65 protein-coding genes (1 of these 65 cut by a window edge) are annotated in these 54469 nt (G+C 58.9%); 43 read left to right on the top strand and 22 right to left on the bottom strand.

Annotation, left to right across the window (positions count from 1 at the left end):
* The 13 genes from ABEB25_RS07070 to ABEB25_RS07010 all read right to left on the bottom strand — a co-directional run.
* On the bottom strand, window positions 1-815 hold the 5' portion of the coding sequence (locus ABEB25_RS07070) for a hypothetical protein (RefSeq protein ID WP_345735694.1). It extends 355 nt beyond the left edge of the window; only the first 815 of its 1170 coding nucleotides appear in the window; it begins with the start codon at window positions 813-815; its stop codon lies beyond the left edge, outside the window.
* A gap of 25 nt (window positions 816-840) precedes the next feature.
* Complete coding sequence (locus ABEB25_RS07065) at window positions 841-2991, bottom strand: hypothetical protein (RefSeq protein ID WP_345735693.1); 2151 nt, start codon at window positions 2989-2991, stop codon at window positions 841-843.
* Window positions 2992-3005: 14 nt separating this feature from the next.
* Window positions 3006-3299 (bottom strand): hypothetical protein, encoded by a 294-nt coding sequence (locus ABEB25_RS07060; RefSeq protein WP_345735692.1) that lies wholly within the window; start codon window positions 3297-3299, stop codon window positions 3006-3008.
* A 17-nt stretch (window positions 3300-3316) separates the two neighbouring features.
* Window positions 3317-3778: a hypothetical protein gene (locus tag ABEB25_RS07055; RefSeq protein WP_345735691.1), complete on the bottom strand. Its 462-nt coding sequence runs from the start codon at window positions 3776-3778 to the stop codon at window positions 3317-3319.
* A 6-nt stretch (window positions 3779-3784) separates the two neighbouring features.
* Window positions 3785-3979 (bottom strand): hypothetical protein, encoded by a 195-nt coding sequence (locus ABEB25_RS07050; protein ID WP_345735690.1) that lies wholly within the window; start codon window positions 3977-3979, stop codon window positions 3785-3787.
* A gap of 6 nt (window positions 3980-3985) precedes the next feature.
* The gene (locus tag ABEB25_RS07045; RefSeq protein WP_345735689.1) at window positions 3986-4816 is read right to left on the bottom strand and encodes a hypothetical protein; all 831 of its coding nucleotides are present in this window, start codon (window positions 4814-4816) and stop codon (window positions 3986-3988) included.
* Between the two features lie 2 nt (window positions 4817-4818).
* Window positions 4819-5142, bottom strand: a complete 324-nt coding sequence (locus tag ABEB25_RS07040) for a hypothetical protein (protein ID WP_345735688.1) — start codon at window positions 5140-5142, stop codon at window positions 4819-4821.
* Between the two features lie 22 nt (window positions 5143-5164).
* Window positions 5165-5455: a hypothetical protein gene (locus ABEB25_RS07035; protein ID WP_345735687.1), complete on the bottom strand. Its 291-nt coding sequence runs from the start codon at window positions 5453-5455 to the stop codon at window positions 5165-5167.
* A gap of 33 nt (window positions 5456-5488) precedes the next feature.
* Entirely contained in the window at window positions 5489-5779 is a 291-nt protein-coding gene (locus ABEB25_RS07030; protein ID WP_345735686.1) for a hypothetical protein, read from the bottom strand.
* Window positions 5776-6021 carry a hypothetical protein gene (locus ABEB25_RS07025; protein WP_345735685.1) on the bottom strand — a complete coding sequence of 82 codons (246 nt, stop codon included), beginning with the start codon at window positions 6019-6021 and terminating at the stop codon, window positions 5776-5778. The genes ABEB25_RS07030 and ABEB25_RS07025 overlap by 4 nt, the downstream gene beginning before the upstream one ends.
* A gap of 2 nt (window positions 6022-6023) precedes the next feature.
* On the bottom strand, window positions 6024-6383 hold the full coding sequence (locus ABEB25_RS07020; RefSeq protein ID WP_345735684.1) for a hypothetical protein: 360 nt from the start codon (window positions 6381-6383) through the stop codon (window positions 6024-6026).
* 12 nt (window positions 6384-6395) lie between these two features.
* The gene (locus ABEB25_RS07015) at window positions 6396-6830 is read right to left on the bottom strand and encodes a helix-turn-helix domain-containing protein (protein WP_345735683.1); all 435 of its coding nucleotides are present in this window, start codon (window positions 6828-6830) and stop codon (window positions 6396-6398) included.
* A gap of 74 nt (window positions 6831-6904) precedes the next feature.
* Window positions 6905-7120 carry a ribbon-helix-helix domain-containing protein gene (locus ABEB25_RS07010; RefSeq protein ID WP_345735682.1) on the bottom strand — a complete coding sequence of 72 codons (216 nt, stop codon included), beginning with the start codon at window positions 7118-7120 and terminating at the stop codon, window positions 6905-6907.
* A 384-nt stretch (window positions 7121-7504) separates the two neighbouring features.
* On the opposite strand from ABEB25_RS07010, the gene ABEB25_RS07005 reads away from it, so the two are divergent.
* The 31 genes from ABEB25_RS07005 to ABEB25_RS06855 all read left to right on the top strand — a co-directional run bounded on the left by ABEB25_RS07005 (window position 7505) and on the right by ABEB25_RS06855 (window position 31457).
* Window positions 7505-8065 (top strand): DUF4339 domain-containing protein, encoded by a 561-nt coding sequence (locus ABEB25_RS07005; protein WP_345735681.1) that lies wholly within the window; start codon window positions 7505-7507, stop codon window positions 8063-8065.
* A gap of 312 nt (window positions 8066-8377) precedes the next feature.
* A complete protein-coding gene (locus ABEB25_RS07000) occupies window positions 8378-8617 on the top strand; it encodes a hypothetical protein (RefSeq protein WP_345735680.1) in 240 nt (79 codons plus the stop codon).
* Window positions 8598-9176: a DUF1353 domain-containing protein gene (locus ABEB25_RS06995; RefSeq protein WP_345735679.1), complete on the top strand. Its 579-nt coding sequence runs from the start codon at window positions 8598-8600 to the stop codon at window positions 9174-9176. Before ABEB25_RS07000 ends, ABEB25_RS06995 begins: the two co-directional genes overlap by 20 nt.
* Entirely contained in the window at window positions 9173-9733 is a 561-nt protein-coding gene (locus ABEB25_RS06990; protein WP_345735678.1) for a hypothetical protein, read from the top strand. Before ABEB25_RS06995 ends, ABEB25_RS06990 begins: the two co-directional genes overlap by 4 nt.
* Window positions 9734-9757: 24 nt before the next feature.
* Complete coding sequence (locus ABEB25_RS06985; protein WP_345735677.1) at window positions 9758-10108, top strand: hypothetical protein; 351 nt, start codon at window positions 9758-9760, stop codon at window positions 10106-10108.
* A gap of 4 nt (window positions 10109-10112) precedes the next feature.
* A complete protein-coding gene (locus tag ABEB25_RS06980) occupies window positions 10113-10379 on the top strand; it encodes a hypothetical protein (RefSeq protein ID WP_345735676.1) in 267 nt (88 codons plus the stop codon).
* Window positions 10380-10385: 6 nt separating this feature from the next.
* The gene (locus tag ABEB25_RS06975) at window positions 10386-10994 is read left to right on the top strand and encodes a hypothetical protein (RefSeq protein ID WP_345735675.1); all 609 of its coding nucleotides are present in this window, start codon (window positions 10386-10388) and stop codon (window positions 10992-10994) included.
* Window positions 10991-12460: a hypothetical protein gene (locus ABEB25_RS06970; RefSeq protein ID WP_345735674.1), complete on the top strand. Its 1470-nt coding sequence runs from the start codon at window positions 10991-10993 to the stop codon at window positions 12458-12460. The genes ABEB25_RS06975 and ABEB25_RS06970 overlap by 4 nt, the downstream gene beginning before the upstream one ends.
* A gap of 22 nt (window positions 12461-12482) precedes the next feature.
* Window positions 12483-12794 (top strand): hypothetical protein, encoded by a 312-nt coding sequence (locus tag ABEB25_RS06965; protein ID WP_345735673.1) that lies wholly within the window; start codon window positions 12483-12485, stop codon window positions 12792-12794.
* 83 nt (window positions 12795-12877) lie between these two features.
* Window positions 12878-14422 carry a phage portal protein family protein gene (locus tag ABEB25_RS06960; RefSeq protein ID WP_345735672.1) on the top strand — a complete coding sequence of 515 codons (1545 nt, stop codon included), beginning with the start codon at window positions 12878-12880 and terminating at the stop codon, window positions 14420-14422.
* A 90-nt stretch (window positions 14423-14512) separates the two neighbouring features.
* Window positions 14513-15739, top strand: coding sequence for a hypothetical protein (locus ABEB25_RS06955; protein WP_345735671.1), 1227 nt, complete (start codon window positions 14513-14515; stop codon window positions 15737-15739).
* 43 nt (window positions 15740-15782) lie between these two features.
* Window positions 15783-16598: a hypothetical protein gene (locus ABEB25_RS06950; protein WP_345735670.1), complete on the top strand. Its 816-nt coding sequence runs from the start codon at window positions 15783-15785 to the stop codon at window positions 16596-16598.
* A gap of 47 nt (window positions 16599-16645) precedes the next feature.
* Entirely contained in the window at window positions 16646-17665 is a 1020-nt protein-coding gene (locus tag ABEB25_RS06945) for a hypothetical protein (RefSeq protein WP_345735669.1), read from the top strand.
* A gap of 87 nt (window positions 17666-17752) precedes the next feature.
* Complete coding sequence (locus ABEB25_RS06940) at window positions 17753-18328, top strand: hypothetical protein (RefSeq protein ID WP_345735668.1); 576 nt, start codon at window positions 17753-17755, stop codon at window positions 18326-18328.
* Between the two features lie 66 nt (window positions 18329-18394).
* A complete protein-coding gene (locus tag ABEB25_RS06935) occupies window positions 18395-18871 on the top strand; it encodes a phage protein Gp36 family protein (RefSeq protein ID WP_345735667.1) in 477 nt (158 codons plus the stop codon).
* A gap of 24 nt (window positions 18872-18895) precedes the next feature.
* Window positions 18896-19255, top strand: a complete 360-nt coding sequence (locus ABEB25_RS06930; RefSeq protein WP_345735666.1) for a hypothetical protein — start codon at window positions 18896-18898, stop codon at window positions 19253-19255.
* A 38-nt stretch (window positions 19256-19293) separates the two neighbouring features.
* On the top strand, window positions 19294-19464 hold the full coding sequence (locus ABEB25_RS06925) for a hypothetical protein (RefSeq protein WP_345735665.1): 171 nt from the start codon (window positions 19294-19296) through the stop codon (window positions 19462-19464).
* 7 nt (window positions 19465-19471) lie between these two features.
* Window positions 19472-20320, top strand: coding sequence for a hypothetical protein (locus tag ABEB25_RS06920; RefSeq protein WP_345735664.1), 849 nt, complete (start codon window positions 19472-19474; stop codon window positions 20318-20320).
* Window positions 20317-21057: a hypothetical protein gene (locus tag ABEB25_RS06915; RefSeq protein WP_345735663.1), complete on the top strand. Its 741-nt coding sequence runs from the start codon at window positions 20317-20319 to the stop codon at window positions 21055-21057. Before ABEB25_RS06920 ends, ABEB25_RS06915 begins: the two co-directional genes overlap by 4 nt.
* Before the next feature lie 68 nt (window positions 21058-21125).
* Window positions 21126-21851: a chitobiase/beta-hexosaminidase C-terminal domain-containing protein gene (locus ABEB25_RS06910; protein WP_345735662.1), complete on the top strand. Its 726-nt coding sequence runs from the start codon at window positions 21126-21128 to the stop codon at window positions 21849-21851.
* A 6-nt stretch (window positions 21852-21857) separates the two neighbouring features.
* Window positions 21858-22772, top strand: a complete 915-nt coding sequence (locus tag ABEB25_RS06905; RefSeq protein ID WP_345735661.1) for a hypothetical protein — start codon at window positions 21858-21860, stop codon at window positions 22770-22772.
* A 34-nt stretch (window positions 22773-22806) separates the two neighbouring features.
* On the top strand, window positions 22807-23031 hold the full coding sequence (locus ABEB25_RS06900; protein WP_345735660.1) for a hypothetical protein: 225 nt from the start codon (window positions 22807-22809) through the stop codon (window positions 23029-23031).
* 3 nt (window positions 23032-23034) lie between these two features.
* Window positions 23035-23451, top strand: a complete 417-nt coding sequence (locus ABEB25_RS06895; protein WP_345735659.1) for a hypothetical protein — start codon at window positions 23035-23037, stop codon at window positions 23449-23451.
* Window positions 23452-23456: 5 nt separating this feature from the next.
* Window positions 23457-24164: a hypothetical protein gene (locus ABEB25_RS06890; protein WP_345735658.1), complete on the top strand. Its 708-nt coding sequence runs from the start codon at window positions 23457-23459 to the stop codon at window positions 24162-24164.
* The gene (locus ABEB25_RS06885) at window positions 24161-24712 is read left to right on the top strand and encodes a hypothetical protein (protein WP_345735657.1); all 552 of its coding nucleotides are present in this window, start codon (window positions 24161-24163) and stop codon (window positions 24710-24712) included. Before ABEB25_RS06890 ends, ABEB25_RS06885 begins: the two co-directional genes overlap by 4 nt.
* Window positions 24713-24720: 8 nt before the next feature.
* Window positions 24721-25164: a hypothetical protein gene (locus ABEB25_RS06880; RefSeq protein WP_345735656.1), complete on the top strand. Its 444-nt coding sequence runs from the start codon at window positions 24721-24723 to the stop codon at window positions 25162-25164.
* A 5-nt stretch (window positions 25165-25169) separates the two neighbouring features.
* Window positions 25170-25784, top strand: a complete 615-nt coding sequence (locus tag ABEB25_RS06875) for a hypothetical protein (RefSeq protein ID WP_345735655.1) — start codon at window positions 25170-25172, stop codon at window positions 25782-25784.
* Between the two features lie 6 nt (window positions 25785-25790).
* The gene (locus tag ABEB25_RS06870; protein ID WP_345735654.1) at window positions 25791-27956 is read left to right on the top strand and encodes a beta strand repeat-containing protein; all 2166 of its coding nucleotides are present in this window, start codon (window positions 25791-25793) and stop codon (window positions 27954-27956) included.
* Window positions 27957-27959: 3 nt separating this feature from the next.
* Window positions 27960-28535, top strand: coding sequence for a hypothetical protein (locus ABEB25_RS06865; RefSeq protein ID WP_345735653.1), 576 nt, complete (start codon window positions 27960-27962; stop codon window positions 28533-28535).
* A gap of 1 nt (window position 28536) precedes the next feature.
* Window positions 28537-30177, top strand: coding sequence for a coiled-coil domain-containing protein (locus ABEB25_RS06860; protein WP_345735652.1), 1641 nt, complete (start codon window positions 28537-28539; stop codon window positions 30175-30177).
* The gene (locus ABEB25_RS06855; RefSeq protein WP_345735651.1) at window positions 30174-31457 is read left to right on the top strand and encodes a hypothetical protein; all 1284 of its coding nucleotides are present in this window, start codon (window positions 30174-30176) and stop codon (window positions 31455-31457) included. Before ABEB25_RS06860 ends, ABEB25_RS06855 begins: the two co-directional genes overlap by 4 nt.
* A 72-nt stretch (window positions 31458-31529) precedes the next feature.
* On the opposite strand, the gene ABEB25_RS06850 is transcribed toward ABEB25_RS06855, so the two are convergent.
* Window positions 31530-32057 (bottom strand): hypothetical protein, encoded by a 528-nt coding sequence (locus ABEB25_RS06850; RefSeq protein WP_345735650.1) that lies wholly within the window; start codon window positions 32055-32057, stop codon window positions 31530-31532.
* 49 nt (window positions 32058-32106) lie between these two features.
* Here ABEB25_RS06850 and ABEB25_RS06845 point away from each other — a divergent pair, with 49 nt between their 5' ends.
* From ABEB25_RS06845 to ABEB25_RS06820, 6 genes are all read left to right on the top strand, one after another.
* Window positions 32107-32457, top strand: a complete 351-nt coding sequence (locus tag ABEB25_RS06845; protein WP_345735649.1) for a YkgJ family cysteine cluster protein — start codon at window positions 32107-32109, stop codon at window positions 32455-32457.
* 67 nt (window positions 32458-32524) lie between these two features.
* Window positions 32525-33292: a UMP kinase gene (pyrH, locus tag ABEB25_RS06840; RefSeq protein ID WP_345735648.1), complete on the top strand. Its 768-nt coding sequence runs from the start codon at window positions 32525-32527 to the stop codon at window positions 33290-33292.
* 176 nt (window positions 33293-33468) lie between these two features.
* Window positions 33469-34041: a ribosome recycling factor gene (frr, locus tag ABEB25_RS06835; protein ID WP_345735647.1), complete on the top strand. Its 573-nt coding sequence runs from the start codon at window positions 33469-33471 to the stop codon at window positions 34039-34041.
* Window positions 34042-34167: 126 nt separating this feature from the next.
* Window positions 34168-34845, top strand: coding sequence for an acyltransferase (locus ABEB25_RS06830; protein WP_345735646.1), 678 nt, complete (start codon window positions 34168-34170; stop codon window positions 34843-34845).
* 159 nt (window positions 34846-35004) lie between these two features.
* Window positions 35005-37059 (top strand): carbon starvation CstA family protein, encoded by a 2055-nt coding sequence (locus tag ABEB25_RS06825; protein WP_345735645.1) that lies wholly within the window; start codon window positions 35005-35007, stop codon window positions 37057-37059.
* 65 nt (window positions 37060-37124) lie between these two features.
* Complete coding sequence (locus tag ABEB25_RS06820; protein WP_345735644.1) at window positions 37125-37763, top strand: TPM domain-containing protein; 639 nt, start codon at window positions 37125-37127, stop codon at window positions 37761-37763.
* Between the two features lie 72 nt (window positions 37764-37835).
* On the opposite strand, the gene ABEB25_RS06815 is transcribed toward ABEB25_RS06820, so the two are convergent.
* Window positions 37836-39440 (bottom strand): TonB-dependent receptor, encoded by a 1605-nt coding sequence (locus ABEB25_RS06815; RefSeq protein WP_345735643.1) that lies wholly within the window; start codon window positions 39438-39440, stop codon window positions 37836-37838.
* 145 nt (window positions 39441-39585) lie between these two features.
* Between ABEB25_RS06815 and ABEB25_RS06810 the strand changes: the two genes are divergently transcribed.
* The 3 genes from ABEB25_RS06810 to ABEB25_RS06800 all read left to right on the top strand — a co-directional run bounded on the left by ABEB25_RS06810 (window position 39586) and on the right by ABEB25_RS06800 (window position 44379).
* A complete protein-coding gene (locus ABEB25_RS06810; RefSeq protein ID WP_345735642.1) occupies window positions 39586-40014 on the top strand; it encodes a DUF5069 domain-containing protein in 429 nt (142 codons plus the stop codon).
* A gap of 77 nt (window positions 40015-40091) precedes the next feature.
* Complete coding sequence (locus ABEB25_RS06805; protein ID WP_345735641.1) at window positions 40092-41861, top strand: SLC13 family permease; 1770 nt, start codon at window positions 40092-40094, stop codon at window positions 41859-41861.
* A gap of 184 nt (window positions 41862-42045) precedes the next feature.
* Window positions 42046-44379: a hypothetical protein gene (locus tag ABEB25_RS06800; protein WP_345735640.1), complete on the top strand. Its 2334-nt coding sequence runs from the start codon at window positions 42046-42048 to the stop codon at window positions 44377-44379.
* Between the two features lie 11 nt (window positions 44380-44390).
* Here the strand turns inward: ABEB25_RS06800 and ABEB25_RS06795 are convergent, their stop codons facing one another.
* Window positions 44391-45776 carry an alkaline phosphatase family protein gene (locus ABEB25_RS06795; RefSeq protein WP_345735639.1) on the bottom strand — a complete coding sequence of 462 codons (1386 nt, stop codon included), beginning with the start codon at window positions 45774-45776 and terminating at the stop codon, window positions 44391-44393.
* Window positions 45777-45930: 154 nt separating this feature from the next.
* Complete coding sequence (locus tag ABEB25_RS06790; protein WP_345735638.1) at window positions 45931-47166, bottom strand: MFS transporter; 1236 nt, start codon at window positions 47164-47166, stop codon at window positions 45931-45933.
* A gap of 96 nt (window positions 47167-47262) precedes the next feature.
* Between ABEB25_RS06790 and ABEB25_RS06785 the strand changes: the two genes are divergently transcribed.
* Both ABEB25_RS06785 and glgB read left to right on the top strand, forming a co-directional pair.
* Window positions 47263-48309 carry a glycosyltransferase family 4 protein gene (locus ABEB25_RS06785; RefSeq protein ID WP_345735637.1) on the top strand — a complete coding sequence of 349 codons (1047 nt, stop codon included), beginning with the start codon at window positions 47263-47265 and terminating at the stop codon, window positions 48307-48309.
* Window positions 48310-48326: 17 nt separating this feature from the next.
* Window positions 48327-50519, top strand: coding sequence for a 1,4-alpha-glucan branching protein GlgB (gene glgB, locus ABEB25_RS06780; protein WP_345735636.1), 2193 nt, complete (start codon window positions 48327-48329; stop codon window positions 50517-50519).
* Between the two features lies 1 nt (window position 50520).
* Here the strand turns inward: glgB and ABEB25_RS06775 are convergent, their stop codons facing one another.
* Entirely contained in the window at window positions 50521-50880 is a 360-nt protein-coding gene (locus ABEB25_RS06775; protein ID WP_345735635.1) for an MmcQ/YjbR family DNA-binding protein, read from the bottom strand.
* Window positions 50867-51310 (bottom strand): GNAT family N-acetyltransferase, encoded by a 444-nt coding sequence (locus ABEB25_RS06770; protein ID WP_345735634.1) that lies wholly within the window; start codon window positions 51308-51310, stop codon window positions 50867-50869. The genes ABEB25_RS06775 and ABEB25_RS06770 overlap by 14 nt, the downstream gene beginning before the upstream one ends.
* Window positions 51311-51418: 108 nt before the next feature.
* Between ABEB25_RS06770 and ABEB25_RS06765 the strand changes: the two genes are divergently transcribed.
* Window positions 51419-52213, top strand: a complete 795-nt coding sequence (locus ABEB25_RS06765) for a CE1 family esterase (RefSeq protein WP_345735633.1) — start codon at window positions 51419-51421, stop codon at window positions 52211-52213.
* 566 nt (window positions 52214-52779) lie between these two features.
* Here the strand turns inward: ABEB25_RS06765 and ABEB25_RS06760 are convergent.
* The 3 genes from ABEB25_RS06760 to ABEB25_RS06750 form a co-directional block, all read right to left on the bottom strand.
* Complete coding sequence (locus tag ABEB25_RS06760) at window positions 52780-53799, bottom strand: zinc-binding alcohol dehydrogenase family protein (protein WP_345735632.1); 1020 nt, start codon at window positions 53797-53799, stop codon at window positions 52780-52782.
* A 103-nt stretch (window positions 53800-53902) separates the two neighbouring features.
* Entirely contained in the window at window positions 53903-54232 is a 330-nt protein-coding gene (locus ABEB25_RS06755; protein ID WP_345735631.1) for a nuclear transport factor 2 family protein, read from the bottom strand.
* A gap of 48 nt (window positions 54233-54280) precedes the next feature.
* On the bottom strand, window positions 54281-54469 hold a 189-nt coding region (locus ABEB25_RS06750; protein WP_345735630.1), incomplete at its 5' end, for a hypothetical protein.

The raw sequence follows: 54469 nt of genomic DNA, 5'->3' as shown, positions 1-54469 counted from the left end.
TCGTGGGCCTCATTGGTGATGAAGATGCAGACGGTCAGCGTCGTCTCATTCAAGATGGTCTTGATGAACTCCTGGGACTGATGACAAAGGCTCTGGACCTCTTCGAAGAGCAGCACACCAGCGAGGGTCTTCATGGACTTCAGGACGACGGTCTCCAGATCCAGGACGGTGCGCTTGGCCTCGCTGATGCCGATGAGTTCGGCCAGCTTCAGCAGCATGGCTTTGTAGCTGGCTTTCCAGCATGGGGTCGCGGTGACTTTCCAGGTCACGATGCCCTCTTCCATCAGCTTATCAGCCAGCCAGGTCTTGCCGCCGCGTGTGCGGGCACGGAAGACAACCAGGCGCTCTTCGTTGCGCTCGCCGATCTTTGCATGCGCGGCACTGATCGCGCCCCGGATGGCCTGATAATCGGGCAGCTCAATGAACTGGCTGGAGACGGCGGCGATCTGCGCCCGCTGCGCTGCGTCCTGGGTGCGCAGCTCGTGATTGCGTGCATGGGCCAGGAGATCGTCCAGGCCAAGGCGAAGCTCTGTGCGGGTCTTCGCGGTCGCGGGATAAGGGTAGAGCCCCACACGGAAGGAAGCCCATTTGCCACCGATGGCGGAAGTGCCGGCGAAGTCTTCATCCGACCAGTTGCGGCCCTGGGCTCCGGTGGCCCGAAGACGGGCCTGGATATCGGCGCACTGGATGATGAGATTCTGCCACTCTTCCGGGTAGGTGGTCCAATGTTTCCCGGCTTTCCAGAGGGTTTTGACTGCGGGCTGAACTTCGGTGCGTTCTTCCGCTTCAGGATGGTTGTGATGGAGTGCAGGCATAAGGGTGGGGTGGGCTTGTTTTTGGTTAGGCTTGCTTGTTGCGCCGCAGATATCGGGCGGCGGCGGTTTCCTTTTTGGCGGGGGGGAGAGTGCGGCCTTCCATTTCCTTGACGAGGGCCTCGCTGGTCTCGCTGTGGATGGTGGCGACGGGGACGGGCGCGGCGTGAGGGCCTTCGAAGGCCGTCATCAGCGCGGCGGTGTTGAGGTTGTCTTGCAGGGCGGCGATGGCATCCGGGCTGCTCAGCTCATAGCGGCGTACTTCCTGGATGCCCCGGGCGAGTTCGGCGGCTTTGAAGGCGGCGCGATCCTTCAGGGCATCGGCATCGTGGTAATGAGCGCGGTCTTCGCGGTTCAGCGTGCCCAGCGGGCGGCCTGCGAGATCCTGCACCCAGACAGCGGAGGGCGCGTCCTGATTGAAACGGAAGCGCAGCTTGGTCTTCGGCAGCACGTCTTCCAGGCGACCTTTGAACTCGATCTTGTCGCCCGCGATGTCCAGGCGGATGGCCCCGGTGCCTGGCCATTCGGCAGTGATGCTGTCCAAGAGCAGCTCCGCAAGGCCCGCATCACTGACCTTCACGAAGGACACGCCCTTGAGCAAACGCAGCCAGCATTCGGCGGAAGATTCGGCACGCACCCGGCCCCAGGAAAGCATCCTGTTTTGAAGGCTGTCGGGGTAGGTTAAGAACTCTTTAATCAGCTCTTGAGTGTCCTTTGACTGCTGCTCAAACAGAGCCTCGTGAAGCGGGTAAAACGTCGTGCCCTGGGGATCCGTGCGGAACTCGGCGACCTCCAGGAAGCCTTCCATCTTATGCCAGGTCCGCGCATCCATGCGCTGGATGGCCAGATGAATTTCCTGATGCGCTTCCCACAGGGAGGGAAAGGGCATTTTAACATCCCCTTGCTGGGTGAGCTGGGCCAGATCGCTCTGATCCATGGGACTGAGGGCGCGGGCGCGTTTGATGAGGGCGCTGGCCGCATTCAGACGGCCCTGATGCTCTTCGGGCTTGTGGATGTAGTTGCGGCCTGTCGCACCACGGACATGGGCCAGCTCGATGTCAAAGAGGCGGAACTTGCTTTCAATCGGGGCCTTGCCTGTGGGTGTACCACCGGACTGGCGAAAGCTGGCCATCTGGCACACGCCGGAATAAAGCGCGGTGCGGTCAATGATGAGGCGGCCATCTGTGACCCGATGAAGGATCATTTCGAAGTCGGTCGTGATCGCAGCGGCGGCGTTTTCGCAGTGGAAATAAGCGGGGTAGTCCCGGGGCAGGCCGTACTTATGCAGCCAGCCTGCAACAAGATGCTGCACATCCCGGCGGCTAATGCTGCGCTCGGTACCGTCTTCGTCCTTCAGACGCGGGCGGACGACGTAGGCCATCACACGACGGCTGCGGACTTCGATCAGCACGATCAGGCGCAGACGTACCAACTGACCTTCAACAATGCAGCGGAAGTCCACGTCATGGTCATCAATCATGTAGCACTCGCCGATGCGCAGCGATGACCATTCCATGCGGACGCCAGCTTGGCGGGCCAGCACGGCCTTGGCCGCGCCCATGCCGCGCAGGGCCAGGGCCTTGACCACGTCCGAAGGTTTGGGCTGGGCGGCGAAGTTGCTCTGGCTCCATCCTGGAGGCGGGTTGTGATGATTCCAGGGGCAGGCAGCGGGCAGATCTGCAGCCGGGTGCAGGCTGAAAAATAGGGACTGCCAAGTGATCCCACCATTGAGCTTTTCACCCTTCACCAGCTTGGCCATCAGGGCGCGCCAAGCGGCGGCTTCGCTGGCCTTGTCCTTCATGTCCAGGTAAAGGGCCCAGAACTGATCCACGATGGCCGGGGGGAGAGACTTTTTCTCCGGGGCCTTGCCGCACAGGGACTTGTTGATCAGGGCTTTTTCTCCCACTTCCAGCCACTTGTCATGGTACTTGCGGATGCGTTCGGCGGAAAGCTCGATGCCGTATTCGGCGCGCAGTTCGGCGGCCCAGATCACGCACAGCGGCCGCTTTTTCTGGCCTGCCTTGATGAGGGTATCCAGATTGACCATCACCCACCGCAGACCGTCGAAGAAACGGCGGGCGCTATCCGTCATCAACCGGCGCTCCTCAGCACTGAGGGTGCGGGAAGCTGGCACGGTAATGGCGGTGCAGGTCTGGGCAAAGTAATCGTCGCGGTCCATGGTGAGAAAATTGGTTAGGCGGCTTGGGCCGTTTTGAATGCCTGGTCTTTTTCCAGAGGTTTGAGATAGCGGGTACTGAGAACCACGATATTGACCCCGCCATGCAGGCAGACGGCATGACGGCCCTGGTTGACCAGGCGCTGAAGGATCAGGCGTTCCGGTGGAAAGAGAGTGATGGTTTCGCGGGTCAGGTCGGCATCCTGGATCGCGTAGTCGGGATTGGTGCAGTGCGGCTGTACCTTGGGCATCATGACCTTTTCAGTCAGCGCCAAGTGCAGGCCAACGGGCCAATCATGAGCAGGGAGCATGGAGGGGCGCATGAGAGTCAAAGGGTGGGGAGGTGCAGGGCCTTGAGGTGCAGCTTCTTCAGCTTCCTGTTTTCGGGCAGGATCAGGCGGGGGATGGGGGCTGGGGTCGCGGCGGGTTTGGCCTGCGGGATCTGGCGGGGTTTGGGAGCGGCTTGGATCTCCACGGCGGCGGGCGTCTCGGGGATCTCCACGCGCAGCAGCTCCGCGCCTTTGGCCGTGATGAAGTAGCGGATGAAAACGCGCTTCGTTCCGTTGCTGCGTTCTTCCCGGCGGATCAGCCCCGCGCCTTCCCACTTTTGCAGCGTCTTCAAATTCAGGCCCAGGCCTTCTTTGTGATGGGTGGCGTCCAAGTATTCGCGCAGGGTGATTCCACCGGTGCCAGCGGCGGCGATCCGCATCAGCTTCAGCCAGCTATCCAGCTTGAAGCCAAAGCATGGAGCGACCGCCTCCCATCGCTTGGTGATTTCAGTGGGGTTCATATCGGCTCAGTTGGAAAGGTTGGACCAGTCGCGCTCGGCGACCTTGTGACCGTTGCGGGCGGCCCAGTCTTCGGCGCGCCACATGAGGGAGACGCGGCCATCGCGGGAAGGTTCGATCGTGTGAATGACTTCCCGGGTTTCGATGTCGGTCAGGACAATCGCGGGGACGTCTTCAGGGGTGTAGGAGGCGAGCAGTTCCATGAGTGGTTAGCGTTTGCGGGTGTTGGTGCGGTCCTTCAGGGCCTGTTCGCGGTTATGCTGTGCGACGGCCTCGTGGGCTTTCTTGAGTTCGGCCTCCAAAGTCAGGAGACCGACGCTGCCCGGATCAGGCAGGGCGTGGAGATAGCAGTGCTGCCATTCCTTGGCTTTGAAGCTGGCTAAAAACTCATTGAAGGCTTTTTCAAAAGCTTCCCGTTTCACCATTTCGAGGGGCTTCACCTGGCGCTTGTTGGCGGCGTCCTTCTGATGGCCGTTCGGCGTGTTGGGTAGCTCTGGGGCTTCCCCCAGCGCCAGCGGGCTGTCTTCATTGAGCAGCTTGGAAAGCGAGCGCCCGCCGATGAAGTCGCTGACCTTTTGCAGGATGGCGTTATGCTTCAGGGTTTCGGCATCGTCGAAAAGATCGGGCTGGAAACAGACCACCTGGCTCAGCTCGGAAGCATTGGTCAGCGTGTTGCCTTTAAGCAGATCCAGATGCCGCATAACCTTCTTCGCGGCGGCGATGTACTTTTCCAACTGCTTGGCGCTACGTTGGCCAAAGTGCAGCATCAGGAGATTAGCCTGAGTGCCACGAGGCTGGGTCTTTTCCACCCAGACCAACACCATGCCGATCCTGACCATGCGCAGGGTCAGCGAGCGTTCATCACGCTCGAAATTACAGACCTCATTTTTCAACCACAGGCCAATTTGATTGATATCGCCAAATTCAGGGATAAGTGGATTGCTTAGCGTGGTTGCGCAAAGTTTACCCTCCCGAGAGGGTGATTCGTCCGGCTTGACGATCTCGACCGAAACGGTCTTGGTTGGTTTGGCTTTGGACATGATTAGGCGGCAATGGCGGTTTCTGTGAGGGGCAGCCAGCGATGGGCGATGTCTTCGGGGATGGCCTCATCGCTGAGGTCAAAGACGGCCGGGGGCGGGGTCGGGGCTTCGGGTGGTTGGGGCAGGCGGGCTTCCAGCTCATGCAGTTCCAGGATGAGTCGCTGGCCTTGCACGCGCAGCGCATTGGCCGTGGCCTGCACGGCGGCGCGGTCTTCGGCGGTGGGCTGGTTCAGGGCGGCCAGATCCAGGAGGTCGGCCTGTTGGGCAGCGTCATCAATGAGCTGGCGCTGATAATGCGCTGCGCGGTGCAGTTGGGTGGTGGTCACGATCGGGAGCGAGGGTGAAAGGTTAGTGGTTTTCGCTTTCCTCTTCGGCGCGCTGGTTCAGCTCCTGCAGGCTGGGCATGACGTAGAAGAGCACGGCAGCGCAGATCCAGACGAGCGTGCCCAGCGCGGCGAGGCCTAACCACAAGGGCGACATCTGATTGTAATGGATCAGGAAGCCTGCAACCGCGCAGACCGTGGACATCAGCGCGCAGAGGAAGGCAAAGCGCAGGGCCTGGCACTGGCGATGCATGAAGAAGAGCTTTTCACGAAGCTCAAAGGAATCACCGAAATGGATGCGGGTGGCAGTGGTCATGAGGATCAATGTTTAGGGGTGAAGGTCTGGGGATCAGCCGTGCGGGGTTTTATGCCGAATCACTTTTTGATGAGACTCCCGAAGCGTCGTGAGCCCAGCGAGTAGAGCGGCCCGGTCTTTTTCGCAGTCACAGCCAGGCCGTCCGCATGGCTCGGGGGTAAGGCTGAGTTCGGCCCAGGCTCGCTGACTCATGTTACCCACGGTATTGGCCAGCAGGATGGTCAGGAAATTGAGCCAAAATGAAGCCGGTATGGTTGCTAGCGCGATGACCAAGACTTTCTTCACGATGTTGGATTGGCGGTTGATCAATTCTTGATATCTCATGACTGTGGGGCTGTAGGGTTGTGGGTGAAGGTCTGGGCTGTTTGAGCGGCGCGGCTGAGCAGCTCATGAAGGCGGGGGCGAGGTGGGGCGATTTGCAGGCTGGGCGTCTGCTTGGCATGGGCGCGATGCGCTAGCAGTTGGAGGTTGGCCGCCATCACGGCGGCGATGTCTGGCCGGGCGGCTTCGGTCTGGCCCTGGGTGATGAGGCGATGCCGACGAAGGATGGGATGTTCGTGGTTCATGCTCACGCGGCCTCCTGGTGAAAGGTTTCGATGTTGGCCTTCGAAGTGGGGGCGCTTTTGGCCTCCAGCTCGTCGGCTTTCTCCATCAATTGGGCCGCCTGTTCGCGGAGCTTTTCCACCAATGAGGGGAGCTTACGGGCTTTGGCTGCGATGATCGAAATCACGTCATCTGCGCTAACTCCTGAAAGCTCCCATCCGGTCTCACTGCAGTAGCCTTCCCAAGCAACCCGGGCCGGGAGAGTGTCGGATTGGTATGTTCGTGCGGTCAGGATGATCTCGCCAGGGGCGACGGCGCGCAGTTCGGCCAGCTTCTTCAGCAGGTACTCTTTAATCTGTTCTTCGATGTCGTTTGGGGTGCTCATGGGGTGGGGTGGTTAGGCGATGGTGCGGGGGGTAAAGAGGTCGCCGCAGTGTCCGGCCAGGGGGTCGGTGGCGGGGGCGGCTTTGGGGCGCTTCTGGTTGGGCGAGATGGCCAGCGGTGCCGGGGCTGGTGACAGCGTGTGCAGTCCGGCAGTTTTCAGGGCCAGATCCAACCAGGCGGGCGGGCAGCTTGTTTGGATGCTGTGAAAAAGGGCTGTGCGATCGCCACTGCAGATCTTGACGATGTACACCAGGACGGCCTCCCGGGTGATGCGGATGCTATGCCGGGATCCCTGCCCCCGGCCGGAGTGGCGTTTACTTTCGATGTCACCCCGGTTCACGGCCCGGGTGATCGTGACTTCATGGACCATCAGGACGTCTGCCACCTCACGGACCGTCAGATCGCGGTCGCGGGGTGTGGCTAACAGTCTTTTCAGGTCGGGATCCATGAAATCGGCTTTAGTGCGAATGAATAAAAAAGGGGTGTAACGCGGTGGCTAAAAATGCGTATTCCAAATGTATGTTAGGCCGCCTCCATCTTCGGGAGCTTCATCCCCATCTTTTCGAGCTTCTCGCGAAGGGCTTCACGGACCAGCTTGCTGCGGTCCGTGTCCTTCATGGCGACAGCGGCGTTGATGGGTTTCTCCCAGTTTTTGGGGATTGGGATGGAGATCCGAGTGCTGCGATTGTTTGGGACAGCTCCCCGCTTCTTCGTGCCTTTTTTTGGATTTGGTTCCATGTCTGAACGTGTATTACTGAGTATTACACGTGTCAAACAATCGTTGATATATTTTTAGAGCGTGTCTTACTCAGTATGAATGCCCCCAAGACGAGACCCCAGCCAAACCATCATGACAGTGAGCTTGCCAACGAAGCTGCTGTCTTTGGTGGACCAAGCACGAATACGGAACCTCAAGGGGGTGGCGCGCGCGCAGTTCGTTCGAGAGGCTTTGGCGGAAAAGATGGCATCCATGGGGATTGAGGTTCCGCCAGATTACTTGTCGGTACCAGATCGCGTGAATGTGTCTCTAAATGAAAGGCCCCCAAAACCTGAGCCCGAGCCATTACAAAGCCCGCCTGAAAAAGTCATTTACCCCAGCAAACGAGCCGCCAAAAAGAAAACATGACCCCCACCTATTACATCGCCAGAAACGGGCAAACGGAAGGCCCTTTCACCCTAACCCAGTTGCGCGGGATGTGGAAGCAAGGCGCGCTCAATCTCGCGATGCAATTCATGCCTCAAGGGGAGAGTGAATGGAAGCCTCTCGCTGATCTTCAGCCTGTGCTTGAACCCAAGCCTTACACGCTAGAGAAAAGCCCTGGCCATCTCACGCCATTGGGCATCGCTGGCGTGTTTATTTTTGGCCTGTTGGCCATCGCCTCTTATCAGGTGCCTTTGCCTTCGATGGTGATCAATGTGATCATCTTCCTTTTCAATCTCTTGGTCGCCGTTGGCTGCTACCTGTGGGTGCGCAGTGAGAAGGCGCGGCCCATGCCGGGCGGGGCCTTGGGGTATGCAGCCATCACGGTGGCTTTGGTCTGCTTTGTCTTAGGCGCTGCTGATTGGTGGCGGGTGAGGAAAGAGAATGAAGACCGCCTGCGAATGAAGGCGATGGAACAGCAGATCCTGAGAGACAGTAAAAAGGAATGGGATGAGTGGGTAAAGCGCACCTCCCGCGACTAATGCACTATGCCTGGTATGAATGGCTGATGATAGCTATCGGCTGGCTTCTCTGGTTGTATTTCCGGGGATGGCTCAGAAGTCGTTTTGGAAAGTGAAATAGAGCCCGGTCTAAAAAAGGCCGGGCTTTTTTTGTGCCTGTAGGTTTGCACGACGGGCACTTCGGGTCAGGTGCGCGGGGTGAGGTCTGGGCGGATGATGGAGGCCTAGGGGTTGTTAACGCGAAGGGTGGCGCGGTGGTCGGGTTGGCTATTGCCCGGCTGCCGCGTCATTTTCGGTTAGGCCTCTCTCTCCATCCTCATCCTCAGCACCTGTATGAAAATCAAAGTCTTCTCTCTGGTCGCCATCGCCAGCTTGTCCTTCCTTTCCTCCTGTGCCAACCCGGCCCAGAATGCCCGCCTGCAGACGGTGAGCAACATCGCCCTCACTTACGCCGCAGCCAAGGGGGCTGTGACTCCAGAGGATGCCGCTTTTGCCCGCGAAGCTGGGGCCGCGCTCTTTGGTGGCGCTCCGGTCGCGACTCTGCCGGTCGTGGATGTCACCTCCAGCAAATAAGGCCATGGTGGAAGACCTGCCCAGCATCAAGTACGTCCGGCCTGCCCAGTTTGGGTTTGGTTGGCTGCCTGGGCGTCAAGGTCCGCTCTGGCGTCTGCAAGAGGATTACCAGTTCAGCGTCGCGATGCCTGATGGCAGCCTGCGCACGTTCTGGATTCCCGGCGGCTATGAGTTCGACAAGGCCTCCGTCCCGTCCTGGTTCTGGGGGCAGCCGTTTCTTTTGACTCCTGAGGGGCCGTGGACGCTGCCATCCCTGGAACATGATTTCCTCTGCGACCTGCTCAAGGGCGGGTCGGATTTCTTGCGCGACAACTTGTTAGACCAGTTGCCCGAAGCTCCCCCGGCTTCGGTGATCCATGGCCACTTCGCTGCGCGCCTTTGGGACCATGTCTCCTATGAGGAAGGCGAAGACGGCATGCGTGCCCGGCAAGCCTTTCTGATGGGCCAGGCCGTGATGGCCTTCGGTCCCCAGGGCTGGGCCTGGCTTTGGATCCAGCTCGCTATCGCCCTCGTCCTTCTGCGCATCGCCTTTCATTACCTTCACCCGTACCTCCCATGAAGACGCAAGATATCATCAACATGCAGCGGAAGATCGGTGCGACTCCTGATGGCTTCTGGGGACCGCAATCCATCGCCAAGCTGGCAGCCTATCTGCGCAAGCTGATGCCCAAGGTCAATCCCTGGCCTAAGCCTAATCAAGCCGCGCTGACCGCCTTCTATGGCAAACCGGGGGATGAGAGTCGTCTGGTGAACTTGAACGTCACAGGCCTGGGCGTGAAGTATGAGGGCAAAGCCGTGAAGACGATCCGCTGTCATGAGCGCGTCGCTGAAAGCCTCTACCGGGTCATTGTGGACCTTTCTAAAACTCATCCGCAGATCCTGGCTAAGTTTGATGGCTGCTACAATGATCGGCCTATGCGGACCAGCTCGCTGCCATCGCTGCATGCCCGTGGCGCTGCGACCGATTGGAACCAGGCACAGAACGGTCTGAAAATGCACTGGCCAACAGTCGCAGTCATGCCGTTGGAAGTGATGGAGGCCTTCGCCCGGGAAGGCTGGAAATCCCTCGGGGCGCTGATCGCCCGCGATGCCATGCACTTCGAAGCCACTTCTTAAATCTTCGCCCAGGCTGCCAGCCCCATGATTGACATCCTCGCCCATCCTGACATCTGGAAGCTCGCACTCATCCTTGTGTGCGCGGTCCTGGCGGTGCTGGGCATCTTCATCCTGTACATCATCTGGGCCATCCACATGATGCGCCGCGACAGCGAGCGCCAGTTCCTGGCGATGAGCAATGCCGGGGCCAAAAGGCAGGAGACCATCACTAAGTCGATCCATACCAGCGAGCTGCGCGTGACGAACAAAATGCTGGACGAGCTGAAGCACGTCTATCGCCAGATCAACCCCTTGAGCGATCGCGTCTCCAAGATCGAAGGGCATCTGGATATCGGCTGCAGCGACGATCCCGAGAAAGACATCAACACCCACTGACCCCATGCCTAAACCTCCTTTCATCAGCACAGCCCTGGGTAAAGAACTGCGCCCCATCATCCGCGAAACCATGCAGGCTGCGCCTAAGCGCAAGTGGACCTTGAAGGCCCTGCATTCCTTCCTGGTGACGAACGGTTACCCCGACCTTCCCGCCACGGATGTCAATGCGGCCCTACTTTGGAACCAGTCCCAAGGTTACGTCCATTTCACCTACAATCACGAGTCCGAAGCCGATGAATGGCATCTGACCACACGCGGCCTGGAGGCCTGAATTATTATGGCTCGCAAAATTCATCCCGGTGCCAAGCTCAAGACTCTGGACGAAGACATCCAGGAGAGTCTTTGGGATTGGCTTTGCGACGATCCCAAGCGCACCCTGGCCCAGGCCAAAGACTGGCTGGAGGATGAGTACCAGATTGAAACCCGGGTGCAGCGTCTCAGCGAGTGGCGCGGCTGGTATGCCCGTACCTTGGAGATCCGCACGGCAGAGAGCGAAGCCAGCGAGCTGGAGCAGCTCCTTAGCACCAAAGCCCTGACCCTGACCCCGGATCAGATCTCTGCGATCGGCAACGCCGTCTTTCTGAACCGTGCCACCAAGCTGGGCGATGCCAAAACCTTCGTCCAGGTCGCGGGAGTCGTCCAGCGCAGCCAGGAGCTGAAGGCCAGCCAGCAAGGCCACAAGGATAAGATGAGTTTGGCTGAGCGTAAGCTTAAAGTGGAAGGTCAGAAGCTGGACCTGGAAGAACGCCGGGTGAAGCTGCTCGAAGACAAGATCAAGAGCGCGGATGAAGTCATGAAGACCGCCGTCAAAAAAGGCGGGTTGACCCCTGAGACCCGGGCGGCCATCCGTGCGGAGCTGGGCATGCCGAAGGAGGATGAGCCGTGAATCTTTTGCTTCCAAAGGAAACGCCTGAAGAACGGATCCAGCGGGTCACAAAGGCTTACTGGCTACCAACACAAGCTGCCTGGATCAATGACCGTTCACGCATGAAGCTCATGGCCAAGTGCCGACGCTTTGGTGGTTCCTACTGCGAAGCCTACAGCACTGTCGAAGACACGGCGATGACGGGACAGATCTTTGATGCTTGGGTCGGTTCACGGGATCTCCTGGCGGCCCGCCTCTTTGTGGGGGACTGCAAAAAATTTGCCCGTCAGTTCGATGCGGCCGCCCGTGACAATGGTGAAGTGCTGCTGGATTCCGGCGAGCGGGATCTCCGCGCCTTTGAGCTGGAGCTTGGCAATGACCGCAGCATCCGCGCCCTCTCATCCTCGCCTGATGCCTTTGCCGGCAAACAGGGCCGCTTTCGCTTGGATGAGTTCGCCCTTCATAAGGATCCTCGCCAGCTCTACAGCATCGTTCAGCCTGCGCTGATCCGTGGTGGATCACTGGGCATCATCAGTACCCACCGTGGATCGCAGAACTTTTTCAATGAACTGGTCAAAGAGGTCAAAGAGAAGGGGAATAAAAAGCGCATCAGCTATCACGAGATCAATATTGAAAGCGCCGTTCAAGAGGGGCTTTGGATCAAGATTCAACAGACCCTCAAAGCGGCGCGGGTGGAAGATGAGCGGCTAGGCTGGAGTGATGATGATTTTCTTCAAAGCCTTCGTGATGAGTGCGCGACGGAAGAGGCCTGGAAACAGGAGTTTATGTGTCAGCCGTGCGACGACAACAGCGCACTGCTGACCTGGGAAGAGCTTCTAGCCGCCTCCCTGAACCAGGCTGACATGCAGAAGCTTCTGGCCGAAGTACCCGAGACCGCCCCGCGATATCTCGGCTTGGACATCGGTCGTCATAATCACCCTTCGGTTCTTTGGCAGTGGGTGAAATGGCGCGGGCTGATGATCACTGAAAAGATCCTGCCGATGCATAAGCTGCCGTTTGCTCAGCAGGAAAAGATCTTCTTTGCCCACCTGAGCAATGCCGCTGTGGTCAATGCTTGCGTGGATGCCACGGGTCTGGGCATGCAGTTGGCAGAGAACAGCGTCGCTGAGTATCCCGGGAAAGTGCTGCCCATCACCTTCAATGCGAAGATCAAGCTGGAGATGGCCGTCAAAGCCAAGCGTGCTTTCCAAGACCGCATTGTCAGGATCCAGGATGAAGCCAAGGTTCAGTATGAGCTGTACTCCATCAAGCAGCGTTCGGGCAGTGGTGACAGCATTGTGATCACCAGCGAGGCCGGGGTCTTGGATGGACATGCTGACTATGCCTGGGCGGCATTCCTGGGTATGCACGCGGCTGAGACAGGCGGCGGCCCGGTGCAGTCCCAAAGCATCCCGAAAGGCGACCGGGAGCGCTCCCTTTTTGGCAGTCCTTTTGGCCGTCTGGGTCGTGTTTTTGGGCTGGGCTGATTTAAGGCCCTTGGCCCCCCGGTTGGCTGTCATCACAGCACCCAGACCTCCCAAAGCGAATTTAAGAGCGTTTCAGAGCATTTTAAAAGCCATGCACCATCTTCCGCGCAACCTCCATCCAAGCCAGCTCGAAATCCTGCCCCGACTCGGGTTTGAGATCGACGCCAAGCAAAGCGGCGAAATCATCCACTGGAAAGGCTACGGCCTGACCCTCATGTTCGCCTCAGATCAGGAGATCACCCGGGATCTCGCCATGAGGCGGACGGTTGAGCAAGCCGGCGCGCAGGCCCTCCACGATCTGGGGCAGCTCTTGAAACGGAAACTGGGGCTTTGATCGGTTTTTAGTCGTGCTTTCCATGCACGACGGGCACTTCGGGTCAGGTGCGAATGTCTCGTGGGTGGTGCTGATTGATGGCCTTGAGCAATCCTCTTGCCATCACCCCGAGCATCGCGGCCCAGTGGAAGCAACAACGCTTCAATCCACTGCGGACGGTGACCCCTGCCACGCTGGGGAGTCTGATTGATCAGTATGATGCGGGGTATCTGCGCGGCTTTGCTTTGGCGGCTGAACAGATCATGGAGCGTGACGATACCCTCGCCGCTGTGGTGCCGAAGCGGAAGAAGCGCGTTTCCCGTCGCCCTTGGGATGTCCTGATTGGAGAGGATGTCCCCGACGAGCTGAAGGCTGAGGCTGAACGCCATCAGGCCGCTCTGAAGTATTTCTACAGCCGTCTCAAGGTGCGCAATGCCGTGGAGAAAAACGAGCAGGGCGGGGTCAAGCTTTTGGTCCGCAAGATGATGACCGCACAGTTCATGCGCTACGCCGCTGCAGAGATCGAATGGCAGCCCGGCCCTCAGGGCATGGCCGCCACGCTGCATTATGTACCGGTGGAGTTCCTGGAGAGTAGCACGGGGATCCTGCGCTTCGCTGGCGTCTCGGGATCCACGCCGGGCGCGGAGATGGATGAGTCCAACTGGCTGATCGCGGTCGCTGATGCGTGCATCATGAAGAGCGCGGCGGTCTGCTACATGTTCAAGCGCCTGAGCTTAGCCGATTGGTTGAACCTCTCCGGCAAGTTTGGTATCCCCGGCATCCATGGCGAGACCGATGCGAAAAAGGGGACTCCTGAATGGGATGCTTTCATCGCGATGCTTTCCGCCTTTGCCAATGACTGGGTGGCGGCGACTTCAGCAGGCAGCAAGATCAACATCATCGAAGCGGGCGTGTCTGGGGAGTCTCCCTTCGCTCCCATGGTGGACCGCATGGACCGCGCCCTGGCCCGGCTTTGCATGGGTGGGGACCTTTCCACCTTGAGCCGCGAAGATGGCGTTGGTGCGAATCCACAGAGCCAGGAAGCCGACGAGCTGATCACCGATGACTGCGAATGGATGTCTGAGCTATTCAATGAGCAGCTCGACCGCCGCGTGATCGAATGGCAGTTCGGCGCGGGGACGGATCCGCTGGCCTTCTTCAAGCTGATGCCTCCTCAGCGTCAGGATACAAAGATGGAGATGGAGGTTGATAACCATGTGAAAAAGCACGGCGTCGTGCTGTCACCTGAAGATGTCGCCGAACGCTACAGCCGGACCCTTTCCAAAGCCCAGCCCGAGACGCCTGAAGAGCCTGAAGCCCCAGATCCTGAAGCGGAGCCATCCGCGAATGAGCGGCGGCCTAACTTTGGCGATGGCAGAGTGGTCCCTGCAGCCCAGGCCCTGAAGGACAAAAAGACCATCCTTTTAAAGAAGCTTTCAAAAGGCGTTCAAGCCGACTTGAAACCCGCCGTCGATGCTCTGCTGACTTTGGAGAATGCCGACGGTCCCGATGCGCTGCGCAGTGCCGTCATGGGGCTGGATTTACCCACCATTGAAAAGGCGGTCATGGCTGGCAGCGCCGCTAATGAAGCTTTCGAAGTCACCCTCGCCGCTGAGTTCCTCGCCGGTCTGGCCAGCATCCGCAACTAGCCCATCCTCATCATGAATTATCAACGCCGATCCCCCTCTGTTAATATCGCGGCCCTCCTGGGTTCCTGCGACTCTATCCACCCCTTGGTCGTGTCTGCTAATGAAGAAAGCCTCGCTGCCAATGAGGCTATCTCGCCCGGCATCTTTACCATCGCTCAGAACGATGGATTCACCATCAAGTACGGCATTTATCCGCATTCCGTCGGCATGCAGATCTTCGACAAGGCTGCTGCTGAAGCGATGGCCAATGAGATGACCTCCTTCCTGGGCAAGGCCACGCGGCTTTGGAAAGGCGTGCCGGTCTATGCCGGGCATCCCGATCACCCCGATCTGACCCAGCGCGCCCGCTTCACCGATGGCCGCGCTCGTGGCTGGATTACCGAGATCGTCGTCGGTGAAAACGAGGCCAAGTTTGTCGTCGCCTACAATAGCATTGGCAAAACGGAAGTCGAAGATGCCCAGTGGGCCGCCTACTCGCCGCTCTGGATCATGGCCCCGGCTGCCAACATCAAAGGTCACAAGGCCTTTCGTCCGGTAAAGCTCAAGAGCATGGCCTTGACCAACAATCCCAACATGGATGTGGAGCCGCTCGTCCTGGCCAATGAGGAGGACATCGAAGAGATGAAGGAAGAGACTCCGGCTGCAGGTGATACCATGATCACGCGGATCCGCGAAGCTCTGACGAAAGAGGGCCTCATCAAGCCTGAAGACTCGGATGAGATGATTATGTCCGTGATCGGCAGCCTCATTTCCTCTATGGCCTGGGAACGCCAGCGCAAACAGGAGATGGAAAAGGAAGACGCCAAACTCCAGATGCTCGCCAAGGCCGCTGCCTATGCGGATAATGAGGCGGGCACACTGGGTATCTTGGAGGCTGCCATCACCCGCCTTTCCACCCTGGCCGCCAATGAAGAAGCTGCTGCAGGTCGTGACCTGGTCGCCACCCGCGCCCGTGAGATGCTGACTGATCGCCTCCTGGATCACGCCATCACGATGGCCGCCATCAATCCACCGCAGCGCGATGCGCTGCGCGTGCAGATCCTGACCGCTGCCAATGAGGCCGATCTCACCACTGCCCTGGCCAGCCTGGTCAAGCCCAAGCCTGCCGCTGGCAGCACTCTCCTGTCGAAAGGCATGGGTGGTGCCCGCGCTGAAGTCCTGGCCGCGAATGACATGGCCGGGCGCAACCAACTGCGCGAAGCCGCTGTCCAGGAAGCTTTGACGGAAATCACCAAAGGCAAAGCCGCAAAGCCCGGCGATGCCGACCGCGCATGGAACCTGGCCCGAAGCCGCAAGCCTGAACTTTTCACTCACTAAAACCCTTTCCGGCGCACGCCGGGATCACCAAACACCACGCACCATGAAACAGAAACGATACATGAAGAACATCCTCACCGGCGTGCCCGCACTGATCTGCGGCCTGCTGGCCATCGCTGCCCAAAGTCTCTTTGGCGCGGGCAGCGGCTACGTTGCAGCCGCGAACACTTACGATGCGGCCGTTGATGTCCATAAGACCAAGCGCACCCGTACGAATGACGCCGCTGTCAGCGCTCGGCATCTGCTTTGGAAGGAAGGCACCACGCCTGGCACCACAGTGGCCTTGTGCGGTGCCAATGACATCCCGCTGGGCACGATCGACAACACCGAATCCAGCACAGGCATTGCCCAGGATGTGCTTCTGCTTGGCAGGGGCATGACTAAAAAGATGGTCGCCTCCGAAGCCATGGCGACTCTGGGGGTCAATGTCTATGCGGCCGCATCTGGCAAGATCGCCCTCAATGGTGTGGTCAAAGTGGGTGTGCTGCGCACCACGGCCGCCGCTGATGGGGATGTTGTGGAAGTCGAAGATTGCGTCCCTGTGGTCCAGCCGAACGGCAAGGCCACGGTGGCAGGTGGCACGCTCGCCATCCCTGTGACCCGTCGCATCGCCAGCAAGACCACCGGTGGTGCTGAGGCGCTGACCCTGGCAGATGGCCTTCCTGGTCAGCAACTGACCGTGATCCTCGCCACCGATGGCGGCGACGGCACGCTGACCCCGACCACCAAAACGGGCTTTACCAGCATCGTCTTCGCGGACGTTGGCGACACGGCTCATCTGCTCTTTGTGGATGCGACTGTTGGCTGGACCATTCAAGGCCTGTCTGGCGCTGCCGCCCCTCCAACCTTCAACGCCTAACCTCCCCTCGTTTTTAACTCACACCATTTCAGCATCCCAAACACATTATGAAATTCATTCCTGATCCTGGCGCGGGTTCCGCGCAAGCCGGTCTCTTCTACGGCGTCAATGAAGCTCACATCACTGAGGCCATCAAGCTCGGCAATGTCTATGCTGCCAATGATGGCAACCTGGACGCCTCGCCCTTGGGCCTCAGTCAACCGCTGACCCAGTATGTGACGGGCATCCAGGACGAAGAAGGCCTGGACGTCCTGTTGGAAAGCATCGCTCCATCCGTTCCGGTGGGTCGCCGTTTCTCCTACCTCAATGAAACGGAATCTGAGGCCATGCAGAAGCGCGACCTCGCTGCCATCACTCGCCCAATCCATGGCGAGTTCCCAATCCTGCGTCCGACTGGCAGCCAGACTGATGGCAGTACCGATAACATCGGCCTCTGCATGTACGTGGACATTGATCAGGGCGGCCTGCTTCCTGCGGTTCAGCAGCGCAAGGTTGCTAGTCTGCGTAACATGATCTATCGCAGCCAGATCGCCGATGCCTTGGCCAAGATCGACGCCGCCGCCGTCGGTGACACGACCAAGAACTGGGGTGATTCGGCCAGTGATCCAGACAGCGACATCGACGAGATGATCGACGCGGGTGGCGACGCCGGCGGCGAGGATAACAACATCGTCGTGTTTGGTCATGGTGCTTTCCGCAAGCGTCGCCGCGCTTATCGCCAGGCCGCCCGCCTCAACAGCAATGCTGATGCGAATGCCCTGCCTGATGAGCTGCGCGATCTCTACCAGGTCGATCGTGTCGTCAATATCCGTTCCCGCTACCGCACCAGCGCTACGGCGACGGCCCGCCTGCTGGCTGACAAGGTCTATACCTACAATGCCCGTCCAGGCATGACGGAAATGGATTCCAGCCACATCAAGCGGTTCGTGACGATGACCGAATCCGGCATGCTTCGCGTCTTCATCGGCGTGGAAAGCCACCGGGTCAAAATCATTGTGGACGGCTACCAGCGCAACACGATCACCCGCGCCCTCGGGATCCGCAAGCGTGCTGTCACCTACTCTTAAGAACTGACCGCCTGATCCATCCATCAAGGGCGGCAGTGTGAACACGCTGCCGCCCTTCTTTTTTTAAACCATCTGATTTTTATCATCATGACCGACGAAGACATCAAGGCCATTGAAGCGGCCCATCCAGAGGCGTTCGTGAGCAAGCGCAATGCAGGCCTCAGCCGCCTGCAGGCAGCGCTAGCCATCGAGGCGCAGCTTGAGCATGACAAGGCTCATCCTCCACTCCGAGACATCACCCTCAGCATCAAGAATGCTGTGGACCTTGCGAACAAGATCTTTGGTAGCGCCAAGCAGCTCGGAGCTGAGGCGTTTACCAAGCTGAGCGAAGCGGGTGATGACCTGGATCCTAGCATCCTGATCCCGCTCATTGAAGTGTTGAGTTTGGTTGAGCGGTCCGAGGTGGACAACCTCATCCGCAAGCCAAAGGAAGAACTTCAAACGGCGCTGAAAACCATCCGTGATTTGGAGGCTCGCCTTGTGGAAGCCAACAAGCGCGAGGAAGCTCTTCAACAGCAGTTCGATGGGCTAAAGGAAAGCTCCCGGAAACTTGTCGAAAAGGACTCTGACCAGACGGCAAAGATCAATGATCTTCAGGATAAGCTGACCGCCGCCGGGGCAGAGATTGCAGCGCTGAAAGCCAGCCCGAAAACGAAAAAGTGATTTCCACTTCTGCGCTGGGCCCCGTGTCCAGCGCAGCCTTGAAACCACGCTCCCTCTTTCCTTCTTATGGCTTGGATCACTCCCACTGCTGAGACCGTTAAACGCCGCCTTTCTGGCCCTGAGTTCACCTCGCTGCAAAATGCGGCCAGGTCGTCCGGCCAGGATGGCGCGACGCTGACCACGGAGACGATCACCCGTGTGGTGAACATGATCCGGGGTTATGTGGGAGCCGCGAAAAATCCGCCGAACATCCTGGGTATCCCCGGCACCATTCCCGACGAGCTGGAGAGCGCCTTGGGCTCCCTCTGGCTGTGGGAGTTCATCACCCGTTTGCCAGGGCAGGAAAAGCTTTTGGATGATCGCCGCAAGACGCTTTACGACAATGCGATCGCGCAGCTCAAAGACGTGTCCGCTGGTCGCTTTGCTATTGTGCCACCGGAGACGCCCGGGGAAGAGACAGAACAGCCTTCCGGCCCCGCCTCTCAGCTTATCAGCAGCCGGGACAATCTCGGCACCCGCGCCCAGACTGCGGGCCTGCTTTAAAACCCTTTTCAACGCCTTTTAAAGATGACTGAAACAACCCTTCAAGGCATTGAGAAAATGGTCTGCGATGACATCGCCGCTCGCCAAGCTTTGGGCATTCGCAAGTATGGCCAGACGGTGCAGCAAGCGGACCTGCCTTTGGAAGATTGGCTTCAGCACGCCTACCTGGAAACGCTCGACAAGGCAGTCTATTTGAAAGCCGCCATTGAATCCCGTAAAGCCCTGCCAGAGATGCTCGCCCGGGAACTCTTCACCAATGGCTGTGGCAGCGTGGCGGATCGCCTCGTCCTGGAGGGCCGGGGTGGTCGGGATTTGGGCGGCCTTTGCTTTGGTGTCGTGGTGGACCGCATCCGCGCCTGGCTGAACGATCGCAAACGTTCGTAGCACCATCCAGCTTTAACCTTTTTAACGCCATCATTAAAATGCGCTTTGAAGCCCATCTCATCGAACAGGATTCCTTCATCATTACGCCTGCTCTGGTCGTTTCCTTGGGGCGCTGTGAAGGCTGCAATACCGTCTCTGCCGTTCTGATCTCCTTCGACTGGCTGATCTGGCACATCGGCGTGATGATCCCTTGGAAGCACGACCATTGAACCGCACATGCCCACCCCCATCCAGCAAGCTCTGACCCTCGCCGCTGATCGCGGTCTGTTGCCCACCTCGATGGGCACGGCGGATCTGCGCGAGCTGGAGCGCAGTTTGCTGGATCGTTCGTTTTGGTCCGCACGCACCACGCATGCCCGATATCTCAAAGACCTGAAGGCGCTCGTGGAAAGGTACGTCAAGGGCGAGGGGTACAACAATGACCTGGCTCAGCTTCGCATTGAGGCGCGCAAGTTGCTGGTCCGCTACGGTTATGAGCCTGAAAAGGGTTTCCCGGGCGATGCCGCTTTGGGCGTGCCTGAAGCCGTGCCTGGATCCTTGCAGGATCTCAGCTCCGAACGCCGCCTGAACCTGATCTTTGACACGCAATCGAAGCTGATGCGTGGCCTGGGCCAGAAGATCCGGGGCCTGGACCGCATGGAGACCGCGCCAGCGTGGGAGCTGGTCCGCATCGAAGACCGCCGCGCTCCCCGGGACTGGCTGGAACGCTGGGCGATCGCGGCGGACAATGTGGACAGCGCTGGCGTCTATGATCTGCCTGGTCGAATGGTGGCCCGCAAGGATTCGCCCATCTGGGCCGCCCTGGGATCCAGCGCGCTTTTTGATGATGCCCTGGATGTGGACCACTCGCCCTTTGCCTTCCAGTCCGGCATGGGCTGGCTGGAAGTCTTTGCGGTGGACCTCCCGGAACTGCAGTCCGTGCCAGATCCGCGCCCGCTGCCTGCGAATGTGATTCCCTTCGTCGCTCCTGAGCCAGAGATCTTCATTGGGGGGCAGAGCACCCTGGACATGCTAGCGGCCCGTCTGCGGGCTCGCCAGGCCGCTGCGGAGGCAGCCAGGTCATGATCATGCGCGTGGGAGTGACCATCAGCGACGAGGCCACCCCGACGCTGAAGGATCTGCAAAACACCCTCAATGATGCGGGCAAGCTGCAGTTGCGCAAGGCCATCGCCGCCCGTCTGGAAACGCTGCTGAGATCTCATGTGGTCGCGGCCAGCAAGACGCGCCACAAGACCGCCACGCGCCTGGGGGCCAATCCGAGCAACTACCTGGCCAAGAGGGCTGACACGGTGGAAAGCCAAGTCACGGGCAATGCCGATGGATTGATCCGCCTGACCATCTATGGCGATATCTTCGCCCGGGTGGACGGTCCGGTGAATGTGCGGCCGAAGCGCGCCAAGTCCCTGGCGATCCCGGCCATTGCCGGCGCGTATGGACGGCGGCCGCGTGAGATCGGCGGTCTGCGCTTGGTCGTCTTCCTGGATGCGAAGAAAGCCGCCCTGGCCAAAGTCACCGGCGATGGTGGCACGGGCACGGTGTTTTTGCGCAAGCAGATCGTCGGGCCACCTCGCCCCGGCACCGACCGCTGGAGGCGGTATAACCGCAAGTTTGGCCCCGAGAAACCCACGCCGAAAGTCACGGTCTGGTACTGGCTGAAGAAAGGTGTCACGCTGCCGCAAGATCGCGGGTTGCTGCCCCAGCCCGAGGAGATCGCCGCTGCGACCGAAGCGGGCGCGGTGGACTTCCTGGAAGCACAGATCGCGAAGAGATCTTCCAACGGATTCCTACCACCGAAAGCCTGAGGCTTGATGCACGACGGGCACTTCGGGTCAGGTGCGTGCGTGTACGTCGGAGGGCATGATGAGCGGACATGGATCCCCTCGTCTCAGTGCAACAAGATCTCGCCGGAAGGCTGCTTTCCTCCAGTCTCCTGGCGGATGTGGCCATCTTTGATCTGCGACCACGCACGGAAGAAGAGGCCACGGCCATCGTCCAAACGATCAACAACGCACTGGCGGGAATGATTGGTCCACGGGGCCGCGCTGGGCTGGCCATCATGATCCCGGTGCCGGGCTTTGATGTGGACCGCCCGGATGCGCCAGGCGTGGTGGGTGACATCATCATGACCGTCCAGATCCTGGAGAAGATGATGCAAAATGAAGGGCCTGAAGGCACGGGCATCACCTGTGAGGCCTGCGCCTGGACCGTGATGCGCTTGGGGCATCAGCTCATGCTTCGCCCCAACCAACTTTTGTATGCGTCCAAAATGCGGCCGCTCGATGTCGGTGACCAGGAAGACTGGGATGCCGATGTTGCCTGGGAAGTGGAGTTCCGGCTTCGCGGTGGGGTGGATGCCCTGCCTGCTGCGGACATCCCCAATATTACCCTGGAAGACGAGCTCGTGACGATCACCACCGCGACCAGCGGCGCGAAGATCCTGGTCACGACCGATGGATCCTGGCCCTGGACGGGCAATCCAAACGCCAGCGTCTATGACACCCCTTTCGCCGCGCCCGTTGCCGGAACTTCCGTGCGGGCAATCACAACCAAACCGGGCTTAGCGGACAGCGGCGCGGCGGAACTCACGATCCAATAAAACACCATGGGCATTACTTCATCCACCATCCTGCGCAAGGCAGGCCGCATCACTTATGACGGTGGTGTTTTCTACTCTGGCGATGCCGCTATCAATGTGCGTCTGAACGAGACCCGCTTTGCCATCAAGGCAGACATGTTCGCCAAGATCCAGGAGCGTCCGCAAGATCGCATCTATGAGATCAAATGTCCGCTCGTAGGCGAGTGGGAGCACTTGGCTCTGCTTTGGCCGCATGGATCCACCGCGATTGGCGCTTCCATCTTTTCCAATGAGACGCTGAAGATCAATACCCGTGATGGCGAGGTCTATACGTTCTCCAATGTGGCTGTCACCACTTCTCCGACCATCCGCGCCATTGTGGGCCAGACCTTGATCGGCGAGGTGACCTTCACCGCCATTCTGAAGGATGGCGCAGACCCAGGCGATAGTGATGCTTACGTCACCATTGGCAGCGAGTCCTACGGCTCCGATGCCTTCAGCGTCGCTGCCATCAAGACGCCAATCTGGGCCAATGCCTGGGGTGCTTCGCCTTTCGATGCATTTAAGACTTCCGGGGGTATCACTCTGGACTTCCCGCTGACCTTTGAACCGGTCAAAGTCGATGGCCTGGGCACGGTGAACATGACGCTGGTCGAAAAAGCCGCGACCGCCAAAGGCACGCCTGTGGGTGTCACGATGGCCCAGGTGCTGACCGCGATCAATGCCAATACGGCCATGGGCAGCGCCCCCACTCAGAACGATCTGATCATCACCGGCACGGGCGTTCACCTGCAGCTCTACAACGCCATGCTGCGGGATCCTCAGTTCAACTGGCATTCCAAGACGGACCTCATCGGGGAGCTGACCTGGATGGCCTGCCAGGACTTCACGACCAACGTGGCAGACCCGCTTTACTACATCGGCACCGAAGCGCCGGCATAACCTCAGTTGCAACCCCTCTCCGAAAGGATCCCGCATGAAAGACGACATTAAAAAGTGGCTGGGTGATTCACGCTGCAAGGCCCTCAACAAGCAGACCGATGGGCGCTTCAATGAGCGCCTCGATGCGGTCATCGCTCAAGGCCCGCCCAACGCTCCCACCGGCGCGCTGTGGCTCCTGGTCCTGTGCGGTAGCCGCCCTTGCCCCGCCGATCTGAAGCGATGGGGTGAGGATACGGCGAAGCCTAAAGCCAAAGCTTGACCCATGAAAACCCTTCTTCTGCCCCTTCCTTTTTTACTCAGCTCATGCCAGTGGCGCTTGAGTGCTGCCTCTGAGTTTGTCGGGGTGGTGCTTCTTTTTGTGCTCGCGATTTGCTTGGTCTTTTTGATGTTTGGAAGCGCGCCAGATGCCCCTGAAGACTCTTCTGCACCGCCGCCCCGTCCATCAATCGGCTTTGGGCCCCGCGAAGAAATGGAGATGCAGGTCTCATTCGAAAGAGCAGCGGTGGCTCAATGCTCTGAAGGTTTAGCCGAAGTCATGCACGACGCTTATCAATGCGCCGGGCATCTGGAGCCATCCCAGATTATTCTTTGGAAGGGCAAAAAACGGTCCCCTGAACATCTCGACGAGTGCAACGCCTGGCGCGCCGCTGCCAGTGCAGCCATCCGCACCCTGGCCTAACCAACATGAAGAAACCCCGCAAGATTGTTGCCCGTGTACGTACCCGCGCTCAGAGCGTGGCGGCGCGGTCGCAGTCAGGCGCGGCGAGGCAGGGCCAGAAGTTGGCGCGGCGGGAAGCGGGGATCCGCAGCGGCCGCACAGTCGCCCGGGTGCTGACGCGCAGCGAGCGCCAAGCCAAGCAGGCTGATCGACAAGCAGCCAAGCCGCCAAAGAACCCGAAGACGCAAGCCCAGCGTGCCAAACGCGAGGCCCGCCAAGCCCAGCGCGAACAGAAGAGCCGGGCCAAAAAAGAGCAGCGCCGAAACTCCAAGGATACCGTCGCCAAGGTGCTGACACCGGAAGAGCGCAAGGCCAAAGATGATGCCCGTGAAAAGGGCCGTGAGGAGCGCCGCAAGGAACGCCGTGAGGATCCTCGCACGGTCGCCAAGGTTCTGACGAAAGAAGAGCGGGCCGCGAAGAAAGAGAAGGATAAGGATGGCCAAAGCCAGGAGCCGCCAGAACAAACGCCGCCGCCTGCACCCAAGCCTGAACCCGTCAAACCCACGGAACCGAAACCCGCTCCAGAACCTGAGTCCGACACCGAAGGCGCGCCGTCTGAAGTCGCCGCTGTCGGCACCCCCACCCAATTCCGCACCCCCGGCCAGGCCCTGGCTGGATCCGTTTTTGAAAACCGTTTTTCCGACCTTGAACGCCAAGTGGCGATGCTCGCATGATCAAAGTACGACTGGCACGAAATGGCGATGATAACGATCGCGACTGGCTTGCGGGTGACCCCCTCAAGAGCCAGGCCCTGCATAGCGGCGTGGAAGGTGGCCAGGCTCAACATCAGCGATCTGTCCAGGAGATTGGCGGCGCGGGATGGACGCATTCTCGCTACTTGGACCGGGGCAATGAGCGGTCCGACAAACGCTTCACCACCTCGCGCCTTTTTGCCACGACTCTGGAATGCTGGCAGTGGATGAACAGCTTTGCGCGGGAGTCTCCCGAAGACTGGCCTCATGGTCTGGTAGGCGATATCATCGAACGCTTTGAAGAAGGGGGCGTGTGGCAGGAAGAGCGTTTCCACGGGGCCGTTTTGCAGAAGCCGCAAATGAGCTTTGAAGGCCGGACTCTGCGCCTGGCTTACAGTTACAAGTTTCGTTACAGCTCCTTTAACGGCTCCGGGGCCATCACCTTTCTGGCTGCTGATGATGATGCCGATGCGCTCGTCTTTTTGACCGATGACACTGGCGTCTTTCTGAGCGCTGACACCCCTGACTGATTCTCCTTATGCCTGCCACCGAAGATCTCGCCACAAACCAAACGATCCCCACCACTCTTGCTGGATTCCAAGCTTTGGGCTTGGTCGATGGAGCCTGGGCTCGGGCTCGTATCGGCATGCTGGCATCTTGCTTGGGCGATGCCATTTTTGAAGTCACGGGAAGCCTTTCGCTGAACCTCGCGAATCATCCGCCTGGCATCATCCTGAAGGTCAATAGTGCCTCAGCGGTCACTATCACCATTCCAGCGGACGCCAGCTTTGAATTCCCCAATTATCACCAGATCCCGATCCTGCGTTATGGCGCGGGTCAGCTCACCATTGTGGCGGGGGCTGGAGCTACGGTGAAGTTTGCTTCCAGCCGCGACAATGCCAACGGCCAGAACGCGGTGACCTACCTGATCAAGACCGCCGCGAATGAATGGTTCTTCACCGGCGACACCAGCACCTCATAGTCTGCATGGCCACGATCCACACCCAGCGCCTGAAGTGCGATCGCAACGCACGGTTTTCCCAAGCCAGCCTAACCGCTGAGATGTGGAGAGGCCGCGCCACAGTCTTCAAGCTGGGCTTGTTTGAAGGCGATGCCATCGCTTCGATCGAAGGGATTACCAGCGTGACTTTGCGCGTCAAGGAAAGCCGGTCAGTGGGTGCGGCGGACCTCATGGTCGCCACGGTGGCAGCGGTGGATCTGGACCAGATCACCGGCGCGCAATGGCTCGCTAAAACAGGGCAGACGGCGGACATCGAATTTACCAATGCCCAGTGCAATCTTTCCATCACAGGAGACAGCGCCAAGTACTGGATGGTCGTGGAAGCCTTGCTGGCCACAGGCGGGCGAATCATCTTTGGCGCGGGCTTCCTGACGGTCTTCGAATCGGCCGCCGATGCCGTCGGGGATCCCGATGCCAATCCGGGCGCACCCATCACGCTGGAAGAGGCTGATGCGAGGTATGTGCGTGGCACGATGCAGACCCGCCTCAGCACGGCGGGCGATCGCATCCACTGGTACAGCAATGCCGGGGTCTATCTGGGATCCACGGACCTGGTCAATTATGGCGAGTCCAATCTTTAAAAGTTTATGAAGCACCTTTTTACCGCCTTTTTAATCCTGACCGCTGGCCTGCTGCAGGCGCAGTCCGTGGGGCAATTCACGATCCCGCTCAAGACCAGCACCACGGGGCCCGCAACGCCCAAGCACTGGACCAAAGGCAACCTGACGCTATGGGGCACCAATGCCAGCGGCAACCCAGTGAGCTACACGCTGGGCGATGGCCTTTCCTTCGTGGATGGTGCGCTGGTCGGCTCTGGTGGTGGTGGCGCTGGCACCTGGGGCAGCATTACCGGCACCCTCAGCGCGCAGACCGATCTTCAAAGCGCCCTGAATGCCAAGGCTCCCCTGGCGAGTCCGACCTTCACCGGCACCGTCACGATTCCCTCTGGAGCCAGCATCGCGGGTTATCTCACGACAGCGGCGGCCGTGGATGCATACCAGCCGCTCGATGCGGACCTCACAGATCTGGCCGATGGTACTTTGACCGGTTCGAAAGTGGGCACGGGCATCAATGCCGGCAACATCACGACGGGGGCTTTAGCGATCACGAACGGTGGTACTGGATCCACAACGGCCGCCAATGCCCGAGCAGCTCTGGGCTTGGCCATCGGAACCGATGTACAAGCCTACAGTGCCAACACCTCTTTGCTTGGATCCAGCATTGACCTGACGACCGAAGTCACCGGCGCTCTGCCCATCGCGAACGGTGGTACTGGATCCACGACGGCCCTCGATGCCCGAGCAGCTCTGGGCCTGGCCATCGGAACCGATGTGCAAGCCTACAGCGCCAACACCTCTTTACTTGGATCCAGCATTGACCTGACGACCGAAGTCACCGGCGCTCTGCCCATCGCGAACGGTGGTACTGGATCCACGACGGCCGCCGCTGCCCGAGCAGCTCTGGGCTTGGCCATCGGAACCGATGTGCAAGCCTACAGCGCCAACACCTCTTTGCTTGGATCCAGCATTGACCTCACGACCGAAGTCACTGGCGCGCTGCCCATTGCCAACGGGGGCACGAATGCGACCACGGCCCCGAATGCCCGCACGGCCCTCGGCCTTGCGATCGGAACCGATGTTCAGGCTTATGACGCGGATCTGGCAGACCTGGCCGATGGTTCTTTGAGTGGATCCAAAGTTGGCAGTGGCATCGACGCCGGGAACATCACGACGGGCACGGTGGCCACCGGAAGGCTGGGCAGTGGTACGGCCGATAGTACCAAGTTTCTGCGCGGTGACCAGACCTGGCAGACGGTCAGCGGTGGCCTGGCTTCCGTCACAGAAACCCTGCACACCAGCTCGCCCAACAACACGATCAATGCGCTGGAGCTGGCCGTCACAGGTGGCAGCACCAATGTGGACCTGGTGCTGAGTCCGAAGGGCACGGGTGCATTGATTGGCTTTGGGGAGCCAGATAACAGTGCCACGGGCGGTGCTAAGCGCGGGGCCTACGCGGTGGATTTGCAGGGCCCTTGGCGGAACAACTCTGCCGACATTGCCAGCGGTGTTTCTTCGGGGCTGCTGTGGGGCCGATACAACAAGGTGACTTCTCAGTATGGCCTGGCGGGTGGATACCTCGCGGCCTCTACGGGAGGCAGCGGATCCATGGCCGCCGGTTATCAGGCCACAGCCAGTGCCAACTATGCGGCCGTGTTTGGGGGCGTGGGGTGCGTGGCCTCTGGCGCATCCTCATTCATCGGAGGTGGCCAAGCTGTCACGGCCTCGGGCAGCTACAGCCGCGCCGGTGGTTACAATGCGCTGGCAGATCGTTACGGAATGGATGCCTGGTCAAACGGGGCTTTCAGCACCCAGGGCGATGCCCAGCGCGGCAGCTCTCTCGCCCGGGCGACAACAGTCGGCAACACCCCGACTAATCTCTTGGTCGATGGATCCATCACGCGCTTCACGGTCCCTAGTGGCAAAGTGATGGGCCTGATGATCTTTGTTGTCACCACGGCCAGTGATGGCACGGCCAGCTACTTTGTCCGCAAGGCAATCATTAGGAATGCGACGGGCACAACCTCTCTGCTGAGTTCCGAAACCATCGGCACCGATTACGAAGCCGACAGCGCCACGGATCTGGAGATCCTGGCCGATGATGACACGGACTCTCTCGTGATTCGGACAACGAATTTGGACAGCATCAGTTCTCGCACCCTGGCCCGCATTGAATGGGTAGAAATGACTTATTGATTCATGAAAACACTCTTCTTCTTTTTGTTGTTTGCCATCGCCGCCCTGGGCGCTGAGATGCGCACCTTTGGCCGTCTGGATACCCAGGAGCTGGTGACTCTGCCCGTGGACGAAAAAGGGGTGCCAGATCTGGAGCCGCTGCGGATCCCACAGCTTTCGGTCTGGGTGCCTCCAGCGGTCGTGCCTCTAGTGAAGATCCCGGCCCCTGAAATCAACGTGACCACGCAACGGGCAGAGCCAACCCTTGTTTGGTTTGCGGATCGCGTAGAGCGCCAATGGATCATCCGCGACATCAAGCCGCTGGAGTCTGCTAAGGCCACCCTGCAAGCCGGTTACCTGGTGCAGCCGGAAGGCTTCACCCTGAGCTTGGCCGATCGCGATCGTCTGCAGTTCACCCAGATGCTGGCGCTGGTGCGCGAGGCGCTGGATCTGGGGCTGATCAGCAACACGACGCCGCAAAAGATCGCGGACAGCGAGGGCAATCTCCACGAGATCTCAACGCTGCGTTTCCGCCAGATCATGGTCGGTTACGGCTTCTGCTATAAGACCGCCTGGGACCAGGCTAAAGCCTCCGAATAACATGGCTGAACAACGCAGCTACTCGATCAATGTGACTCTGAAATCAGAGGCACAGATCGCGCCTATTAAGACCACTGAAAAGGCCATTGAAGGCGTTTCAAAAGCCGCTGAAACCGCCTCCAACAAGCTGACCCAAACGGGGAAGGATCTGGAGGATCGTTTCGCCAAGGTCAAGGAGATGCTGGCCCGGACACGGGAAGAGGTTGAGAAGGGCAAAAGCGGCGGCGGTAGCGATGCCGGCGCTGGCGCTACAGGTGGGCTGAAAGACACCCTCAACCAGGGGCTGGACAAGGTGCTGAGCGGCAACATCCTGCAAGGCGCTGGAGCCGCCGCCGGCGCGGCGGGCGCGTGGCAGTTTGGCAAGATGATCGGTGATGAGATCATGAAGGGCTTGGAGCATTGGGCCAATGGCGGTTCCTGGTCTGATTATTGGGATAAGACCTGGCAGCGGCTGGGCGAGGCCACAGGCATCGAATCCTGGTCTTTCCCTGGCCGGTTGAAAGACGTGATGAGAGGGGCAGAAATGGCCCTCGCTGACAATCAGAAGCAATGGCAAGAATGGGTTAAGGAGATCAATCGGGCAGAGCCTCGCGACGCTATCAATCGGCTGGAAGAGCTGACCATTTCCCTGAACAAAACCAAGCTGGCCATGAGTCAGCTCATGGACGTGGAGAATGCACGCCGGCAAGCGAACATGGCGGGCATTGATCAGGATGAACAGGACGCCATCCAACAGATCGAAATGGACCCGGTTCTGAACCAGTCCGACAAGACGGTGGCCATCCAAAAGGCACGGGCCGAAGCTGAGCGCCGGCGACTGGCTGAACGCACCCAGCAACGCGAAGACCAGGCGAGCATCAGCCGGGGCGGAGTTACGGCCGCTGAAAATGACCTTCAGAAAAAACGCCAGCTTGAAGCGGAGGAAATGCAGCGCGCCAGGCAGTTTGCGGAGATCTCCGGGGTGGGCAAACAGGCTTCCTTCGGCCTCAGTGGTGAAGCCGCAGATCAGGCTTATAAAAACGCCTTTGAAACCGAAGCTAAAAGGCGCGGTTCCGACCTCACTCCGGACTACGATTCAAGCAAGCAGCAACAGGCCGCTAAGGATGCCGTCAAGGCCGCTGAAAAAGCTTTGGAAGAGGCTAAGTCCAAAGATCAAACCACCCGTGAAAAGCTGGCCATTGAACAGGGTAGCGATATCACCAATACCGAACGCAAATTGGAGCGCGATCGTGTGAGGTCATGGTCGCAGTCTGAAGCACAGCGCAAGCAGGAAGAGGCCGCTAATCGTCCATCTGAGGCGACTCAGCCGGATGCCCCGCCAATGTATGATCGCAGCGGGGAAGATCAGATCCGTGGTGCGCTGGGTGAACTGGGGCAAGGCACGGGCGATGCAAGCCGAAAAGCAGCCTATGACGAGGCGGCGGCCGGACTGAAAAACAATGACACTTCCGAAGAGGAAAAAGCAAAGCTGAAACAGCTCGCCGAAAACCTCGCAGCCTCAGGCACCGAACAGGGGACGCGCCTGGCTGAAACGATCACGCAAGGCCTGGCTAAAGTGGCGGCCAACCAGCAGGCTTTTGACGCTGCTTTGAAGCGCTTGGAAGGCCAGTTTGCAGCGTTCAATGAAAGGACTGCCCAATGAGCACCAGCCCCCTTTATCAAATCATCGTGAATGGCGCTGATCCTGTGACCTGCCAGGCGCTGGATTTGGTCCCAAGAAACCTCATCGAACGCAACGGGGAAATATCGGCTTTAACGCTCTCACAGAGCCGTGTTTTCGGCCAGGCTTTGGCGCTGCAGCGCAACGATAAAGTGAGGTTCCTGATCAACGGCCGCTGCGTCTTTGCCGGCGACGTGGTGGACCCCTCCCATAGCTACCAGCCGGACAGCCTTACAACGACCTTTCGCGTGGAGAATTGGTGGCGCACTTTGGCGCGCCAGCCGTGGACGTATTCCCCCTATGGTTATGTCGAAAACGGGGAGGTCTTTTCGACGGCTGAAGGGGATCGAATTTTGGGCGATGGTGACGATGCTGGAACTACCCCTGACACCTGGGCTAGCCCGCGCATCATCACGGGTAAGACTAACCTCTTTCCGCTGACGGGTGTGGGGGTGGGGTCGCTCACTTCCGTGCAAGAGCAAATCGACTCGCTTTTTGCCTATGTTTTGGATCGCCATCCAACGCTTTTGGCCGCGCCTACGGTGGCCTTTGGCGCGTCGTATTTTCCGCAGATGCGCCTGGTCGAAGACATCAGCGTGGCGGATGCGATCAAGCAGACTTTGGTCGTCGTGCCGGCGGCGTCGTTTTACACCGACTACACGCCCGCGATTCCGCAGGTGTATTGTGTGGATTCCACGATCACGACGCCGCGTGTTTTTGCCCTCGGTTCACACCCCCTGAAAACGGCGGATGTGACCGCCCTGAATGAGATCATTCCTGCAGGCATTATCGCCCGGGTTGGGGATGCCCAATTCAACGCGGATTACCTGCCTGGATTCCAGGAGCTGGTCGCCTTTGGGAAGTATCCGGCCGCAACGCGACAGGACGGCTTGAATGTGATGGGGTTGAGCCTGGACCTGTCGCTGGAGCTGAACAACCTCAGCAACGCCGCGCTGGTGCAGAATCTGTATGAGCAGCTCGCCGTCCTGCGCGGCCGGGGCACGGTGGCCTTTGATGACCTGGATATGGGGCTGGAGCTGAAGCCTGGCCAGCGCATCGAGCTGACCGGTGACGAGCCGACCGAGCACGGGGCCCTGATCATCCAGGATGTGTCGCATGACTTCGCACGGGGCCAGACGACCTGCACCGTGGGCTACCCGCCTGCCGTCGGTCTGGACACCCTGAAAGACCGTGCAGGCCTCTTCCATCGCGGCTACTGGGGGACCGCTTTCAAGGCCCGCACAGTGCTTCCGTACGCCTAAAGCCTCGTTTAAGAGCCGCTTCAAAGCCGCTCAAAAGTCCCTAAAGTGGGTCAAACCACCTGTGGACGTGGGTCAAACCGGAATCGCGCTTACACTGTAACGGCCGAGAATGCCCTGGTAACGGGCACCGCGTGTGCCTTGCAGCAGACGTGCGCCTGCCTCGGCGCTGGAGGAGAGGCTGGTCGCGGGGAGGGTGGCGGAGAGTTGAGCATCCAGTTCCAGAAGACGCGGCAGGTCCTGCGACTGCGCTGCCTGCCAGGCCTGGATGAGACATTGCCCCAATGGGCCGCGCAGTTCCTGCTGGGTGAAGTTTTCCCAACGGGCGGCCAGGGCCTGCTGGGTGATGGGTGCCCGTGGGTAAAGGCTGGGCTGTGGCAGTGGTGTGGCGTGGAAGTAGATGCCTGGAAGCCGCTGCCGGATGCTGGAAAAGAGCCAGTGCACCCAGTCCAGACCGCGTGACCAGTCTTCCAGGGCGTTTTCAGCAGACTCATCGGCATCGGCCAGCAGGGTGACCGGGCGCAGGGCAGGGAGGGGGGCTGACGCGCCGCCTTCGGCATGCCGAGGCTGGGCGTCATCCATGCGTTGCAAGAGACGGATCATTCGATGTACTATGAAACGCCGCACGAATCGTGCGAATGCTAAAGTTTTCATGAGCACACAGCCCTTTCTTGACAAATCCAAGCCCTATTACCAGTGCCAGCGCTGCGGCAACTGCTGCCGCTGGCCCGGAGATGTCAATGTGACGTCTGAAGAGGCGACAGCGATTGCTGCCTACATCGGCATGGACGAGGCTGAGTTCATCCGTGATTGCACTCGCCTCAATGCAAACCGCACGGGGCTTTCCATCATTGATAAGCCCAATGGCGAGTGTTTGTTTCTGGATGGGCTGAACACCTGCCGGATCCAGAAGGTGAAGCCGCTGCAATGCTCCGGATTTCCGAATGTGTGGAGTTTCCCCGGCTGGCGGGAAAAGTGTGAGGCCATTGAGGTCTCCGTTTAGTCGGTCAAACTGCCCTAAACATCCCCGTACTCCTGGAAATATCTTTGCATCCCCTTGCACTTCATGTATGACGGGCCAAATCAACACCTACATGGGCGATCACACAGGCAACCGGAAATTCAGGCGCGTACTTCTCAAACTCAGCGGTGAGGCTCTTCGGGAGCCCGGCAGCACCGATAACATTTCGCCTCCAATTGTGGAGGACATCGCGGCCCAGATCAAAGCCGCCCACCAGACAGGCTTGGAAATCGCCCTCGTCGTCGGCGGTGGCAACTTCTGGCGTGGCGTCAGTGCTAGCAACAAAGGCATGGAGCGAGCCACGGCGGACTACATGGGCATGCTGGCCACGGTGATGAATTCCCTGGCGGTGCAGTCCATGCTGGAGGCCATGGATGTGCCGACACGCGTGCAGAGCGCCATCGAGATGAAAAACGTGGCCGAGCCCTTCATCCGCCGCGTGGCCATGCGCCACCTGGAATTGGGCCGTGTGGTGATCTTTGCCGCAGGCACAGGCAACCCCTTCTTTTCCACCGATACCACGGCCGCGCTGCGTGCCAGCGAAATCGGGGCCGACTGCGTTTTCAAGGCTACCAAGGTGGATGGCATCTACTGCTCCGACCCGAACAAGAACCCGGACGCGGTGCGCTATGACAACATCAGCTTCCACGAGTGCCTGACGAAACAGCTCAAGGTGATGGATGCGACGGCATTTTCACTCTGCATGGAAAACAACATGCCGATCATCGTCTTCAGCATGAACGAGCAGGACAACATCCGCCGCGCCCTCATTGGTGAGCCGATGGGCACTCTGGTGAATGCGAACGGCAAGGTGTGATCCTTGTTTTTTCGTGCCCATTTCAAGCCAGACTCCGGTCATGGCTTGAAATGGGATCATTTTTGCCTTTGGCGTGGGGCGGCGATGACTTCCTCATCCAAACTCCGCAGTGGACACACGCCGGACTGGCGGGCATCCTAGACTCCTCTTTCTGCAATTTTTTACCCGATACTGCTATGTCCATGGACCCTGAAATGACGATGCTGGAGTGTGAAGACTCAATGACCAAGGCGGTCGAGTTTGCGATTCATGAATTCGCCGCTGTGCGCACAGGCAAGGCCTCCCCTGGCCTGGTGGAGGGGCTGGATGTGCATGTGCACAGCTACGGCTCCCACATGAAGCTGAAGCAGTTGGCCATGATCACCACACCGGATTCACGTCTGATTCGTATCGAGCCTTTCGACTCCGCCACCTTGCACGACATTGACCGTGCAATTCGTGAGTCCCGCCTAGGATTGAATGGCAGCATCGAGGGCAAAGTCATCCGCCTACCGATTCCCGCCCTTTCCGGGGAGCGCCGCGAGCAGATGGTGAAGCTGGTGAAGCAAATGGGCGAAGAGGCCAAGGTGCGCGTGCGTTCGGCCCGCCGTTCGGCCATTGAAGAGCTCAAAAAAGGCGAAAAGGACAGCATCATTACGGAAGACGATCTGCATCGCCTGGAAAAGGAAGTGCAGGCCCTCACAGACAAGAAAATTGCCGAACTGGACCAGCACATGGCTGCCAAGGAAAAGGAAGTCATGACCGTGTAAAGGCGACTGGCTGTGGGTTTCAGACTCGGGGCCTGCTTGCGGCAGCCAGAGGGGCCTTGCAGAGCCGGAGCCTCTTTCCCGAAGCAGAAATCCAGAATCCTGCATTTCCATCTCTGAACTCCCGCCATGTTTTCTCCCGCCGATTTCCTCGATCTTGCCCATACCCAGCATAGCATCCTGTTCACGCCTACGGACCCGGTGTGGTCAGCCTTGGCGAAGATCGAGTCTTACCTCGATTTTCGCCTTCAGCGGGAACTCCGTTGCCCGATTCCCCAGGGGGCGTTCATTGGGGAGGATGTTTTCATTGATGAAGGTACCACCATTGAGCCGGGCGCGGTCATCAAGGGACCGGCCTGGATTGGTAAGAACTGCATGATCCGTGCGGGATGTTACATTCGCGAGAATGTCATCGTGGGAAATGCCTGCGTGCTGGGCAATTCCTGCGAGTTCAAGAACTGTGTCATTTTCGACCACTGTGAAGTGCCTCATTACAATTATGTGGGGGATTCCATCCTGGGCTACAAGGCTCACCTGGGGGCCGGCGTGGTGCTTTCCAATGTCCGGCTGGACCGGGGCGAAGTGACCATTTCAGACTCCAAGAAAGCGATCCCAACGGGGCTGCGCAAATTTGGCGCGATCATCGGGGATCATGCCGAAATTGGCTGCAACAGCGTCATCAATCCCGGCAGCCTGATCGGCCGCCGGAGCATTGTTTATCCTTTGAGTAGCTTTACGGGCATCCTGCCCAGCGACAGCATCCTCAAGACCCGCCAGCAGCAGATCGTGGTGAAACGCACGGTCTGAACAGCCCCAGTTGCCGGGAAAAGACGGTACAAAGGGGCGGAAGCGCCCCATTTTGGCGTTCCTTTTACCCTGGCTGGTGAAAATCACTGTCCAAGGACGTTCCAAGGCTGCCTTCTTTCTTGCTCATTGAGCCCGTCCCTTTAATCTGCCGTCCCAGCTATGCCCAAATTCCTTCGCATTCTTCTTTGGATCGCCATCTCTGCGCTTGGTGCAGGTTCGGTGGCTTTTTCGGCCTTTCATAAAGGTGAGACGATCAATGCCCTGTGGATTGTGGTAGCCGGGCTGTGTTCCTTTGCGGTGGCCTACCGCTTTTACAGCAAGTGGCTGATCACGAAGGTGCTGATGCTGGATGACGAACGCTCAACACCTGCCCATACCAAAAAGGACGGCAAAGACTTTGTGCCGACGAACAAGTGGGTCGTTTTCGGTCACCACTTTGCGGCCATTGCGGGTCCTGGACCGCTGGTCGGCCCGGTGCTGGCGGCGCAGTTTGGTTACCTGCCAGGCATGCTGTGGATTCTTATCGGTGCCACGCTGGGCGGCGGGGTGCATGATGCGATTGTGATGTTTGCCTCCATCCGCCGCGGTGGAAAATCCGTCGGGCAGATGCTGAAGGAGGAGGTGAACCCTCTCGTCGGTTTTGTGGCGATGATTTCAGTGCTCGCCATCATGACCATCCTGCTCGCTGTGCTGGGGCTGGTCGTTGTGAAGGCTCTGGCAGAGAGCCCGTGGGGCCTTTTCACCATCGCCATGACTATCCCACTGGCGTTCTGCATGGGCGTGGGGCACACCATCTTTAAGATCAGTGTCAAAGCCGTGACGATTTTTGGGATCGTGGGGCTGCTGGTAGGGGTTTGGGCGGGTAGCAAACTCGGAGCCTGGGGAATTGAGCACTACTTTGAGCAGCGCGGCGAATGGATGGCCTGGGCGATTATGATCTACGGCTTCGCTGCTTCGGTCCTGCCGGTCTGGATGCTTTTGGCACCTCGTGACTACCTCAGCACCTTCATGAAAATCGGCACGGTGGCGGTGCTGGCGATTGCAGTCATCTTTGTCGCACCGGAACTGCACATGCCGAAGATCACGAAGTTCATTGATGGCACCGGGCCTGTGTTCCTCGGCGCGGTGTTTCCTTTTGTGTTCATCACCATCGCTTGCGGGGCCATCTCCGGTTTCCATGCACTGATCTCCAGCGGTACCACACCGAAGTTGCTGGACCGTGAAGGCAGCATCCGCAGCGTGGCCTATGGAGCCATGGTTACTGAGATGCTGGTGGCCCTGATGGCGTTGGTCGCCGCCTGTGCGCTGCAGCCGGGCGAATACTTCGCCATCAATGCGGGCATCAACAAAACCATGTCGCCTGAGCAGGTGGTGGCCACGATCAGTGCGCTGGAAAACGGGGCCTACCCCGTGACGGTGGCGGGCATGAACCAGTTGGCGACCGACATTGGTGAAAAGACCATGTTTGGACGCGCCGGGGGGGCACCGACCTTTGCTGTGGGCATGGCCCAGCTCTTCGCCCGCGCTTTTGGCGCTCAGTGGATGGCCTTTTGGTACCACTTCGCCATCATGTTTGAGGCGCTCTTCATTCTCACGACGATTGATGCCGGAACTCGTGTGGGCCGCTTCATTCTCCAGGATTTCATGGGCAACATCTGGAAGCCGCTCGGCAATACGAAGAGTCTGCCAGCCAACGTCTTTGCCAGTGCTATGCTTGTGGCCATGTGGGGTTACTTCCTCTATCAGGGGGTGGTGGATCCTCTCGGCGGCATCAACACCCTTTGGCCTTTGTTTGGCATCGCGAACCAGCTTCTAGCGGTGATCGCCTTCTGTCTGGGGACGACCATTTTGATCAAGATGGGCAAGGCTCGATACATCGCTGTGACGCTGGCTCCGCTGGCGCTGCTCATCACGGCCACCTTCACGGCGGGTTACATCAAGCTGTTCGACAAGAATCCGAGCATGGGCTTCCTCGCTCAGGTGGACCTGTATGCGGGTAAGATCGCCGCAGGTGGCACTGCCAAAGAGTTGTCCGACTGGGGGCACCTGAAGTTCAACGGTCTGGTAGATGCCTGGGTGACCGGCTTCTTCCTGGTGGCGGTGGCGATCATCTTTTTCGGCTGTTTGGTGGAGTGGATCAAGTTGCTGAGTGGGGCCAAACGCCCGGTTCTGCATGAAGACCCCTACATCCCAGCTTCCAGCGAGGTTGCCTGAGCTGGACGGAAAAAGGCGGCGTGAAAGGCATTGCGCCGCGCCGCCTGCGCATTCTCTTTGCTGTCATGCGCTGCCCTGCCTGCCGACATCCTGCCCTGGAGCATGACCAGGCCTGCACGCAGTGCGGGTTTTCACTGGATGCACTGGCGCAGTCCATGGGCATCCCGCCGATGCTGAGTGGACCGGTGGCGGATGTGGCCAAGGTTTTGTCTAAGGGGAGACGGCATTCAGTCCAGCGTGCAGTGCATGCCCTGCACCAGCGGTTTCCGCAGGTCAGCTTTGCATCGGTCTTAGCTGATCTTTCTCCTGAAGTCCCTTTGGCGTTGCATGCCTTTTGGCTGTTCAACAAAGGCAGCCTGTTCAGCGCCGTCGAAAGAGGCGGGGACAACCGGGGTGTTCTTTTTTTAGTGGATGTGCCCCGAAGCCGAGCGGTGGCCATGATCGGTTATGGGCTAGAACCCTTTGTGAACGAGACGATTTTGGAGGTGTGCCTGAATGCCGCCTCAGGGTCGCTGGCCAAAGAGGATTTTGCGGCATCGATTGAGTCCTTCATTCGTGAACTGGAAAGGCAGATCACAACAATTGTGCAGCAGTTGCCCCAGGCTCTCGGTTATGTGGAGGACAAACTCTGGGTGGATTCATCCTTGGGGGAAGATGTCGCCCCAAGTTTGCAGACAGTGGGCGGTTCGGATGATTTGTATTGAGTCCCGCCTCCCAAAATACCCATGAAAAAACCCGGCTCGTTTGACGGAGCCGGGTTTGTCGGATGCACGGTTTTAGAACTGGAAACGCAGGCCCAGCATCACTCGGTGATGGTCAGCCCTGGGGGTGCCACCCTGGGTGAAAAGGAAGGACTGGTAGCCGAGATTCACCTGCGTTCTGGCATTGAGAGCATAGGCCAGATTCAGACCCAGTATGTGCTGATTAAACTTGGTGGCGGTGTTACCGAAAGTGTTGCTGATATCCGTTTCGAAACGGGCATAGGAATAACCAAAGCCGGCGGTAAGCCTGGAGGTGATCTGTTGGGCCAGATGCAGGTCCAGTCCGAAGCTGGTGAACCGACCGGAATTGAAGCTGGCCGACTGGTCACTGTGTTCCACGAAGCCGCTGGCGGTAATGCGGCCGCCTTTCCAGGTGTCGGCGGTGAGGCCGTAATTCACGTAGTGGGAGCTGGTGAAGTTGGACCCGAAATCAAGGTTGGACTCGTAACCGACTGCCAGTTCGTGACTGAAGCGGTCGCTAAGACGCTGGCTGAAGCTGATGGAGTAGTAGGGCTCGCTGAGATCCGATGAATCATTGGGGATCACGAAGAAGGGCGGGATGAAGGCGAAGAAGGCGGTGTTGTCGAATTCCTGGTGCTGGTAACCAGTGGCCACGCGCAGGCGGGCATTGTCGCTGAGTTTCCAGGCAACGAAGGCACCGATGTTCCAGAGCGTGCCATCATTGGCCACTTCGTCATTGTCGTGATCCAGCCAGTTGAGCGCACCTTCCAGGCCGACGCTGAGGGCGGCATTGATATCGTAACTGAGGATGGAGGAGAAGGTGTCCAGATCTGCCACGGGTAGGACGCTGCCGAAGTAATTGCCATCCACATCATGGCTGGTGCTGTGGGTGTAGTTCAGTGTCCAGGAAAGGGCAGGGGCGATCTGCCAGGTGCCTGCGATGCCCAGGTCATTTTGCAAGATGCCGAAATAGGGGCGGACGCTGACGCGATCATAGAGCGTCAGGGAAATGGGGCCGAACTGGGCGTCATAGGCCAGGGATGTGCCGGGCAGGACGGCAAGGCCGAATTCGTCGCTGAAGAAGCTCCAGTTGATCTGGTCATTGCCGGAGACCCAGTTGAAACCGAGGCCGCCAGTGAGGGTCAGGCGCTGATTGTCTGCCAGTTTGTAGCTGCCATCAAAAAGAAGGGTGGAGGAGAGGATGAGCCCGCCTTTGCCGCCGTTGATGGCTGAATTGTATTCAAAGCCCTGCTCGAAGGCAAAACCTGCATTGATACCAGCGGCTTTTTGCAGCGTGTTGTCTGGAGCGACCACGCCATCATACCAGGGACTGAGGTAGGAACGACCGAGCTGATATTGGCTTGGGAACCCTGTGAGGTCCGCATTCAAACGGCGAGGGTTGGCCGCACTGAAGCTGAAAACTTCTGGGCGAGACAAGGCACGGCCAGTTTCCAGCTTTTCACGGGCATCTCCCAGCACATCGCGGTTTTCATCGGCACGCTTTGGATCACGGGCACGCAATTCCGTCAGGAACGCGGCGTTTTGAGAGGGGGAAACACCGAGCTGGGCTTCAGCAGCCAGAGGCAGAAAAAGGGCGGTTGCAGAGAGCAGTCCGAGAAGTGCCTTTTGACGGTGATTTAGGGTAGAATGACTAGACATGATCGGGAGAATGAGGGGCGGAGGTAATCTTGGCTGGCGGGATTGTCACCTGCGAAATCTGAATTTGAACTTGAAGCTCCTAGGTTAGTTCTCACGAATGAGCGACCGTTGACCAAGGCCGATTTCATGCGCTATGAAGAGATCTATGGCATTTCCTCTTCGTTCCCCTCGCGACATGGTCGGCGGCATCATGGTGTTTGGCCGCATTTTGGACAAAATCCGCCTTCATGCGAAGGAGGGACTGCCGCCAGGGTACCATCTGGATGTCATTCCTGGCAGCCGCACCTTTGATGACCGCATCTGCTGCCTTCTTGGGGTGAGCTTTGCCGACCTCAGCGAGCGGACACTGGCCGGTGGAACGGATGAAGAGGTGCTGGAGTGGTGCTTTCAAAAGGGGCAGCGCCCCGACAAGGAGCATGTGGAGATTTTCAATGGCTTCATGATGAAGCGAGGCTGGCGGGATGCCGCTATACCAGGGTTGATCAAGCAGCGGGAAGAGGCGGGTCTGGGGCACCGGGAGGACATCTTGACCTTCTTTGATCTCATGGATGTGGAAGAGGGGCGCGCTCCGTAACCGAGGTTTATTGAGGCTGAAGTAAAGATTTAATCACTCGTCATCCGGCGCATCCTGCCGATTGTCGCCGCTCCTTCATGGAACCTTATCTTGTCATTGGTCTGCTGCTGGCCGCTGTTGTGCTTTTTGCCACGGAGAAAATCTCGGTGGATCTGGTGACGCTGGGCCTGCTTTGCGTCCTAGTAATGACTGGCATCCTGGATGTGAGGGAGGCTTTTGCGGGCTTTGGCAATGAGGTGATCGTGATGCTGGGGTCCATTTTTGTCATTGGTGCAGCCCTGCGGGACACCGGGGTGCTGGACAGTCTGGGGAGCTTGCTGGCGCGGGCCACTGGGGGCCATCCACGAAGGGTCGTTACGGGCATGATGAGTGGGGTCGGGATGATTTCGGCCTTCATGAACAATACCACGGTGACGGCCATGTTTCTGGGACCGGTCATTGGCATGGCCAGACGGCTGAAGATTTCGCCCTCGCGGTTGCTCATGCCGTTGTCCTTTGCCTCCATTTTGGGCGGCACTTGCACGTTGATCGGCACCTCTACCAATGTGGCTGTGAGTGGTGCGATGAAGCACCGGGGGCTGGAGGAGGTGGGGATGTTTGAAATCACTCCCATCGGGCTGGTCATCTTCATCACTGGCCTGATCTACCTCGTCCTGGTGGGAATGAAATGGGTGCCCGAAAGGGATCGCGCCGAGCATGCCAACGGCGATGCCCACATTCGGGAATACCTTTCGGAGGTGGTCATCCTGCCGAGTTCGCCGCTGATTGGCCAGGTCGCCTTTCAGTCGGATTTTTCGGTCCTGGAATTCCAGGTGGTGAAACTGCGTCGCCATGAGATGGAACTGCCCATTGGCCCCCATACCCAGTTTGAGGAGGGGGACATTGTCCTCGTCGCGGGCAAAGTACAGAACCTGATCAAGGTGAAGAAGATCGAGGGCATCGACATTCAGGAAGACGTGCAACTGCGCCGTTCTGGAGTGGATACCAGCGATGCCAGTGTGGCCGAGGTGGTGCTGACGCCCCGCTCCAGCCTCGTGGGCCAGACTCTGCGGAGCAGCAATTTCAGACGTCGCACGGGACTCTCTGTTCTGGCGCTGCTGCGCGGGGACCGCACACTGAATGACCACATGGCGGATGTGGTGCTGCACGCGGGGGACCTTTTGCTGCTGCAGGGGCCGTACGACCGCTTTCAAAAATTCGAGCAGGAGGCCGAAATGGTCGTCATCACCGAGCACAGCTATGCCACCAGTGCGCGCAAGCGCGGCATAGCCACCTTGATTGCCTTTGCGGTGGCGGTGACGGCTAGCAGCCTGGGCTTTTTGCCGGCGTCCATCGCCTTTCTTCTGGCGGCGCTGATCGCGCTGGCCACTCGCTGCATCACGCTGGACACAGCTTACGAAAACATTGACTGGCGTCTGCTGATTCTCATTGGCGGCATGACCGCTTTTGGCACGGCTATGGCCAAGTCGGGCGCGGATGCCCTGCTGGCTGGCGTGGTGACCCACTGGCTGAGTCCCTATGGAGCCCTCACCGTGATGGCGGGTTTTTGTGTCCTGACGATCTTGCTGACACAGCCGATGTCGAATGCGGCGGCTGCTTTGGTGGTTCTGCCCATTGCCCTGCAAGCGGCGGAAAAGCTGGGGGCGGATCCCCGGGCCTTTGGTATTGCGATCATGCTGAGTGCCAGCATCTCGGTGCTGACGCCTTTTGAGCCGAGTTGCATTCTCGTCTATGGGCCGGGCAAGTATCGCTTCAGTGACTTCATCAAGGTGGGCAGCGGACTGACCGTGATTACTCTCGCCGTCATCTTGCTTTTGGTCCCAATCTTTTGGCCTTTGTATCGCTGAGTTCTAGAACAGCAGAAAGACAGGTGAGAAGCCGTGGCGGGAGGCCTTGCTCAAAAACGAGATTTCAATTTTGCGAAAGTGCAAATTTTCGCAAATAAACGAAGTCTCTGCTTTAATTTTTTGTATCGGGGAATAGTTTCAATAGTTAATACTGGATAGCAGAAAAAATTGAACTTGGTCTCTTGTGGGTAGCTCTGAATCCTCCATCACTTCTCCGCCTGCCGAAATGGGTTCCGCCATGAGCTTTGGCAATCCATTTGCTGCCGATGTCTGTTCGGGGCCGATGGTGGTGGGAGAGGCAGACTCTGTCGGCGGACTCAATGAGGATGTGCTGGACCAGTTGCTGGAGTCAGTGGAAAACCGCACGGGCGCACCGCTGATGCTGCTGACGGCTCCTCGCGCCGGGTATGGCAAGACGCACCTGCTAGGCCGGGTGGTGGCTGCGGCGGGGACCGGTGTGGTGATGGTGCCGCTGGCCTTTCGTACCGGGGATGCGCTGAATCTGACGACTGTCACGCGGCGAGGGCTGGAAGCCTTGAGCGTGGCTAAAGGTGAACAGCCTTCGTGGTCCCGTCTGCGGGAGGTATGTGCCGGGCTGGTCGCCCATCTCCTGCATGATTTGATCCAAGAAGGTCTGGTGCCCAGCGCGAACCCTGAACAGGCTCTGCGGGTGCTTTCAGGCCCGGTGGCGGATGTTTTCGACAAGGACGGTTCCGCCCACATGATCGGCGACTGGTTGCGCAAGCATTCCGCCGGTCTGCGCCCGATCCTCGCACGTCGGGTCGCGCGGCAGTTGCCCCTGCGGACGGATGTTGCCGATGCCTGGCTGGAGGCCATGATGGGGCAGGCTTTTGAAGGGGAGCGCGAGAGCCTCGCCGTGATGCAGGACCTGGCGGCACCGGATCATGAAACCGGCCTGCCAACATGGTTCCGGATGCTCGGACTCTGGCGGCCCGTGGTGCTGATGGTGGATCACCTGGATGGCTACTATCGCAACCCGACGGCGGGCGTGACCATTGCCGCTTTGCTGATGGACCTGGTGGATACTCAGGGCCTGCATGTGCTGTTGAGCCTGAATCAGGATGTGTGGCAGGCTACCTTTGGCCACCACCTGCCCAGCGCCCTGGAAGATCGGCTTACGGCCAGTCAGGTCCTGCTGCGGGGGCTGCGTGAAACGGATGCTGTGGCCCTGCTGCGGCTGCGACTGGAGCAGGCGGGCGTTGCCGCAGACGATGCGGCAGAGTTTGAGTCGTTTGTGGATGTGAAGCAGCATTTTTTGGGGCGGCCCATCGGTTCGGTCTCCGCCCGTGTGTTTTTGCGCCATTGCGCCCGGCAGTGGCAGATTTTCCAGAACTCTGTGCCTTTGTCCGTTACGGGCAAAGCGGATAACAGTGAACTGTCGGTACCTTCCCTGGCGGATGACGCCATGCCGGCCATCTCCCTGATGACGGAGACAACCCCGACCGATGAGACGGAGGGCATGCCCTCCATCTTTGACGATCCGACCTCCGCCGAAGTGCAGCAGATGGCGGCGAGTCTGGCCGAGCCACAGGCGGCCTTGCCACAAAATGAGCCTCCCGTTTCGTTTTCTCCGCCTCCATCGCAAATTGAGGAAGCGGCTCCGGCGCACGAAGCTCCTGTTTCGGAGCCTTCTTCTTCGCCGAATTTGTCCTCTTCAGCCACGGATTGGCGGCCTTCGGGTTCCTCTGGAGGCAATGCAGGACCTGCCATGGCGACAGCGGTTTCACCCTCGGCCGATGCCTTTGTGAAGCTGCGTGAAATGCTGCATCATCTGCGTCAGCCCGGCAGCAAAACTCGGGTGCTGGATGAGCTGGCAGACATTCCTCCCGAACGTCTGAATGTTCCGGCTCAACCTGTGACGCCATCGGTTGTGCCCTCGCCTGCGGCGGCCACCCCTGTTCCTGTGGCCAAGCCTGGCGATGCATTGCTGGGACGTTTTGAGGCGTTGCGCTTGCAAATGGCTGCCGAGGCTGAGTCACAGCCCCTGGACTATGTGAAGCTGGGGGAACTGATCCGGCTTGCGGGGCGTCGTTTCCCACTCGTGCGTTTCAGTGAGCATGAACTGCCGGGGCTGACTGGCCGCCAGACGATGGTGTGGTCCATCCAGGGCGTTGAACTTTTATTTGGTCTGGCTCCTTTCTCTGATGGGGCTTACTGGCGGGTCTTGGCGGGTTTTGCCGCAGGCCGTCTGGTGGATCTTGCTGGGGATGCGGAGCGCGATGGCGAACCGCAGGTGAAGCTCAAGCTGGTGACTTTCAAATCGGATCGTGAACATCCGGCCTGGCAGGCCCTTTATGCCGGGGAGACTCTGCCCCTACCGCTGAAGCCGCACCTGGACGCGGTGCATCTGGATGCGACGAGCGTGGCGGCGCTCTATGCGATGCAGCGCATCATCAAGGATGCTGAAACCGGGGCTGTGCAGGCTGAACCAACCCAAGTGATGACCGTGCTGGCCAGGGAACTGGACTTTTTCTGGAAGCGCATCACCAAGGCGTAAACGCCGAGGGCTCAAGAGGAGGCTGCCCGTGTGCAAGCTTCATAGAGCTGGCCGCATACTTGCGTGGCCTGGAGTGAGCTGGCGCGTGGGAGATGCGGGAGGTCGCCAATCAGCACCGGCCAGTCCTCGACGTCCTCGGGGATGCGGCCATGGCTGCCTTTGACCAGGGTGGCATCCAGCGGAATGACATCCATTTTCATGCGGAAGCCGAGCATCTTCTTGGCGAGCTTGAGGCCGATTTTGAGCTTGGGGAAGCGGATCTTTGAGTCCAGGAAAAGCTCCACGGGGTCATAACCACATTTGCGGTGGATGTCCACACAGCGGGCGAATTCGGGGGCCTTGGCGTCATCGGTCCAGTAATAATAGGTGAACCAACTGCGGGCATCGGCAATGGCGATGAGGTCACCGCTGCGTTCGTGATTCAGCCCGGCGTAATGCTTTTCCATCTTGCCGAGCACCTGCTGCACGCCGGGGGTCTGCTCCAGCACGGCGCGCACTTCGTTCAGGAGTGACGGATCGTTGACGTAGATGTGGGCCAGTTGGTGATCGGCAATGGCAAAGGCGCGGCTGCCGCCGAGATCCAGCGTCTCCGTGCCCAGTTCATCCTTGATGGATAACCAATGATGCTCACGAAAGATGCGGTTCAGATGCACGGGCTGGTCCACATCGGTGATGCCGTATTCGGAGAGGAGGATGACCTGGATTTGGCGGCGCTCGTAAAACTTGATGAGGTCGCCTACCACTTCATCCACCTGGCGCAGATCTTCGGCAATGAGGGGCATGTTTAGCCCCACACGCTGCAGGTTGTAGTCGAGGTGGGGCAAGTAAACGAGGCTGAGGGAGGGCCAGTGTTTTTCCTCGATCCATTTGGCGCTGGCGGCGATCCAGCGAGTGGATTCGATGCCGGAGGCTGGGCCCCAGAAGTTCATGAAGGGAAAGGCACCGAGGTCTTTTTTCAGTCGGTCCCGCAGGCCCATGGGCTGCGTGTGGATGTCAAAGACCTTGCCGCCATCCGAGAGGTAAAGGGGGCGTGGGGTGATGGTGTAATCCGCCGTGGAATGCATGTTATACCACCAGAAGACTTTGGCGCAGGTGAAGTCGCGGTCTTGCTTGCGCAGCATGTCCCAGAGCTTTTCGCCCTGCACCAGTTGCTCGGGCTGCTTCCAAAAACGGTGCTCGGCATAGTCACGGTCATACCACCCGTTTGCCACGGCTCCATGGTCGCGCGGGGCTTTGCCGGTGGCGTAGGTCGCTTGGGCCGTGCAGGTGACGGCTGGCAGTACGGGCTCGATCAGGGCCAGGCGGTTCCGTTCGACAAAAGCGCGAATGTTTGGCGTGTGCTCACCGATGAGGCGGCGGGTGAGGCCGACGACGTTGAGGATGGCGGTGCGAGGCATGGGGGAGGTAACGGTCAAGAGGTCAAGAGGTCAAGAGGTCAAGAGGTCAAGAGGTCAAGAGGTCAAGAGGTCAAGAGGTCAAGAGGTCAAGAGGTCAAGAGGTCAAGAGGTCAAGAGGTCAAGAGGTCAAAGGGGGGAGCCTTGGACCTTCGCTTTACAATCTTTCCCGGGGACCCAGCCGACGTCGGGTTTCATCATCGCTGCCACGGGCACGGACGGTGATGAAGGCGCTGGCGGCGATGATGGCGATGCCGCAAAGGATGCTGAGTGTCTGGAATGACATGACGCCGATGGCGGCGAAGGCCAGGTAGGGGGCCACAAGGCCACGCAGGCCAGTAAGGAAAGTGTGCACGCTCATGTATTCGGCCACGGCTTGCTTGGGGGCGAGTTTGGTCACCCAGAGTCCCCAGGTGACGTTGCCTCCGGCATTGGCGATGCCCCAGAGGGCCATGCCGATGCTCCAGGCCACCACGCCATGACCGAGATAAAACGTCAGGATGCCTGCGGCAAAGATGAGGTTGAGAATGGTGCGTACGGTGAAGAGGCCCACCTTGTCATAAATGAGGCCCCAAGGATAGCTGCACAGCGCCCTGAAGATGACGGGGATGACCCCGGTGATCCAGGCGACATCGCGGCCCGGGAGATTGATGCCGTGGCGGGGATTGGCCAGGTATTCGACGAACAGGCAGGCGGCCACCAGATTGCCAATGCCCATCATCATCCAGGAGATGAGCAGGGTGCGGAAGTCGCGGTCAATTTTGATCCAGCGCAGGGATGACCACAGGCCGGAGGGGGCATCTTCATCAATGTCCCAGCGGGTGGCAGGCAGGCCGTAGGTCCAAAGACCGGACATAAAGCCTGCGGCGGCAAAGGCCCAGAGCAGCCAGCGGTAGTTTTCCAAGTCCAGGCCGATGAGCCAGCCGCCGAAGAAACCAAAGGCCACTGCCGCCACCGCGCGCAATGAGCCGGCGATGGCAAAGAGGCGTCCGCGCTCTGTGGCCGGGTAATTGAGACGGTAGATCTGGGTGAGCAGCGGGATCTGCATGGAAAAGCAGAAGAGGCCTACGCTGAGGCCGCCGATGAAGACCCAGGGCTCATGCGGAAATGCCGCTGCCAGGGCCATGAAGAGGCCGCCGAGCATCTGCACTTTGGCCGCAGTGCGGGCGATGGTGCTGCGGGCATGCAGCAACAGAGGCACCACAAAGAGGCTGACCATGAAACCACTGCTGGTGGCGCTGAGGAAGATGGACTTGGCCATGTCCCCGAGATGAAAGACGCGCACGGCAATGAGCATGCCGAAGGTGGAGGTGAGCGTATCCAGCACCCCCGCAGGAAGAGACCGCCACAGTTCGTTGCGGAAAGTTCGCTGCTTCGGATCGGTGGTGGGCATCAGGGCAGGGGTTCATGGCACAGGATAGCGGTGTGGGCAAGGGGCCGACAAACCTTCCCCGTTGCGGCTGGGGGCAGCCCGTTTCATCATGAGGCCATGCGCATCGCCCTCCTGCATTACACGCTGCCACCCGTCATCGGCGGGGTGGAGCGGGTGATCCGTGATCAGGCGGTGGCCCTGCGTTTTCTGGGACATGAGGTGGAAATGCACACCCATGCCAGCATGGGGACTCTGGCGGGATTTGAGGCTGTTATCGTGCACAATGTTTTCACGATGCCTTTTGATCTGCCCTGGACGCGGAAGCTGAGAACCCTGGCGGCGGAGCAGCCCGCCGTGAGGTGGATTAACTGGGTGCATGATGTGGCGGCGGTGAATCCGTATTATGGGCATCTCCCCTGGGAGAATGAAGAGTATCTACAGCTTTCCCTACCGATACCAGGTGCGGTGAATGTGACCGTTTCAGAGGTGCGGCGGCAGGATTACCTGGAGGCCACAGGGCTGTCTGCGGATGCGGTCAGGGTGATTCCCAACGGCCTGGATTTTCCGTCGATTCTCGGACTCACGGACCGGATTGCCGGACTGTGCCTGTGGGATCGGGAACTGGTGCTGGTGCATCCCACCCGACTGATCCGGCGGAAAAACATTGAGTTAGGTCTGCGTGTAACCGCCGGCCTAAAGCAGGCAGGTTGCAATGTGCTTTATGCCATTACCGGGGCACCCGATCCTCATCAGGGGGATGGCCAGGTCTACTTTCAGGAGCTGAAAGCACTGTGTGGGGAACTGGACCTGGGATCCCATGTGCTCTTCCTGGGAGAAGAAGGAGCTCTCTCCGATGAGGATGTGCGCAGCCTTTATGTGGCGGCAGATGCACTCTTCTTTCCCAGTACAGGGGAGGGATTTGGGCTTCCGCTGCTGGAGGCTGCGGCGCATCGTCTAACTGTCTTTTGTTCAGAACTGCGTGCGCATCGGGAAGTGCTGGGTGATGCTGGCCTGTATTTCAGTGTTCAGTCAAAACCCGAACAAATCTCGGCACAGATCATGCAATGGAATCAAACGGCCGTTATGCCTCACCAACGACGCCACCTATGGCGGAGGCACAATATGGTCAAAATCTGTCAGGAACATCTTGAGCCTCTGCTCTGAACCGCTAACCAGTCCCCATGACCGACCCAACCAGTCCTTCAGCCGAAATTCTCGCCATTCTGGAAGCCCGCCACGGAAATCCGTTTGGCTTCCTGGGGCGGCAGCCGTTGGAGGGAGGTGGTGCCATCGTGCGGACATTGCAGCCACGGGCGCATGCGGTAAGCGTGGTGGCCAGAGATGGCTCTGGTGCCTGGCCGATGAACCGTGTGCATCATCACGGCTTTTACACCGTGGAGCTACCAGCCGAAGCTGCCCAGAAGCCTTATGATCTGGAACTTTCTACCTATGATGGGCAGGCGGCGCGCGTGGCAGATCCTTATTCGTTCGGATTCCTTTTGGGTGAGCAGGATTTATATTTCTTTTGCGAAGGCACCCACCAGAGGCTGTGGGACTGCCTGGGTGCACGGATGCGCACGGTGGATGGCATTGCTGGTGTGCAATTTGCCGTGTGGGCGCCGAATGCGCAGCGTGTTTCGGTGATCGGTGATTTCAATGACTGGGATGGGCGCATCAACCCGATGCGTCTGCGCATCGAAGGGGGCGTGTGGGAGATTTTCCTTCCTGGCATCCAGGAGCTCACGCATTACAAGTTTGAGGTGCTTTCGGCGGAAGGCCACGTGCAGGTGAAGAGCGATCCTTTTGCCTTCTTTGGCCAGCATGGCAAACAGACGGCCAGCCTTGTCTTCAACCTGGACCGCTATGCTTGGGGTGACCAGGAGTGGATGCAGAAACGTGCGGTGCAGGACCTGTATCACACGCCGATGAGTGTGTATGAGGTTCATCTGGGGTCGTGGAAACGTGTGCCGGAAGATGGCAACCGATCCAAATCCTATCGTGAACTGGCGGATGATCTCATCCCATACGTGAAGAGCATGAACTTCACGCACATCGAGCTGATGCCGGTGGCGGAGCATCCGTTTGACGGGTCATGGGGTTATCAGATCACCGGCTACTTTGCGCCGACGAGCCGTTTTGGTGACCCGGATGAGTTCCGGGAATTTGTGGACCGCTGCCATCAGGCGGGCATTGGAGTGATCCTGGATTGGGTGCCCGGGCACTTTCCAAAGGATGCTCACGGGCTGGCGAAGTTTGACGGCACCGCGCTCTATGAGCACGCCGATCCTCGTCAGGGAGAGCACCAGGACTGGGGCACGCTGATCTTCAACTATGGCCGTGCGGAAGTGAAAAACTTCCTGGTGGCCAATGCCCTCTTCTGGCTGGAGCAGTACCACATTGACGGGCTGCGGGTGGATGCGGTGGCGTCCATGCTTTATCTGGATTATTCCCGCAAGCCGTGGGCCTGGGTGCCTAACAAATATGGTGGCCGCGAAAACCTGGAGGCGATTGACTTCATGCGCGACCTCAACCGCATCTGCTATGAGCGGCACCCCGGCAGCACGATCATCGCCGAAGAGAGCACGGCATGGCCAGGGGTATCCCGGCCTACCGATGCCGGTGGTTTGGGCTTTGGCTTCAAATGGAACATGGGCTGGATGAATGACAGCCTGCACTACATGCAGGAGGATCCCATCCACCGGAAGTATCATCATGGAGAGGCCACGTTCTCCATGCTCTATGCTTACGATGAGAACTTCCTCCTCGTCATCAGCCACGATGAAGTGGTGCATGGCAAGGGCAGCATGATCAATAAAATGCCCGGCGACCGCTGGCAGAAGTTCGCCAATCTGCGCATGTTTTATGCATGGATGTGGGCGCATCCTGGCAAGAAGCTTCTTTTCATGGGCTGCGAGTTTGGCCAATGGCAGGAATGGAGCCATGAGCGCAGCCTGGACTGGCATCTGTTCATGGGCGAGGAGCACGCCAGCCTGCAAAAGCTGGTCCGCGACATGAACTGGCTGTACACCACACGTCCGGCACTCTATGCGCAGGACCACGATGGTTCGGGCTTCCAATGGCTGGATGCGAGCGATGGTGAAAACAGCATCTTTGCCTTCATGCGCAAATCACCCGATGGCGACAAGGTTTACTGTGTGATCAATGCCACACCCGTACCGCGAAAAGGTTATCGTGTCGGCGTAGCCGAGGCCGGAAGCTATCGGGAGCTCATCAATACCGATGCTCCAGGCTATGCCGGCAGTGGCATGGTGAATCCGCTGCCGATGCCGGCTGGTGACACCGAATGGCAGGGGCAGCCGTGGAGCATCATCATTGATTTGCCGCCGCTCGGTGCCGTGTGGCTGGGCCGCTGATTCAGCGTGCTTCATTCATTGCTTCCCGCGCCTTTTTAGGCAGGGAGGCAACGACGAGCTGGTAGGAGTGGTCGATGAGTTCACGCACCAGCTTGTTAGGCAGGCCACCCTCCAGGGTGAGGGTGTTCCAGTGCCGTTTGTTCATGTGATAACCGGGCTGAATCTCCTCGTAGCGGTCTCGCAATTCGATCGCGCGTTCGGGATCACACTTGAGGTTAGCCGTGGCCGGAAACTCCTCTGGCGTGGTGAGGGCGAAGAGTTTGCCTGCGACCTTGTAAACGAGCACATCAGGGCCAAAAGGCGTGGTTTCCTCCACATGGGGCAGGGACAGGCAGTAGGCGCAGAAGTCAGCCAAATTCATGATGCAGGCGGGGATGAAGGGGAGACTCACCACGGATGATCCAGCAGGAATCATGGGCGGCCATGCCGATGTGTGGATAATAAGTGCGGGCCCCTGGGGCGGCAATGAGAATGAGATTGGTGTGAAGACCGGCAGCTTCATGGGTGCGACGGATCAGTTCGCGTCCGATTCCGCGTCCCTGAAAGGACTGGGCGACAGCCAGATCCGCCAAGTAGGTGCTGTAGCTGCCATCCGTGAGCGTGCGGGCAATGCCGATGAGGTCACCCTGACAACGGGCGGTGAGGATGATGTCGGCCTGGCGCAGCATGCGGTCCATGCGCGGTACATCATCAATCGGGCGGCGCTCAGCCAGGGTGGAGCTTTGCAGCACGGCGATGTATTCGCTGACCGTGAGGCTGGGTTCAATCTGGTAGTCTATCTCCTGGCTCATTGGGAAGTGATGGCTGAAAAGGCCGGACTGGAAAGAGAAATGATGCTGATGGAGGGGTGAAGTTTTTTGTTCACAACTTGTCGAACTCTACTGCGTTCAATGCCGGACATGAACCTGCTGCGCTTTTTCTTTCTGCTGTTGATCCCGGTGTTTTCCCTTCGGGCTGAGGTGCCGCTGAAGCCGAAGGAATGGATGGTGGATGGGGTGAAGCGCGAGGCGTTGATCTATGTGCCAAGTGAAGCCAGTGCAAAGCCTACACCCGTGGTCTTTGCCTTTCATGGTCATGGCGGCAACATGAAGAATGCGGCGCGCATGTTTCCCATTCCAGAGCTGTGGCCGGAGGCCCTGGTGGTGTACATGCAGGGGCTGAATACGCCGGGCCGGCTCACGGACCCAGAAGGCAAAAAGCCGGGCTGGCAGCATGGGCTGGGTGCTGAGGGGGATCGCGATCTGAAGTTCTTCGATGCCGTGCTGGCCAGCTTGAAAGCTGATTACCAAGTGGATGCTACCCGCATCTATTCCACAGGCCACTCCAATGGCGGAGGTTTCACCTACCTGCTGTGGGCGGCACGTGGAGACGTGTTTGCTGCCATGGCCCCTTCCGCTGCGGCGAGTCCTGGATTGATGGGGAAACTCAAACCAAAACCGCTGATGCACATTGCGGGGGAAAATGATCCGCTGGTGAAATATGAATGGCAGCAGGCGACTATTCAGGCCGTCATCCGGCTGAACCAATGTGGCTCAGGAGTGGCGTGGGATCAGGATGCCAACTGTACTTTTCACCCATCCAAAATAGGCACCCCGGTCGTGACCGCTATCCATCCGGGGGACCATAAGTTTCACAAGGATGCTCCGGCCCTGATTGTGAAATTTTTCAAGCAGCACTCTCGCAAGGTGCCTTAGAAAAGGATTTTCTCTACTCCGCTAACAAAAAGTTTTGCACTCACTCAAAGCCGCAACTTATGCTACAAGCAAGGTGCAGGGCTTCGAGTGAGTGCATGTTTGGGGCGTCGTTTTTCCCCAAGGGTGGCTTTCACGGAGTCAGTGTGAAGGCCGCCGTAAGCCCGAAGGCACCTGAGAGAAAAACGATGAGGGCGAGGTCAAAAAACATGATGAGAAGAGTTGAACTGCCGGGAGCTGAAAAGCGGCCGCTTCGGTCTGCCTATAGCTGAGGGGAATCTCCCGAAGATCACTCTCTGCTAGAGGCAAACACGAAGCGGCAAATAGGAAAGCCTGCCAGCCGCTAGGTGTAGGCGGGTTGACCTTGTTCACGGACAAGATCAACCCCCATGACCATTTCGGCTGGCCTGTCCGATAGGTGCAGTGCCCATGCCAACTCAGAGTGGTGAGTTGTAACTCGTTGATTGAGAGTGTTGTAGGTTTTACGGATGATGGCTGGGTACTGATTTTTGGTTGCACGATGCAACAAAAAATCGGGCTGAAGCCTGCAAGCTGCAAGAACTCGGGTGTTAGGCTTCGAAGCCAGCCAAAACTACCTTGCCTATGCTGCGCCCGCTTTCGATGAGGGCGTGAGCTTGACGGAGATTGGGGGCGGTAATGGGGCTCAGATCCGTTTTCAGCGTGGTCTGGATCTGGCCAGCGTCCGCGAGCCGGGAGACTTGGTTGAGCAATTCTCCCTGCTTGTGCATGTCCTTGGTCTGGTAGCGGGCGCGGGTGAACATGAACTCCCAGTGCAGAGAAATGCTCTTTGGCTTCAGCTTGGTCAGCTCCAGGGGGCGTGCGGGATTTTCGATCAGGGCGATCGCGCTCTGCGGGGCCATGGCCTCAATGATTTCATCGTAGTGATCTTCAGTGCGGGTGAGGGCCAGTACGTGGGTGACTCCTTCCGGCACGATGGCCTTGATCTGCGCAGCCAGGGGCTGGCCATGATCAATGACATGATGAGCCCCCATTTGGCGGCACCAGTCCTGGGTCTCCGGTCGGGAGGCGGTAGCAATCACGGTTAGGCCTGTCAGTTGCCGGGCGAGCTGGATGGCGATGGAACCAACTCCGCCTGCTCCGCCGACAATGAGAATGGCACCGTGGTCGCCGGGATCGATGCGCATGCGATCAAACATCATTTCCCAAGCTGTGATGGTGGTCAGCGGGAGGGCGGCGGCCTGCACAAAGCTGAGGGTCTTGGGCTTTCTCCCCACCAGTCGCTCATCCACGCACTGCAACTCGGCATAGGAGCCCGGGCAATCCACAGCACCGGCGTAATAAACTTCATCTCCAGGCGCGAAATGACGGACTTCTGCGCCCACCTGCTTCACCACGCCGGCGGCATCCCAGCCCAGAATTTTGAGCGCCTGTCCTGGTGCCACCGGGCCACCCCCAGAGCGGATTTTGGTATCCACCGGATTCACGGAGATGGCTCGCACTTCCACCAGCAGGTCTCGGGGGCCAGGGACGGGGGCAGTGACGTTCACCTCGACGAGGCTTTGCGGATCGCTGCTGGGCAGAGGCTGGTAATAGCTGATGGCTTTCATGGTGAGGCGGCAAAGAGGGGGCAAACGCTCGAGGATGCGTCCTGGATTCATAGAGAAACTGGAGTGCCTTGCAACTGAAGTGCAGGCACTCCGTCTGCCAGCTTCAGGGGGCAATCCGCAACTCTACAATCAATCCGTCTGCTACGGTGAGATGATGTCGAAGCACAATCGGGCTGCCATCGAAGCTGCCGGAGACCTCTCCTGCGAACACCGTATCGGGTCCGGTTGTGATGATTTCCCGAAGCTCCACGTGGGGTTGATAGGATGCCCAGGCTTTTTCAATCCAAGCCTGAATTTCCACATGTCCTTGATGAGAATGTCCTTCGTCATGTACGATGGCTCCTGGCGTGAAGCAGGTGAGGAAGGCGGCGCTGTCCTGGCCGTTCATGGTTTCGATGAAGCGGGTGATGATGGGAGTGGGTTCGGTTTTCATGATGCGTAGTCGGGATTGTTATTTTGAGCCTGAATCAAGGCGATTCTTTCAATTAGCCTCTATCACTGACAGCCCTATGTCAGGAGTGTTTTGAATGAATGAAAAAAAGCTGGAATGCCCCCGAAGTTTGAGCCAGTTTTTATGAGAGTCCTGGGTGCGCTGGCGGTTTCGTTTCTGGGTTTGGGTTTTGGTTTGAGACAGCGTTTTTATCTTCGTTTCGGGGACCAGCAATGCCTT

The organism is Prosthecobacter algae (genome assembly GCF_039542385.1).
Taxonomy (GTDB): Bacteria; Verrucomicrobiota; Verrucomicrobiia; order Verrucomicrobiales; family Verrucomicrobiaceae; genus Prosthecobacter; species Prosthecobacter algae.
Note: the sequence above shows the minus strand (reverse complement) of the source record. Positions and strands in the feature narration are given on the sequence as shown.

Coding starts and splice junctions, on each gene's coding strand:
- ABEB25_RS07035 (WP_345735687.1), bottom strand. CDS start 5,455: ATGACCACTGCCACCCGCATCCATTTCGGTGATTCCTTTGAGCTTCGT.
- glgB (WP_345735636.1), top strand. CDS start 48,327: ATGACCGACCCAACCAGTCCTTCAGCCGAAATTCTCGCCATTCTGGAA.
- frr (WP_345735647.1), top strand. CDS start 33,469: ATGTCCATGGACCCTGAAATGACGATGCTGGAGTGTGAAGACTCAATG.
- ABEB25_RS06845 (WP_345735649.1), top strand. CDS start 32,107: ATGAGCACACAGCCCTTTCTTGACAAATCCAAGCCCTATTACCAGTGC.
- ABEB25_RS06950 (WP_345735670.1), top strand. CDS start 15,783: ATGAAACAGAAACGATACATGAAGAACATCCTCACCGGCGTGCCCGCA.
- ABEB25_RS07025 (WP_345735685.1), bottom strand. CDS start 6,021: ATGAACCACGAACATCCCATCCTTCGTCGGCATCGCCTCATCACCCAG.
- ABEB25_RS06900 (WP_345735660.1), top strand. CDS start 22,807: ATGAAAGACGACATTAAAAAGTGGCTGGGTGATTCACGCTGCAAGGCC.
- ABEB25_RS06945 (WP_345735669.1), top strand. CDS start 16,646: ATGAAATTCATTCCTGATCCTGGCGCGGGTTCCGCGCAAGCCGGTCTC.
- ABEB25_RS06775 (WP_345735635.1), bottom strand. CDS start 50,880: ATGAATTTGGCTGACTTCTGCGCCTACTGCCTGTCCCTGCCCCATGTG.
- ABEB25_RS06995 (WP_345735679.1), top strand. CDS start 8,598: ATGTCACCTCCAGCAAATAAGGCCATGGTGGAAGACCTGCCCAGCATC.
- ABEB25_RS06915 (WP_345735663.1), top strand. CDS start 20,317: ATGATCATGCGCGTGGGAGTGACCATCAGCGACGAGGCCACCCCGACG.
- ABEB25_RS06885 (WP_345735657.1), top strand. CDS start 24,161: ATGATCAAAGTACGACTGGCACGAAATGGCGATGATAACGATCGCGAC.
- ABEB25_RS06935 (WP_345735667.1), top strand. CDS start 18,395: ATGGCTTGGATCACTCCCACTGCTGAGACCGTTAAACGCCGCCTTTCT.
- ABEB25_RS06820 (WP_345735644.1), top strand. CDS start 37,125: ATGCGCTGCCCTGCCTGCCGACATCCTGCCCTGGAGCATGACCAGGCC.
- ABEB25_RS06850 (WP_345735650.1), bottom strand. CDS start 32,057: ATGATCCGTCTCTTGCAACGCATGGATGACGCCCAGCCTCGGCATGCC.
- ABEB25_RS06920 (WP_345735664.1), top strand. CDS start 19,472: ATGCCCACCCCCATCCAGCAAGCTCTGACCCTCGCCGCTGATCGCGGT.
- ABEB25_RS06815 (WP_345735643.1), bottom strand. CDS start 39,440: ATGTCTAGTCATTCTACCCTAAATCACCGTCAAAAGGCACTTCTCGGA.
- ABEB25_RS06830 (WP_345735646.1), top strand. CDS start 34,168: ATGTTTTCTCCCGCCGATTTCCTCGATCTTGCCCATACCCAGCATAGC.
- ABEB25_RS06940 (WP_345735668.1), top strand. CDS start 17,753: ATGACCGACGAAGACATCAAGGCCATTGAAGCGGCCCATCCAGAGGCG.
- ABEB25_RS06825 (WP_345735645.1), top strand. CDS start 35,005: ATGCCCAAATTCCTTCGCATTCTTCTTTGGATCGCCATCTCTGCGCTT.
- ABEB25_RS06805 (WP_345735641.1), top strand. CDS start 40,092: ATGGAACCTTATCTTGTCATTGGTCTGCTGCTGGCCGCTGTTGTGCTT.
- ABEB25_RS06980 (WP_345735676.1), top strand. CDS start 10,113: ATGCCTAAACCTCCTTTCATCAGCACAGCCCTGGGTAAAGAACTGCGC.
- ABEB25_RS06855 (WP_345735651.1), top strand. CDS start 30,174: ATGAGCACCAGCCCCCTTTATCAAATCATCGTGAATGGCGCTGATCCT.
- ABEB25_RS06760 (WP_345735632.1), bottom strand. CDS start 53,799: ATGAAAGCCATCAGCTATTACCAGCCTCTGCCCAGCAGCGATCCGCAA.
- ABEB25_RS07060 (WP_345735692.1), bottom strand. CDS start 3,299: ATGCTCCCTGCTCATGATTGGCCCGTTGGCCTGCACTTGGCGCTGACT.
- ABEB25_RS07005 (WP_345735681.1), top strand. CDS start 7,505: ATGACCCCCACCTATTACATCGCCAGAAACGGGCAAACGGAAGGCCCT.
- ABEB25_RS07065 (WP_345735693.1), bottom strand. CDS start 2,991: ATGGACCGCGACGATTACTTTGCCCAGACCTGCACCGCCATTACCGTG.
- ABEB25_RS06910 (WP_345735662.1), top strand. CDS start 21,126: ATGGATCCCCTCGTCTCAGTGCAACAAGATCTCGCCGGAAGGCTGCTT.
- ABEB25_RS06860 (WP_345735652.1), top strand. CDS start 28,537: ATGGCTGAACAACGCAGCTACTCGATCAATGTGACTCTGAAATCAGAG.
- ABEB25_RS06865 (WP_345735653.1), top strand. CDS start 27,960: ATGAAAACACTCTTCTTCTTTTTGTTGTTTGCCATCGCCGCCCTGGGC.
- ABEB25_RS07010 (WP_345735682.1), bottom strand. CDS start 7,120: ATGGAACCAAATCCAAAAAAAGGCACGAAGAAGCGGGGAGCTGTCCCA.
- ABEB25_RS07055 (WP_345735691.1), bottom strand. CDS start 3,778: ATGAACCCCACTGAAATCACCAAGCGATGGGAGGCGGTCGCTCCATGC.
- ABEB25_RS06765 (WP_345735633.1), top strand. CDS start 51,419: ATGAACCTGCTGCGCTTTTTCTTTCTGCTGTTGATCCCGGTGTTTTCC.
- ABEB25_RS07050 (WP_345735690.1), bottom strand. CDS start 3,979: ATGGAACTGCTCGCCTCCTACACCCCTGAAGACGTCCCCGCGATTGTC.
- ABEB25_RS06895 (WP_345735659.1), top strand. CDS start 23,035: ATGAAAACCCTTCTTCTGCCCCTTCCTTTTTTACTCAGCTCATGCCAG.
- ABEB25_RS06905 (WP_345735661.1), top strand. CDS start 21,858: ATGGGCATTACTTCATCCACCATCCTGCGCAAGGCAGGCCGCATCACT.
- ABEB25_RS07015 (WP_345735683.1), bottom strand. CDS start 6,830: ATGGATCCCGACCTGAAAAGACTGTTAGCCACACCCCGCGACCGCGAT.
- ABEB25_RS06770 (WP_345735634.1), bottom strand. CDS start 51,310: ATGAGCCAGGAGATAGACTACCAGATTGAACCCAGCCTCACGGTCAGC.
- ABEB25_RS06890 (WP_345735658.1), top strand. CDS start 23,457: ATGAAGAAACCCCGCAAGATTGTTGCCCGTGTACGTACCCGCGCTCAG.
- ABEB25_RS06870 (WP_345735654.1), top strand. CDS start 25,791: ATGAAGCACCTTTTTACCGCCTTTTTAATCCTGACCGCTGGCCTGCTG.
- pyrH (WP_345735648.1), top strand. CDS start 32,525: ATGACGGGCCAAATCAACACCTACATGGGCGATCACACAGGCAACCGG.
- ABEB25_RS07000 (WP_345735680.1), top strand. CDS start 8,378: ATGAAAATCAAAGTCTTCTCTCTGGTCGCCATCGCCAGCTTGTCCTTC.
- ABEB25_RS06985 (WP_345735677.1), top strand. CDS start 9,758: ATGATTGACATCCTCGCCCATCCTGACATCTGGAAGCTCGCACTCATC.
- ABEB25_RS07045 (WP_345735689.1), bottom strand. CDS start 4,816: ATGTCCAAAGCCAAACCAACCAAGACCGTTTCGGTCGAGATCGTCAAG.
- ABEB25_RS06875 (WP_345735655.1), top strand. CDS start 25,170: ATGGCCACGATCCACACCCAGCGCCTGAAGTGCGATCGCAACGCACGG.
- ABEB25_RS06795 (WP_345735639.1), bottom strand. CDS start 45,776: ATGCCTCGCACCGCCATCCTCAACGTCGTCGGCCTCACCCGCCGCCTC.
- ABEB25_RS06755 (WP_345735631.1), bottom strand. CDS start 54,232: ATGAAAACCGAACCCACTCCCATCATCACCCGCTTCATCGAAACCATG.
- ABEB25_RS06925 (WP_345735665.1), top strand. CDS start 19,294: ATGCGCTTTGAAGCCCATCTCATCGAACAGGATTCCTTCATCATTACG.
- ABEB25_RS06790 (WP_345735638.1), bottom strand. CDS start 47,166: ATGCCCACCACCGATCCGAAGCAGCGAACTTTCCGCAACGAACTGTGG.
- ABEB25_RS06990 (WP_345735678.1), top strand. CDS start 9,173: ATGAAGACGCAAGATATCATCAACATGCAGCGGAAGATCGGTGCGACT.
- ABEB25_RS06810 (WP_345735642.1), top strand. CDS start 39,586: ATGGCATTTCCTCTTCGTTCCCCTCGCGACATGGTCGGCGGCATCATG.
- ABEB25_RS07030 (WP_345735686.1), bottom strand. CDS start 5,779: ATGAGATATCAAGAATTGATCAACCGCCAATCCAACATCGTGAAGAAA.
- ABEB25_RS06880 (WP_345735656.1), top strand. CDS start 24,721: ATGCCTGCCACCGAAGATCTCGCCACAAACCAAACGATCCCCACCACT.
- ABEB25_RS07020 (WP_345735684.1), bottom strand. CDS start 6,383: ATGAGCACCCCAAACGACATCGAAGAACAGATTAAAGAGTACCTGCTG.
- ABEB25_RS06930 (WP_345735666.1), top strand. CDS start 18,896: ATGACTGAAACAACCCTTCAAGGCATTGAGAAAATGGTCTGCGATGAC.
- ABEB25_RS06785 (WP_345735637.1), top strand. CDS start 47,263: ATGCGCATCGCCCTCCTGCATTACACGCTGCCACCCGTCATCGGCGGG.
- ABEB25_RS06975 (WP_345735675.1), top strand. CDS start 10,386: ATGGCTCGCAAAATTCATCCCGGTGCCAAGCTCAAGACTCTGGACGAA.